This window comes from Xanthomonas hawaiiensis, assembly GCF_031834635.1.
GTDB lineage: Bacteria > Pseudomonadota > Gammaproteobacteria > Xanthomonadales > Xanthomonadaceae > Xanthomonas_A > Xanthomonas_A sacchari.
On sequence record NZ_CP115873.1, the window covers coordinates 840,858 to 897,888 of the forward strand.

47 protein-coding genes (2 of these 47 only partly in view) are annotated in these 57,031 nt (G+C 69.9%); 23 read left to right on the plus strand and 24 right to left on the minus strand.

Going from position 1 to position 57,031, the window contains the following annotated elements; translation table 11 throughout:
- From PG878_RS03620 to PG878_RS03635, 4 genes are all read left to right on the plus strand, one after another.
- Positions 1–286 carry the end of a GH92 family glycosyl hydrolase gene (locus PG878_RS03620; protein ID WP_209032142.1) on the plus strand. The gene continues 2,162 nt to the left of window position 1, outside the view, so only the last 286 of its 2,448 coding nucleotides appear in the window; its start codon lies off the left edge, out of view; its stop codon occupies positions 284–286.
- Positions 287–361: 75 nt separating this feature from the next.
- On the plus strand, positions 362–1,546 hold the full coding sequence (locus tag PG878_RS03625; protein WP_244672702.1) for a LacI family DNA-binding transcriptional regulator: 1,185 nt from the start codon (positions 362–364) through the stop codon (positions 1,544–1,546).
- Positions 1,547–1,730: 184 nt separating this feature from the next.
- Complete coding sequence (locus tag PG878_RS03630) at positions 1,731–2,174, plus strand: DUF2231 domain-containing protein (RefSeq protein ID WP_209032141.1); 444 nt, start codon at positions 1,731–1,733, stop codon at positions 2,172–2,174.
- On the plus strand, positions 2,167–3,471 hold the full coding sequence (locus PG878_RS03635; RefSeq protein ID WP_209032140.1) for a PQQ-dependent sugar dehydrogenase: 1,305 nt from the start codon (positions 2,167–2,169) through the stop codon (positions 3,469–3,471). The genes PG878_RS03630 and PG878_RS03635 overlap by 8 nt, the downstream gene beginning before the upstream one ends.
- A gap of 146 nt (positions 3,472–3,617) precedes the next feature.
- Here the strand turns inward: PG878_RS03635 and PG878_RS03640 are convergent, their stop codons facing one another.
- The 5 genes from PG878_RS03640 to PG878_RS03660 all read right to left on the minus strand — a co-directional run bounded on the left by PG878_RS03640 (position 3,618) and on the right by PG878_RS03660 (position 13,698).
- Positions 3,618–6,170: a polynucleotide kinase-phosphatase gene (locus PG878_RS03640; protein ID WP_209032139.1), complete on the minus strand. Its 2,553-nt coding sequence runs from the start codon at positions 6,168–6,170 to the stop codon at positions 3,618–3,620.
- 17 nt (positions 6,171–6,187) lie between these two features.
- A complete protein-coding gene (locus PG878_RS03645; protein ID WP_209032138.1) occupies positions 6,188–7,588 on the minus strand; it encodes a 3' terminal RNA ribose 2'-O-methyltransferase Hen1 in 1,401 nt (466 codons plus the stop codon).
- 258 nt (positions 7,589–7,846) lie between these two features.
- On the minus strand, positions 7,847–8,929 hold the full coding sequence (locus PG878_RS03650; protein WP_244672701.1) for a macro domain-containing protein: 1,083 nt from the start codon (positions 8,927–8,929) through the stop codon (positions 7,847–7,849).
- 473 nt (positions 8,930–9,402) lie between these two features.
- Entirely contained in the window at positions 9,403–12,534 is a 3,132-nt protein-coding gene (locus PG878_RS03655) for a multidrug efflux RND transporter permease subunit (protein ID WP_209032136.1), read from the minus strand.
- 15 nt (positions 12,535–12,549) lie between these two features.
- On the minus strand, positions 12,550–13,698 hold the full coding sequence (locus tag PG878_RS03660; protein ID WP_244672700.1) for an efflux RND transporter periplasmic adaptor subunit: 1,149 nt from the start codon (positions 13,696–13,698) through the stop codon (positions 12,550–12,552).
- 152 nt (positions 13,699–13,850) lie between these two features.
- Between PG878_RS03660 and PG878_RS03665 the strand changes: the two genes are divergently transcribed.
- From PG878_RS03665 to PG878_RS03675, 3 genes are all read left to right on the plus strand, one after another.
- On the plus strand, positions 13,851–14,582 hold the full coding sequence (locus tag PG878_RS03665) for a response regulator (RefSeq protein ID WP_209032134.1): 732 nt from the start codon (positions 13,851–13,853) through the stop codon (positions 14,580–14,582).
- The gene (locus tag PG878_RS03670; RefSeq protein WP_209032133.1) at positions 14,579–15,682 is read left to right on the plus strand and encodes an ATP-binding protein; all 1,104 of its coding nucleotides are present in this window, start codon (positions 14,579–14,581) and stop codon (positions 15,680–15,682) included. Before PG878_RS03665 ends, PG878_RS03670 begins: the two co-directional genes overlap by 4 nt.
- A gap of 123 nt (positions 15,683–15,805) precedes the next feature.
- Positions 15,806–15,961, plus strand: a complete 156-nt coding sequence (locus PG878_RS03675; RefSeq protein WP_019796750.1) for a hypothetical protein — start codon at positions 15,806–15,808, stop codon at positions 15,959–15,961.
- 43 nt (positions 15,962–16,004) lie between these two features.
- On the opposite strand, the gene PG878_RS03680 is transcribed toward PG878_RS03675, so the two are convergent.
- The 6 genes from PG878_RS03680 to PG878_RS03705 all read right to left on the minus strand — a co-directional run bounded on the left by PG878_RS03680 (position 16,005) and on the right by PG878_RS03705 (position 22,821).
- Positions 16,005–16,244 (minus strand): DUF1653 domain-containing protein, encoded by a 240-nt coding sequence (locus PG878_RS03680; protein WP_209032132.1) that lies wholly within the window; start codon positions 16,242–16,244, stop codon positions 16,005–16,007.
- A 486-nt stretch (positions 16,245–16,730) separates the two neighbouring features.
- Positions 16,731–17,720 carry an MBL fold metallo-hydrolase gene (locus PG878_RS03685; protein ID WP_209032131.1) on the minus strand — a complete coding sequence of 330 codons (990 nt, stop codon included), beginning with the start codon at positions 17,718–17,720 and terminating at the stop codon, positions 16,731–16,733.
- Between the two features lie 118 nt (positions 17,721–17,838).
- A complete protein-coding gene (locus tag PG878_RS03690; protein ID WP_209032130.1) occupies positions 17,839–19,143 on the minus strand; it encodes a carbohydrate porin in 1,305 nt (434 codons plus the stop codon).
- Positions 19,144–19,420: 277 nt separating this feature from the next.
- Positions 19,421–20,350, minus strand: a complete 930-nt coding sequence (locus tag PG878_RS03695) for a dihydrodipicolinate synthase family protein (RefSeq protein ID WP_244663729.1) — start codon at positions 20,348–20,350, stop codon at positions 19,421–19,423.
- A gap of 110 nt (positions 20,351–20,460) precedes the next feature.
- Positions 20,461–21,867, minus strand: coding sequence for an MFS transporter (locus PG878_RS03700; RefSeq protein WP_244672699.1), 1,407 nt, complete (start codon positions 21,865–21,867; stop codon positions 20,461–20,463).
- 102 nt (positions 21,868–21,969) lie between these two features.
- A complete protein-coding gene (locus PG878_RS03705) occupies positions 21,970–22,821 on the minus strand; it encodes an IclR family transcriptional regulator (RefSeq protein WP_209032127.1) in 852 nt (283 codons plus the stop codon).
- Positions 22,822–23,210: 389 nt separating this feature from the next.
- Here PG878_RS03705 and PG878_RS03710 point away from each other — a divergent pair, with 389 nt between their 5' ends.
- On the plus strand, positions 23,211–23,681 hold the full coding sequence (locus PG878_RS03710) for a hypothetical protein (protein ID WP_209032126.1): 471 nt from the start codon (positions 23,211–23,213) through the stop codon (positions 23,679–23,681).
- A 58-nt stretch (positions 23,682–23,739) separates the two neighbouring features.
- Here PG878_RS03710 and PG878_RS03715 read toward each other — a convergent pair whose 3' ends face one another.
- Positions 23,740–24,018 carry a hypothetical protein gene (locus tag PG878_RS03715; protein ID WP_209032125.1) on the minus strand — a complete coding sequence of 93 codons (279 nt, stop codon included), beginning with the start codon at positions 24,016–24,018 and terminating at the stop codon, positions 23,740–23,742.
- A gap of 199 nt (positions 24,019–24,217) precedes the next feature.
- On the opposite strand from PG878_RS03715, the gene PG878_RS03720 reads away from it, so the two are divergent.
- From PG878_RS03720 to PG878_RS03730, 3 genes are all read left to right on the plus strand, one after another.
- Positions 24,218–25,021 carry a YiiX/YebB-like N1pC/P60 family cysteine hydrolase gene (locus PG878_RS03720; protein ID WP_209032124.1) on the plus strand — a complete coding sequence of 268 codons (804 nt, stop codon included), beginning with the start codon at positions 24,218–24,220 and terminating at the stop codon, positions 25,019–25,021.
- A 120-nt stretch (positions 25,022–25,141) separates the two neighbouring features.
- Positions 25,142–27,424, plus strand: a complete 2,283-nt coding sequence (locus PG878_RS03725) for a methyl-accepting chemotaxis protein (protein ID WP_209032123.1) — start codon at positions 25,142–25,144, stop codon at positions 27,422–27,424.
- Positions 27,425–27,880: 456 nt separating this feature from the next.
- Entirely contained in the window at positions 27,881–28,522 is a 642-nt protein-coding gene (locus PG878_RS03730; protein WP_209032122.1) for a DUF6766 family protein, read from the plus strand.
- 102 nt (positions 28,523–28,624) lie between these two features.
- Here PG878_RS03730 and PG878_RS03735 read toward each other — a convergent pair whose 3' ends face one another.
- The 5 genes from PG878_RS03735 to fabR all read right to left on the minus strand — a co-directional run bounded on the left by PG878_RS03735 (position 28,625) and on the right by fabR (position 32,874).
- Positions 28,625–29,527, minus strand: a complete 903-nt coding sequence (locus PG878_RS03735; protein WP_010340751.1) for a manganese catalase family protein — start codon at positions 29,525–29,527, stop codon at positions 28,625–28,627.
- 128 nt (positions 29,528–29,655) lie between these two features.
- Positions 29,656–30,162, minus strand: a complete 507-nt coding sequence (locus tag PG878_RS03740) for a YciE/YciF ferroxidase family protein (RefSeq protein ID WP_209032121.1) — start codon at positions 30,160–30,162, stop codon at positions 29,656–29,658.
- A 77-nt stretch (positions 30,163–30,239) separates the two neighbouring features.
- Positions 30,240–30,752: a ferritin-like domain-containing protein gene (locus tag PG878_RS03745; RefSeq protein ID WP_209032120.1), complete on the minus strand. Its 513-nt coding sequence runs from the start codon at positions 30,750–30,752 to the stop codon at positions 30,240–30,242.
- 461 nt (positions 30,753–31,213) lie between these two features.
- Positions 31,214–32,080 (minus strand): SDR family oxidoreductase, encoded by an 867-nt coding sequence (locus tag PG878_RS03750; protein ID WP_209032119.1) that lies wholly within the window; start codon positions 32,078–32,080, stop codon positions 31,214–31,216.
- Between the two features lie 149 nt (positions 32,081–32,229).
- Entirely contained in the window at positions 32,230–32,874 is a 645-nt protein-coding gene (gene fabR, locus PG878_RS03755) for an HTH-type transcriptional repressor FabR (RefSeq protein WP_209032118.1), read from the minus strand.
- Positions 32,875–32,968: 94 nt separating this feature from the next.
- Between fabR and PG878_RS03760 the strand changes: the two genes are divergently transcribed.
- From PG878_RS03760 to PG878_RS03770, 3 genes are all read left to right on the plus strand, one after another.
- Positions 32,969–34,045 carry a ferredoxin reductase gene (locus PG878_RS03760; protein WP_209032117.1) on the plus strand — a complete coding sequence of 359 codons (1,077 nt, stop codon included), beginning with the start codon at positions 32,969–32,971 and terminating at the stop codon, positions 34,043–34,045.
- A 10-nt stretch (positions 34,046–34,055) separates the two neighbouring features.
- On the plus strand, positions 34,056–35,180 hold the full coding sequence (locus PG878_RS03765) for a fatty acid desaturase family protein (protein WP_209032116.1): 1,125 nt from the start codon (positions 34,056–34,058) through the stop codon (positions 35,178–35,180).
- Between the two features lie 166 nt (positions 35,181–35,346).
- Entirely contained in the window at positions 35,347–35,778 is a 432-nt protein-coding gene (locus PG878_RS03770; RefSeq protein WP_209032115.1) for a low affinity iron permease family protein, read from the plus strand.
- A gap of 80 nt (positions 35,779–35,858) precedes the next feature.
- Here PG878_RS03770 and PG878_RS03775 read toward each other — a convergent pair whose 3' ends face one another.
- Complete coding sequence (locus PG878_RS03775; RefSeq protein ID WP_209032114.1) at positions 35,859–36,086, minus strand: hypothetical protein; 228 nt, start codon at positions 36,084–36,086, stop codon at positions 35,859–35,861.
- Between the two features lie 199 nt (positions 36,087–36,285).
- Here PG878_RS03775 and PG878_RS03780 point away from each other — a divergent pair, with 199 nt between their 5' ends.
- From PG878_RS03780 to PG878_RS03810, 7 genes are all read left to right on the plus strand, one after another.
- Positions 36,286–36,624, plus strand: a complete 339-nt coding sequence (locus PG878_RS03780) for a hypothetical protein (RefSeq protein ID WP_209032113.1) — start codon at positions 36,286–36,288, stop codon at positions 36,622–36,624.
- A 128-nt stretch (positions 36,625–36,752) separates the two neighbouring features.
- Positions 36,753–38,462, plus strand: coding sequence for a ubiquinone-dependent pyruvate dehydrogenase (gene poxB, locus PG878_RS03785; RefSeq protein ID WP_209032328.1), 1,710 nt, complete (start codon positions 36,753–36,755; stop codon positions 38,460–38,462).
- A gap of 118 nt (positions 38,463–38,580) precedes the next feature.
- Positions 38,581–40,017: a sensor histidine kinase gene (locus tag PG878_RS03790; protein WP_209032112.1), complete on the plus strand. Its 1,437-nt coding sequence runs from the start codon at positions 38,581–38,583 to the stop codon at positions 40,015–40,017.
- Positions 40,002–41,342: a sigma-54-dependent transcriptional regulator gene (locus PG878_RS03795; protein ID WP_209032111.1), complete on the plus strand. Its 1,341-nt coding sequence runs from the start codon at positions 40,002–40,004 to the stop codon at positions 41,340–41,342. Before PG878_RS03790 ends, PG878_RS03795 begins: the two co-directional genes overlap by 16 nt.
- Before the next feature lie 281 nt (positions 41,343–41,623).
- Positions 41,624–42,424, plus strand: coding sequence for a hypothetical protein (locus PG878_RS03800; RefSeq protein ID WP_209032110.1), 801 nt, complete (start codon positions 41,624–41,626; stop codon positions 42,422–42,424).
- 99 nt (positions 42,425–42,523) lie between these two features.
- Complete coding sequence (locus PG878_RS03805; RefSeq protein WP_209032109.1) at positions 42,524–43,210, plus strand: hypothetical protein; 687 nt, start codon at positions 42,524–42,526, stop codon at positions 43,208–43,210.
- Positions 43,211–43,356: 146 nt separating this feature from the next.
- Positions 43,357–44,616, plus strand: a complete 1,260-nt coding sequence (locus PG878_RS03810) for an MFS transporter (protein WP_209032108.1) — start codon at positions 43,357–43,359, stop codon at positions 44,614–44,616.
- A 3-nt stretch (positions 44,617–44,619) separates the two neighbouring features.
- Here the strand turns inward: PG878_RS03810 and PG878_RS03815 are convergent, their stop codons facing one another.
- A complete protein-coding gene (locus PG878_RS03815; RefSeq protein WP_209032107.1) occupies positions 44,620–45,603 on the minus strand; it encodes an NAD(P)-dependent oxidoreductase in 984 nt (327 codons plus the stop codon).
- A gap of 264 nt (positions 45,604–45,867) precedes the next feature.
- Here PG878_RS03815 and PG878_RS03820 point away from each other — a divergent pair, with 264 nt between their 5' ends.
- On the plus strand, positions 45,868–47,850 hold the full coding sequence (locus PG878_RS03820) for a PEP/pyruvate-binding domain-containing protein (protein ID WP_244672698.1): 1,983 nt from the start codon (positions 45,868–45,870) through the stop codon (positions 47,848–47,850).
- A gap of 31 nt (positions 47,851–47,881) precedes the next feature.
- The gene (locus PG878_RS03825; RefSeq protein ID WP_209032106.1) at positions 47,882–48,865 is read left to right on the plus strand and encodes a hypothetical protein; all 984 of its coding nucleotides are present in this window, start codon (positions 47,882–47,884) and stop codon (positions 48,863–48,865) included.
- Positions 48,866–49,037: 172 nt separating this feature from the next.
- On the opposite strand, the gene glgX is transcribed toward PG878_RS03825, so the two are convergent.
- The 5 genes from glgX to treZ all read right to left on the minus strand — a co-directional run.
- Positions 49,038–51,203 carry a glycogen debranching protein GlgX gene (glgX, locus tag PG878_RS03830; protein WP_209032105.1) on the minus strand — a complete coding sequence of 722 codons (2,166 nt, stop codon included), beginning with the start codon at positions 51,201–51,203 and terminating at the stop codon, positions 49,038–49,040.
- Between the two features lie 9 nt (positions 51,204–51,212).
- Positions 51,213–51,419, minus strand: coding sequence for a DUF2934 domain-containing protein (locus tag PG878_RS03835; RefSeq protein ID WP_010341051.1), 207 nt, complete (start codon positions 51,417–51,419; stop codon positions 51,213–51,215).
- 14 nt (positions 51,420–51,433) lie between these two features.
- Positions 51,434–54,049 (minus strand): malto-oligosyltrehalose synthase, encoded by a 2,616-nt coding sequence (gene treY, locus PG878_RS03840; RefSeq protein WP_209032326.1) that lies wholly within the window; start codon positions 54,047–54,049, stop codon positions 51,434–51,436.
- A complete protein-coding gene (gene malQ, locus PG878_RS03845) occupies positions 54,046–56,013 on the minus strand; it encodes a 4-alpha-glucanotransferase (protein WP_209032104.1) in 1,968 nt (655 codons plus the stop codon). The genes treY and malQ overlap by 4 nt, the downstream gene beginning before the upstream one ends.
- A gap of 148 nt (positions 56,014–56,161) precedes the next feature.
- On the minus strand, positions 56,162–57,031 hold the final stretch of the coding sequence (gene treZ / locus PG878_RS03850) for a malto-oligosyltrehalose trehalohydrolase (protein WP_209032103.1). 918 nt of this gene lie beyond the right edge of the window; the window shows 870 of its 1,788 coding nt (coding positions 919–1,788); its start codon lies beyond the right edge, outside the window; its stop codon occupies positions 56,162–56,164.

The window sequence follows — 57,031 nt, forward strand, 5'->3', positions numbered from 1 at the left end:
ACGCTTCTCGCGCATCGAACTGGACGTGGGGCCGGGCCGCACGCTGCGCATCGACGCGCCGCAGGCCGGCGACGGCAAGCTGCGCTATGTCGGTGGCGTGTCGCTGGATGGCCGCGCGCATGCGCCGGTGTGGCTGGATTGGGCGCAGTTGCGCCAGGGCGGGCGCCTGCGTTTCGACCTGCGCGATGCGCCGCAGCCGCAGGGCTGGGGCACGCAGCCGCAGGACCTGCCGGTGTCGCCGTGCGCGGCGCCGGCCACCTCTACCGCCAGCCTGGGCTGGCGCTGAGTCCATGCGGTCTCGCGGCGGCGGCGCGCAGCCGATGGTTTAGGCTGCGCGTCTCGTCCGAAAGGAATCGATCCGATGCGCCAGAAGCGTCCATCCCGTGCCGGATCCGCAGGCTCCACGCCGACCAAGGCGGCCAAGGTCGCGTCGCGCAAGGTGGCGCCGGCTGCGGCGGAGCGCGCGGACAAGGCGAACACGGCCACGAAGAGCGCACCGGCCGCCGCCGCACGCGACCGCCAGCGGGTGGTGACCGTCACCGACATCGCCGATGCGGTCGGCGTCTCGCGCGCGACCGTGTCGCTGGTGCTGCGCGGCAGCCCGCTGGTGCATGCCGACACCCGCGCGCGGGTGGAGGCGGAGCTGAAGCGGCAACGCTACGTCTACAACCGCGGCGCCGCCAATCTGCGCCGGCGTACTTCGACCTGCGTGGCTCTGGTCATCAACGACCTGGCCAATCCGTTCTTCGCCGAGTTCGCCGCCGGGGTGGACGAGGCGCTGGGCGAGCAGGGCTACGTGACCCTGCTCGGCAGCACCGGCGAATCGCCCGCGCGGCAGCAGGCCGTCCTGGCCTCGCTGATGGAACACACGCCGGCCGGCGTGATCCTGTCGCCGGCCGAGGGCAGCGACGCCGCCGAACTGCACACGGTGCTGGACGCACGCGCGAACGTGCTGCTGTTCAACCGCGAACTCGCCGGCGCCGACGACTGGGGCTTCCTCGGCCTGGACAACCAGCGCGGCGCGCAACTGGCCACCGAGCACCTGATCGCGCTCGGCCACCGCCGCATCGCCTTCTACGGTGGCCATGCCGATTCCAGTTCCTGCCGACAGCGTCGCGCCGGCCACGCCCAGGCGATGCGGCAGGCCAGGCTGCCGGTCGATCCTGCCTGGCTGATCGAGTCCGCGCCCAATCGCCTGGAAGCGGCCGCGCGCCACGGCGATCTGTTCGCCCACGACGCGCCGCCCACTGCGGCGGTCTGCTACAACGACACGGTCGCGCTTGGCCTGATGCTGGGCCTGCTGGCGCGCGGCATCCGCCCGGGTAGGGACTTCGCGATCACAGGCTTCGACGACATCCCCGAGGCCGCGGTAAGCACGCCCGCGCTGACCACGCTCGCCGCGCAACCACGCGCGCGCGGCCGCCAGGCGGCGCAGCTGGTGCTGGAGCGGCTGGACGCGACCGTACCGCCGCGCAGGACGATCGTGCCGGTGAGCCTGTCGGTGCGCGAGAGCAGCGGCGCGCCGGTCGCGCGCACGCGCGGCTAGCGCTGCGAACGCGGCTGCGGCCGCAGCGACGACGCACGATGGCACTCGGCGCATGCAGTGCCATCGCGACGCCCTCTAGACAGTGGCGGGCAGATAGTGGATCGCACCCTCACTGCGGCGCGCCCCGCGGGTTCGTCCTGAGTTAGCGATTCGCCCCCTTCTTCCTTTCGTCGAGAGCCGTCTCATGCATCTGCAGACTGCACCGCGCCGTTCCGTGGTGGCCAACGCCTTCTACGGCCTGCTCAATCCCATCCCGTTCGGCTGCTTCGTCGCCGCGCTGATCTTCGACATCGTCTACGTCCGTAGCGGGGTGATCCTGTGGACCAAGGCGGCGGCCTGGCTGATCGCGATCGGCCTGGTCATCGCCATCGTGCCGCGCCTGATCAACCTGGTGCAGGTCTGGATCACCGCGCGGCGCTCCGTGCTGCCGGTGGAACGGCTCGACTTCTGGCTGAACCTGTTCGCCATCGTCGCCGCCATCTTCAATTCCTTCGTGCACAGCCGCGATGCGTATGCGGTGGTTCCGGCAGGGCTCTGGCTCTCGATCCTCACGGTCGCGCTGTTGGCGGTCGGGCATGTGCTCATCGCCATCCGTACCACGCCACGCGAGGGCTACGCCCATGGCTAAGCGCCTGTACCTGTCCGCTTTCGCGCTGAGCGGCGCACTGGCCCTGGCCGCCTGCAGCGGCAAGGCCTCGCTCGAGCCCACCCAGCAGGCGGGCAACGCGCCGCCGCTGCCGCAGCCGCGCAACTTCCTGCTGCCGCCGATGCAGGTTCCCGAGGGAGTGGGCTGGAAGGAGGGGCAGGCGCCCACGGTGGCGGCTGGCCTGAAGATCGAGAAGATCGCCGGTGGCCTGAAGCATCCGCGCCAGCTGTACGTGCTGCCCAACGACGACGTGCTGGTGGTGGAGGCCAATTCGCCGGGGATGGAACCCGTCACCACGCCCAAGCAACTGATCGCAGGGCTGGTCCAGAGCCGCTCCGGCAAGAGCGCCAAGGGCGGCAACCGCATCACCCTGCTGCGCAGGACCGCGGACGGCAAGTGGGAACAGCATGCGTTCCTGAAGGGGCTGCACTCGCCGTTCGGGGTGCAGCTGATCGGCGATGTGCTGTACATCGCCAATACCGACAACATCATGAAGTTCCCCTACGTCGCCGGCCAGACCGAGATCACCGCGCCCGGCACGCTGTTCGCCGATCTCCCCGGCACGATCGAGCACCATTGGACCAAGGCACTGCTGGCCAGCCCCGACGGCCGCAAGCTGTACGTCGGCGTGGGCTCCAACAGCAACATCGGCGAGAACGGGCTGGACGTGGAATACCGCCGCGCTGCCGTCCTGGAAGTGGACGTGGCTTCGGCCAGCAGCCGCATCTTCGCCTCGGGCATCCGCAATCCGACCGGACTGCAGTGGGAGCCGCGCACCGGCAAACTGTGGGCGATCGCCAACGAGCGCGACGAGATCGGCGCCGACCTGGTGCCCGACTACCTGACCTCGGTGCAGGACGGCGGCTTCTACGGCTGGCCGTACAGCTACTACGGGCAGAACGTGGATGTGCGGGTCAAGGACCAGCGCCCGGACCTGGTGGCCAAGGCGATCAAGCCGGACTACGCGCTGGGCTCGCATGTGGCCGCGCTGGGCCTGTGGTTCTCCCGCGGCGATACGCTGCCCGCAAAATACCGCGAGGGTGCGTTCGTGGCCGAGCACGGCAGCTGGAACCGCTCGCCGCTCAGCGGCTATCAGGTGGTGTACGTGCCGTTCCAGCAGGGCCGGCCGGTCGGCCCACCGCAGACCGTGGTCAGCGGCTTCCACTCGCAAGACGAGTCGCAGCTGTTCGGTGCCCCGGTCGGCCTGGCGCAGGACAAGGACGGCGCGCTGCTGATTGCCGACGATGTCGGCAACAGCGTCTGGCGCGTGCGCTTCTGACCGGTCGCACGACGCCGCCCATCGGATGTGGGCGACGTCGTCTGCACGCGATGCCGTCTCGGCGGAGGTGCTGGCCTTGTCGCGGCGGTACGCAAAGTGGATAACCCGGGCGCGCCGCTGGATGGCGGAACAGCACGGACATGGGCTTACAGCCGCACGTCCACCGGCTCGCTTTCCAGCGCCAGTACGCCGAACACGCATTCGTGCACACGGTAGAGCGGTTCCTGCGCGACGAAACGCTGCAACGCTTCCAGGCCCAGCGCGAACTCGCGGATGGCGAGCGACTGCTTGGTGCGCAGACCACGCTGGCGTAGTCGGTCGAGGTTCTGCGGCTCGGTGTATTCGGGTCCGTAGATGATGCGCAGATACTCGCGGCCGCGGCACTTGATCGCCGGTTGCACCAGCCCGCGCTTGCTGCGCGCCAGGCCTTCGACCGGCTTGATGACCATGCCTTCGCCGCCCTGTGCGGTCAGCGCCTCCCACCAGGCGACGGCATCGGCCACGCTGGCCTCGTCGGCCAGGTCGACGAACACGTGCCGGGTCAGCCGCACCAGCGGTTCGACATCGGCCAGGCGACGGGCGATGTCCAGGTGCCAGCGGTGGTCGCGCTCCAGGCCGACCACGCCTTCGCAGGCCAGCACGTGGAACGGCGCGATCTTCAGATCCTCCAGGCCATTCACTGCCCAGCAGTAGCGGCGGTAGGCGTCGACGAAGCGGCTGGCGTCGCCGTGGCGCGCCTGCGCCTGCTGCTGCCAGGACTGCACGTCGAGGCCACGCGCGGCAGCCGCGTCCAGCCAGGTGCGGGCGGTGGCGAGCGCCGCGGTGGCGGCCGCGCCGGTCGGCGCGTACTGCTCGCGCAGCAGTTCCTGGGCCTTGGCCGACCACGGCAGCAGTTCCGCGTCGAGCACGATCCAGTCGGTATGCAATTGCTCCCAGAGGCCCGCGCGCTGCAAGGCCGCGTCGAGGCGATCGAGCAAAGCGTTCTCCAGTTCGCGCTCGCCGAAGAAGCGGCGGCCGGTGCGGGTGTAGACGACGCCACGGCCGTCGTCGCCGATGCCGAAACGGCGCTGCGCGACACCGGCATCGCGGCACAGCACGACGACCGCGCGCGAGCCCATGTGCTTCTCTTCGCACACCAGCGTGGCGATGCCTTCCTGGCGATAGAAGTCGAGCGCCTCCTGCGGGCGTTCGAGCAGGTCGCCGGACTTGGCGGTCTCCGGCGGCGCCATGGTCGGCGGCAGGTACACCAGCCAGCGCGGGTCGATGGCGAAGCGGCTCATCACCTCCAGCGCGGCGATGCTGTTTTCCTCGCGGATGGTGACGCTGCGGAAGGCGCGGGTGTCGATCACGCGCTTGCCGGCCACATCGTCCAGGTCGAGCAGCAGGGCCTCGCGCGGCGTGGTGGCCGTGGCGCTCGTGTCCTCGGCCGGAAGCAGCGGCTTGACCGGCGCGTAGTACTCGCGCGCGGCCGCGACCGACACCAGTTCCTTCTCCGGATAGCGCAGCGCGGTGAGCTTGCCGCCGAACACGCAGCCGGTATCGAGGCAGATGGTGCGGTTGACCCATTCCGGCTCCGGCGTCGGCGTGTGGCCGTACACCACCATCGCCGGGCCGCGGTAGTCGCGCGCCCAGTCGGAGCGGACCGGCAGGCCGAATGCGTCGATCTCGCCGGTGGTCTCGCCGTACAGCGCGAACTCGCGCACGCGTTGCGAGGTACGGCCTTGCAGTTCCTGCTTGAGACCGGCGTGGGCGACCACCAGCTTGCCGTCGTCGAGCACGTAGTGGCTGACCAGCTTGTCGATGAAGGCGGCGACCTCGCGGCTGAACTCTTCCGGCTCGGCCTGCAGTTGCTCCAGCGTCTCGGCCAGGCCATGGCTGATGCGCACGTCGCGTCCGGCCAGCTTGCGCTGCAGCTTCACGTCGTGGTTGCCGGGCACGCACAACGCGGTGCCGTTGCCGACCATGTGCATGACCAGACGCAGCACGCCGGGCGAATCCGGGCCGCGGTCGACCAGGTCGCCGACGAAGACCGCCTTGCGTCCTTCCGGCGCGGCGACCTCGGGTGCCTCGCGGGTGCCGCCGACGGTGTAGCCCAGGCGGCCGAGCAGGGCGACCAGTTCGTCGCGGCAACCGTGCACGTCGCCGATCAGGTCGAACGGCCCGTGCTCCTCGCGGCGGTCGTTCCAGACCTTGATGCGTTCGATCGCGGCGGCCGCCACGTCCTCCACCGAGCGCAGCACGCTGACGTGGCGGAAGCCCTCGCGCTCCAGGCCGCGCAGGCCCTTGCGTAGTGCCTGTTGCTGGTTGCGGATGACGTGCGGGCCGAAGGTGCGGTCCGGGCGCGCGCTGTTGCGCTCCTGGCACACGCGCTCGGGCAGGTCGAACACGATGGCGCAGGGCAGGACATGGAACTCGCGCGCCAGTTCGACCAGGCGCTTGCGGTCTTCCGGACGCACATTGGTCGCGTCGACGACGGTCAGGCGGCCGGCGGCCAGGCGCTTGCGCGCGATGAAGTAGAGCACCTCGAAGGCGTCGCCGGTGGCGGTCTGGTCGTTCTCGTCGTCGGCGACCAGGCCGCGGCAGACGTCGGAAGAGATCACCTCGGTCGGCAGGAAGTGGGTGCGGGCGAAGGTGGACTTGCCGCTGCCGGACGGGCCGATCAGGGCGACCAGGCTGAGCTTGGGAATGCGTATGGTCATGAGGATGCCGAAAGGGGTCAGGCCACGTCGCGGGTGAACACCGCCATCTGGGTCGGCGGGCCGACCTCCGGATCGTCCGGGCCGATGGGCGCATGGCGCACGCGATAGCCGTTGCGCTGCGCCACGCCGTCGGCCCAGGCATGAAACTCCGCACGGGTCCACTCGAAGCGGTGGTCGGGGTGGCGGAAGCGCCCGGCGGGCAGGGTCGGGAAGCGCACGTTGTATTCGCTGTTCGGCGTGGTGATCACCACCGCCGGCGGCCTGCCGAAACCGAACAGGGCGCGCTCGAACGCGGGTAGGCGCGGCGCGTCCATGTGTTCGATCACCTCGATCGCGCAGGCCGCATCGAAGCCTTCGATACGCCGATCGCGGTAGGTCAGCGCGCCGTGGGCCAGGGTGATGCGCTGACGCTGCAGCGGCGGCAGACGTTCCAGGTGCAGCCGATCGGCGGCATGATCCAGCGAGCGCAGCGACACGTCGATGCCGAGCAGGTGCTCGATCTGTGGCTCCTTGAGCAACAGGCCGAGCAGACGGCCTTCGCCGCAGCCCAGGTCCACCACCCGCCGCGCGCCGAGGGTGCGCAGCGCCTCGACCACGGCCTGCATGCGCTGGTCGTTGAGGCTGAGCGGACGTTCGATCGCGTCCTCGGCCGCTTCCTTGCGCTCTTCCTGCGCGTCGATCGCCTCTTCTTCTTCGTCCAGCAGGCGCGCCAGCGCCGCACGCACCAACGGTTTGTGGCGGCGCAGGTAGCGGCCGACGATCGCCTCGCGTTGCGGGTGCGCGGAGAGCCAGGTGCCGCCCTTGTCGAGCAGCTTCTCGATTTCGTCGTGGCCGACGTAGTAGTGCTTGTCGCCGTCGATGGCCGGCAGCAGCACGTACAGGTGGGTCAGCAGGTCCTGCAGGCGCACGGTCCCGGCGAGCTGCAGGCGGACGTACGGGCTGTCGCCCCACTCGGGAAAGCGCGGATCCAGCGGCAGGCGCTCGACCGTCACCGTATAGCCGAGCGGCTCGAACCAGGCATGCAGCACCTGTTCGCCGCCGCGACACCGCAGCACGGGGATCTCCGCCTCCAGTGCGATGGCCGTGTCCGCCAGCGCCTGGCGGCTCTTGCTGGTGCCGGCCATGGCGGTGCCGAACACGCGCTTGAGCGCGACCGAGAGGAACGAACTGGCGACGTACGGGCGGTCGTTGACGTACTGCGACAGGCTGCCGTCGGCCTCGCCGCGCCCGCGCACCAGCCCGACCGGGTCGATGTCGAGCATCAGCACCGCGGTGCAGCGCGTGTCGTCGGCCTGCGGGTAGAACACCCTGGCGGTGCCGAACGGCAGGTCGACCTCGTGGGCACGCTCGGGATGCTTGACCAGCAGGTAGCCGAGATCGGTGGCGGGCTGGGTAGTGGTGGAGAGGGACAGCAGCACGGTGATGGCGTCGTGAGAAAGGCCGTGAGTCTAACGTGGTGCCACTACCGCTGTGCGGCGGCTGCGCGGGTGGGCTGGCGACCGCTGGCCCGGCACGGCGCGTATGCATCGGGGCGTGTGGCGCATCGCGGGCGACCCGGCTGCGCCTGCAGGCCGATCGTGGATGCGGATGTCGGCACCCCGTGGACGCGACGCGATGGTGCCTTGCTCCGAGCCGCATTGAACCAGGCGTGTGGCGATGCGCTTGGCAGCGCGGCCTCAGCCCAAGCGAATCCAGTCCAGCGCAAGCAGCATATCGATCGCCGCTGTCGCCGCCTGTTGCGCTTGTTCCGATGGCTCGATCGCGTGCGCGTCGCGCAGATGGGCAAGCAGCTGCTGGGTGTCGCGCAGCTGCCCGGAATGCGCAGCCTGGAGGCGGCGTGCGGCCTGGAACACCGTCATGAGATCCTCGGCGTGGTCGGTGTTCCTGATCCGCGCGAACAGCTCAACCGCATTGGCGATCTCGGCATCGTAGGGCGCGTACACCGCTGCGAACCGGGCGTGCTCCCGGAGGTATTGAGGCGACGCGCGCAGCGCCATCGTCCGCCCTTGCGGCTGCTCCTGCAGCCAGTTGCGGTTGGCCAGGTCGGTCAGGATGGGCCGGACGTCGCCCTGCCGCGGTCCACGGCCGGCATTGCCGAACGCCAGCCCGGTCGGCACGCCGAGTTCGGTCATTGCCCAGCAGAGCGTCTGGAACAGCGTGCGCCCGACCGGACGCGTCTGCGGCCGGGCCTGCAGACGCCGCAGCACTTCCATGATCGCGATCCAGCCGGGCTGGGTCGCGATGCGTTTGCCTGCGCCCTCGGCCGACGTGTGCGCAGGCCGCGCCAGAAACGCCGGCTCGAGCTGCGCCAGCGGCGTGCCGTACGGCGCATAGACCTCGATCTCGACCGGCAGGTGCGCCAGCGTGCGGTAGAGCAGCGGGCCGACCTCGTCCCAGGCCAGGCCGCCATTGCCGCAGCCCAGCGGCGGCAGGGCGAGGCTGCGTACGTCCCATTCGCGCAGATGCGCTGCGAGGTAGTCGAGTCCCGCCGCGATGTCCTGCAGCCGCGACGGCGAGCGCCAATGGCGCTTGGTGGGGAAGTTGAGAATACGGACGCCGCTGGCATCCTGGTAAAGATAGGGTTCGCCGATGCGCATGCGGCCTTCCCGGCAGCGCACCGCATAGTCCTCGAACATCGCCGGGTAGCGCTGCTTGAACGCCTGCGCGATGCCCTTGCCCATGATGCCGGCGCAATTGACCGCGTTCGCGTAGACCTGGGCGTGGCTGGCGAACAGGTCGCCGATACGTGCCTTGAACATGGTGCGATCCATCGATGAAGGAATTCCCGCGGCAGCGCTGATCGGTCGCCCCGCAATGGGCGGAATGCCTCCCCTGGACGCAAGGCGCCGTTCACTGGTGCAGGGCGGGCAGGCGAGACGGCGGGCGATGGCACGTCAGCGCATGTGCGCATCTGGCGGTCCTGCAGCGAAGGGCCAGGAGCTGCAGCGGGGAGCGCGCGAGCATGCGGCAGTGGCGTCTCATGTCATGAGATCGGCGACGCAGTTCCCTCCCATCGATGGCGGCGATCCTCGGCGGTAGGAGCGGCTTCCGCCGCGACGAGGCATCACCGGTAAACCCTCGCGGCTGAAGCCGCTCCCACCGGGGCTCGCGGCGAGCTGGTCGGGTGCATTGTGGGAGGGACTTCAGTCCCGACGCATTGCGCCATCGGAAAGCACACCACTTCGCGCGTCGCGGCTGAAGCCGCGCCTACCATGAGAGCGACAGCACCGGTCTAATTCTCGGCTGATGCATCGCCGCCGCGCCGCGCACGCCAGCGCGCAACGCGCTCCTGCAGCCCCACCACGCAGACGAAGAATGCCGGCACGAAGAAGATCGCCAGGACGGTGCCGCTGACCATGCCGCCGAACACGCCGGTGCCGATGGCGTGCTGGGTCTCGGCGCTGGCGCCGCTGGCCAGCATCAGCGGCACCACGCCCAGGGCGAAGGCGAGCGAGGTCATCAGGATCGGGCGCAGGCGCAACCGTGCGGCATTGGTCGCCGCCTCCACCAGTCCCTGGCCGTCGCGATGCAGTTGCCGGGCGAACTCGACGATGAGGATGGCGTTCTTTGCCGACAGGCCGATGATGGTGATCAGGCCGACCTTGAAGAACACGTCGTTGGGCAGGCCGCGCAGCATCACCGCGGCCACCGCACCGAGCAGGCCCAGCGGCACCACCAGCATCACCGACAGCGGGATCGACCAGCTTTCGTACAGCGCCGCCAGCACCAGGAACACCACCAGCGCCGACAGCAGCATCAGCAGCGGCGCCTGCGCGGCCGATTGCCGCTCCTGCAGCGATTGCCCGGTCCAGGCCACGGCGAAGCCGGGCGGCAGCTGCGCGGCCAGCCGCTCGATCTCGGCCATGGCCGCGCCGCTGGACACGCCGGGCGCGGCGCCGCCGGCGAGACGCACGGCTGGGAAGCCCTGGAAGCGCATCAATTGCTGCGGGGCATCGGTCCAGTTGGCGCGCACCACTTCGCGCAGCGGCACCATGCCGCCGCCGTCGCTGCGCACGCGCAGGTCCAGCACGTCGTCCAGTTGCATGCGCGACGCGGCGTCGGCCTGCAGGATCACCTGCTGCATGCGCCCGGCATTGGGGAAGTCGTTGACATACAGCGAGCCCATCGCCGCCGACAGGGTGTTGCTGACCGCCGCGAACGACAGGCCCATGGTCTCGGCCTGCTGGCGGTCGATCTCCAGGTGGATGCTCTTGCCCGGCGGCAGGCCGTCGGCATAGACGTCGCTGACCACGTCGCTGCGCGCGGCCAGGTCCAGCAGTTGCGCCTGCGCGGCCATCAGCGCCGCCTCGCCGCGGTTGCCGCGGTCCTGCAGGTACACGGTGAAGCCGGAGGAGGTGCCGAGCTCGTCGATGGCCGGCGGCAGCAGGCTCATCACCGCGCCTTCGGGCAGGGTCGCCATCGCCTGCTGCGCACGTTCGGCTTCGTCGCGCGCATTGGCGCCGTGGCGCTGTTCCCAGTCCTTGAGCATGGTGAAGGCCATGGCCGCATTCGTGCCCGAGCCGGAGAAGCTGAAACCCAGGATCACCAGGTTGGAGGCCAACGCCGGGCGCGTGGCGACGTGCCGCTCGAACGCCTCGACCACGTCCAGGGTGCGCTCGCTGGTGGCGCCGGTGGGCAGCTGGATCGAGGTCATGAAGTAGCCCTGGTCCTCTTCCGGCAGGAACGCCGAGGGCAGCACGCGCATCGCCAGGACCAGCGCCACGCACAGCGCCGCGAACACCCCCATCACCCGCCCGCCACGCCGCAGCAGCCAGGTCACGCGCGTGGCGTAACCGCCAGCCAGTCGTTCGAAGCCACGATTGAATGCGCCAAAGAAGCCGCGCTTGGCGTGATGCCCGGGCGCGACCGGACGCAACAGCGTGGCGCACAGCGCCGGGGTCAGGGTCAGCGCCAGGAACGCCGAGAACAGGATCGACACCGCCATCGCCAGGGTGAACTGCTGGTAGATCACGCCTACCGAGCCGCTGGCGAAGGCCATGGGGATGAACACCGCGGTCAGCACCAGGGTGATGCCGACCACTGCGCCGGTGATCTCGCGCATCGCCTTGGTCGTCGCCTGGCGCGGCGACAGGCCTTCGCTGGCCATGATCCGCTCGACGTTCTCCACCACCACGATGGCGTCGTCGACGATGATGCCGATCGCCAGCACCATGCCGAACATGGTCAGCACGTTGATCGAGAAGCCGGCCAGCAGCATCACCGCGAAGGTGCCCAGCAGCGCGATCGGCGCGACGATGGCCGGGATCAGCGTGTAGCGCACGTTCTGCAGGAATAGGTACATCACCAGGAACACCAGTACCATCGCTTCGAGCAGGGTCTTGAGTACCTGCTGGATGGACAGTTTGACGAATGGCGCGGTGTCGAACGGAATCGAATAGGCCATGCCGGCTGGCATGCTCGCGGCCAGTTCCGCCAGCCGCGCCTGCACCGCTTGCGCGGTGCGCAGCGCATTGGCGCCCGGCGAAAGCTGGATCGCCGCGCTGGTGGCGGCGGCGCCGTTCTCGCGGTTGGAGAAGCCATAGGACTGCGCGCCCAGTTCCACCCGCGCCACGTCGCCCAGGGTCACCCGCGCGCCGTCGCTGTCGGCGCGCAGCACGATGGCGGCGAACTGCGCGGGCGTGGTCAGTTGCCCGGCCACGGTCAGCGGCACGGTCAGGCGCTGCCCGCGCACGGCCGGCTCGTCGCCGAGGCGGCCGGGCGCGATCTGCGCGTTCTGCTGCTCGATCGCCTGCGCCAGCTCGGTCATGGTCAGGCCGTAGGCGATGAGCTTGTCCGGGTCCACCCACACGCGCATGGCCTGCTCGGCACCGAACAGCTGCACGCGGCCGACGCCGTCGATGCGCCGCAGTTCCTGCACGATGTTGCGGGCCAGGTAATCGTTGAGCGCCACTTCGTCGTAGCGGCCGTCCGGCGAGGTCAGGCCGACCAGCATCAGGAAGCCGGACGCGGCCGATTCCACCTGCAGGCCGTTCTGCCGCACCGCCTGCGGCAGCCGCGGCTCCACCGCCTTGAGCCGGTTCTGCACGTCCACCTGCGCCAGCTCCGGGTCGGTGCCGGGCTTGAAGGTGGCGGTGATCTGCGCGCTGCCGGAGCTGTCCACCGAGGACTCGAAGTACAGCAGGTTCTTGACCCCCGACAGCTCGCGCTCGACCAGGCTCACTACCGAGTCGTTGAGGGTCTGTGGCGTGGCGCCGGGGTAGGACGCGATCAGCGACACCGATGGCGGCGCCACCGAGGGATAGCGCGCCACCGGCAACTGGCCGATGGCCAGGGTGCCGAACAGTACGATGAACAGGGCGATCACCCAGGCGAAGACCGGGCGCTCGATGAAGAACTGTGGCATGGCGTCGTTCCTGGCTCAGTCCGCGGTCGCGGCGGCGACTTCGAGCGGCTGCCACGCGCGTGCGTTGACCCGCGCGCCGGCACTGAGCCGGTCGACGCCCTCGACCACCACCCGCTGCCCGGCCTGCAGGCCGGCGACGACGCGGTACTGCCCCTGCACCAGTTCGCCCAGCTGCACGGTCGCGCTGCGCACGCGCGCGTCGGCCTCCAGCACCCACACCTGCGCGCGCTTGCCGACATGGGTGACCGCCTGCTGCGGCACGCGCAGCGCCTGCGCGTAGTGGGCGCGCGGCACTCTTGCGCGCACGTACATGCCCGGCAGCAGGCGCCGCTGCGGGTTGTCGACCAGGATGCGCAGCAGCACGTCGCCGGTGCCGGCATCGACGTTGATGCCGGAAAACAGCACGCGCCCGCTCAGCCCCGAGGGCATGCCGCTGCGGTCGAGGATCTGCGCCGGCAGGCCGTCGCCGGCGGCGGCCTGCGCGCGCGCGTCCGGGTCCAGCGGGTCCTGGTCGGCGGCGGACTGGCGCACGTCGACGTAGACCTGGTCGATCTGCTGGATCACCGCCATCGGCGCGCTGTCGCTGGGCGAGACCAGTGCGCCCTCGGTGAGCAGCGCCTGGTCGATGCGGCCGTCGATCGGCGCATCGACCGTGGCGAAGGCCAGGTCCAGGCGCCGCCGCGCCAGCGTCGCCTGCGCTTCGGCCACCGCCGCGGCGGCCTGCGCGCGCTGCGAGGCGGCATCGTCGTACATCTGCCGGCTGACCATGCTGGATTCCAGCAGGCGCTGCAGCCGGGCGTGCTGCACGTCGGCCAGCACCTGCGCGGCCTGGGCGCGGTGCAGCGCGGCCGCCGCCGTGTCCATCTCGGCCTTGAACGGCGCCGGATTGATCTGGAACAGCGCATCGCCGCGGCGCACGTCGGCGCCCTGCTCGAAGAAGCGGCGCTGCACGATGCCACCGACCTGCGGGCGGATCTGCGCGCTGCGCAGCGCGGCCACGCGGCCGGGCAGGTCCACGCTCACCGTCATCGGCGCCGGCTGCAGGGTCACCGCGGTGACCTGCACCGGCGCGGCCGCCGCCGGCGGCTGCGTGCCGCCGCCGCAGCCGGCCAGGGCCAACGCCAGTGCGCCGCCGATTCCCAGAGTCCGAACCTGTTGCCGCATGCCCATGCCTCGTGCCTCGTCGTTGCCGCCGCGGATGCGGCGACGCCAAAGCCGCGCATGGTCGCGGCCGCGGGTTGCGCGGCGTTCGATGCTGTGTGGAGATATGATGGAGATCCGCCCGTCCGGGCCGACGTGCCTCTCGCCGCCACGCCATGTCCGTTTCTTCTCCGGGCGCCGCCGCGCCCGCATCCGCGCCGCTGGTCCTGATCGCCGAAGACGAGAGCGAGATCGCCGAGATCCTCGGCGCCTACCTGGCGCGCAGCGGGTTGCGCAGCGCCCACGCCGCCGATGGCCGCGCCGCGCTGGACCTGCACCTGGCGCTGGACCCGGACCTGATCCTGCTGGACGTGCAACTGCCGGCGGTGGATGGCTGGAAGGTACTGGCCGAACTGCGCCACCGCGGCGAGACGCCGGTGATCATGCTCACCGCGCTGGACCAGGACATCGACAAGCTGATGGGCCTGCGCCTGGGCGCCGACGACTACGTGGTCAAGCCGTTCAACCCGGCCGAGGTGGTGGCGCGGGTGCAGGCGGTGCTGCGGCGCATCCGCGGCAATGGCGTCGAGGAGGCGCGCAGCCTGCGCGTGGGCGCCTTCCACATCGACCTGGACCAGCACGAGGCCAGCGTGCGCGTGGGCGAGCAGCGGCACGCGCTGGACCTCACGCTCACCGAGTTCAAGCTGCTGGTGCGGCTGATGCGCGCGCCGAAGCGGGTGTTCAGCCGCGCCGAACTGCTCGACGCCTGCCTGCCGGAAGGCGACACCCAGGAGCGCACCATCGACAGCCACATCAGCAAGCTGCGCAAGAAGCTGGAGGCGCTGGGCGTGCAGGGCACCCCGGCCAGCGTGCGCGGCGTCGGCTATCGCTTCGGATCCGGCGCATGAACCGCGCCCCCGGGCTGCGCCGCCAGGTCATCCTGTCGCTGGGTGCGCTGGCGCTGTGGATCATCCTGCTGTCGGTGGTCGGCTCCTACGTGTTCTATGCGCTGGCGGCGGCTTACAAGCCGGACAGCATCTCCGACACCTGGGTGCCATCGCGCGTGGAGATGCTGTGGATCGGCGCCACCGCGGCGCTGGCCGTGGCGATCGCGGTGGCGGTGGCGGTGCGGTTGTCGCGTCGCATCCTGACTCCGTTGAATTCGGTGGCGCACAGCCTGCGCGAAGTGGCCCAGGGCAATTTGAGCGCGCGCGCGAGCATGGACGCGCATGCGCTGGGCGAGACCGCGCAGCTGGTGCGCGACTTCAACGCCATGGCCGATCGCCTGCAGGCGATGACACGCGAACGTGCATTCTGGAATGCCGCCGTCGCCCATGAACTGCGCACGCCGGTGACGATCCTGCGCGGGCGCCTGCAGGGCCTGGCCGAGGGCGTGTTCGCGCCGGACGTGGCGGCGTTCGAGAGCCTGCTGCGGCAGGTCGAAGGCCTGAACCGGCTGATCGAGGACCTGCGCGTGCTCAGCCTCACCGACAGCGGCCACCTGGAGTTGCAACCGGCGCCGACCGACCTGGTCCAGGAAGTGACGGCGGTACTGCATGCGTTCGACGCCAGCCTGGCCGCGCGCGGGCTGCTGCTGGAGCGCACGCTGACGCTGCGCACGCCGGTGCTGTGCGACGCGGTGCGCATCCGCCAGGCACTGATGGCCTTGCTGGAGAACGCACAGCATTACGCCGAGCCGGGGCCGCTGCGGGTGGGGGTGCAAGCGGACGCGGGCCAGTGCGTGCTGTTCGTGGAAGACAGCGGTCCCGGCATCGCGCCCGAGATCGCCGCACGGGTGTTCGATGCCTTCCGCCGCGGCGATCCCTCGCGCTCGCGCAAGAGCGGCGGCAGCGGCCTGGGCCTGGCGGTGGTCAAGGCCATCGCCGTGGCGCATGGCGGCGATGCGCTGTGCCTGCCCGCCGGCAGCGGGACGCGGTTCGAGGTGCGCTGGCCGCTGATGTCGTCGGAGGCCGGCGCACGTGCGGCGCACACACCGGCCATGCCATAGCGCCGCACCCGCGTGACGCACGCGTGATGCTCGCGCGGCAGATCGACGCGCGCCGCGCGCTAGCCAGGGCCTTCACTGCGCCTGTGTTCTGGTAGCCACTGCACAACCGAACTGGAGTGTCGAATGGACACCACGCTGATGCCCTGGGTCGCCGGACTGTTCGTCCTGTTGATCGCCGCGATGCTGTACCTGGTGACCCGCGCCAAGAAGAACCGCAACCGCCCGGCGCAGGATCACGCCGCGACCAAGAGCGACGTGGACAGCGCGTCCAAGCGCTAGCGCGTCGCGCAGGCGCGGCGGCGGTCATCGCCTGTATTCCGGCTCAGGCATCCGTGTCGATCGGTGCGAAGCGCGGGCGGCGCACGCCGTCCACCTCCACCTGCTCGACGAACATCGGATAGGGTCGCACCCACATCGCGCCTTCGCCGTAGAGCGGCCGGTACAGCACCAGCGGTTCCAGCGTCTCGCTGCTGCGGACCACGCCCAGCACCTCGTATTCGCCGCCCTTGAAGTGGCGGTAGCGGCCCAGGGCGATGGAGGGCAGCGGGCTGAGGTCGCGCATGATGGGGTCCTGATGAGCGGGAAGCACGAGTGTAGCCGTCTGCCTCTGCGCGCTGTCTGCTTCGCAGGGGCGACCTGCGCGAACCGTGGCGGTTCGCCATGTCGTCGGGACGCCTTCGCTAACGACGCAAAGCGTTTCGTAGGAGCGGCTTTAGCCGCGACGGGCTTTCTCGGGAATGCCCGTCGCGGCTAAAGCCGCTCCTACGGATGGGTCTCAGGCAATCGGCGTTTGAAATGCCCCGACCATCTTCGCACGCACGCTTCACTTCGGCGTGCCCGGCCCATGTTGCGCACCACCCGAACGTAGATCAACAACGCGTCGTCGGCGCCCGGTGCGCGGCAAGATTGCCCAGGATGCGGGCCGTGCGATGCCCTCCGCTGTACGCCGTACTCAGGTTGATTGAGCGCGAGGACGGCGTGCGGTTCCCTGGATCGCGCATCGCGCGATGCCGCGTCGCGCGCCAGCAATGGCAGGCGTCGTGCAACTTCATGACGTGGGATCGGCAAAGTCGTAGGCCTGCCCGGGCTCGGCGGCGACGAAGTCGGCCGCGGCGATGCCGGCCAACTGCAGGGCGGCGGACAGCGCTTCGCGCGGCTCCTCGCGGCCTTCGTCGGTGAGCTGGAAGGTGCCCCAGTGGATGCCGAGCGCGCGCCGCGCGCCGGTGTCGCGGAAGATCCGCACCGCTTCGCTGGGGTCGATGTGCTGCGGCGCCATGAACCAGCGCGGTGCGTAGGCGCCGATCGGGATCAACGCCACGTCGGGCGCGCCGTGTCGGTCGCGGATGTCGCGGAAGATGGCGCCATCGCCATAGCCGGTATCCCCCGCAAACCACACCGATCCCCGCGCCGTCTCGATGAAGAAGCCGGACCACAGCGCCATCCTGCGGTCGGCGATGCCGCGGCTGGACCAATGGTTGGCGCGGGTCAGCGTCGCCGTCGCGCCCTCGCCGATCGGCAACCGGTCGTGCCAGTCGCCGGTCGCGATGCGCGCATCGCGCACGCGCTTGCGCAGCAGGACGTCGTTGCCCAGCGGCATCACGAACAGCGGCTGGTGCGCGTCGTGCAGCGTGCGCAAGGTCGCCAGGTCGAAGTGGTCGTAGTGGTTGTGGCTCAGCAGCACCGCGTCGATGGGCGGCAGGTCCGCGAAGCGGATGCCCGGTGCCGTCACCCGCTTGGGCCCGGCGATCTGCGAGGGACTGGCCCGCTGCGACCACACCGGGTCGGTGAGCAGGTTGAGGCCGGCGGCCTGGATCAGCAGCGTGGCGTGGCCGACCATGGTGATGCGCAGGCCGTCGTGGCGCGGCGCAGGCACGGCGGGTGTCACCGGGACGTGCGCTGGCCAGCGCACCGCGCCCATCGCGGCTTTCCAGCGCAGGACCTTGCTCAACGCGTTGTCGATGGTGGGCTGGCCGGGATTGAAGAAGCGCACGCCGTCGAAATGATCGCTGACGGGGCCACGGTAGTAGGGGTTGGCCATTGAGGCGCGATCCGGACGACGCAAGGGGAAGGGAAGGTTACCCGCCCGCGGCGCAAGCGTGTGCGCGCGCCTGCCTCGGCAGCCGCGGCGCCGGTCCCGGCCGGTGCCACGCGTGGCTTTACTTCGGCGTGCCCAGCCCGCCCATGTTGAGCATCACCCGCAAGCCGATCACCAGCGCATCGTCCGGCGCGCGGCGCGCGGCGGTGTTGCCCAGGATGTCGGGATGGACGATGTACTGCACGTTCGGCACCAGGAACAGCGGCGACTGCGCGATGCGATAGCTGTAGTTGAGCTCGACCATGAGCTCGTTGCGCGAGATGTCCGCGGCGGCGCCGCGTTTGCGCAGCAGGTCGTTCATGTAGCCCTGCTGGTCGGCGCTGAAACGGTAGTAGTTGGCGACGATGCCGAGTCCATCGCCCGGCCGTGCCGCGAACGGACCGTTGTAGTAGAGGCCGGCGGTGACCTGCAGATCGTAGACCTGGTGTTTGTCGAACGGGGCGGCGATGTTGCCGAAGGCGACCAGCATGCGCTTGCCGGCCATGCCCTGCGGCTGGTACAGCGCGCGTTCGCCGAGCGCGTACGCGCCCCAGCGCCCGCCGTCGTACTGGCGCGCGGGGCCGCCGACCAGTCCGCGCAGGCCGCCGGCCTGGTTGTAGCGCAGATCGCTGTAGTCGGCCGAGTTGTACCAGAGGCCGGCGAGGTAGCGCGGCGCACCCTTGCCCAGTGCAGGATCGGGTTCGTAGCCGACCTCGAGCGTGCTCAGCACGCCAGTGCTGTCGGCGGTGCTCCAGTCCAGGCCGTGGTTGTTCTTGCGCTGCGGGTTCAGTTCGAACGCGCCCACCGAGACATAGGTGGCCTCGGGCTTGTAGCGCAGCTTCGCGCCCCAGTTCACGTAGGGGAAGCCGACGAAGCCGCCGTCGGCCTGGCTCAGCTGGAACGGGCAGTCCGAGGCGCCGACGAAGCGGCAGCCATAGCGGCTGCGCGCGAATTGCCAGGTGGTGTTCATGCGCCCGGCGACCAGTTGCCAGCGCCCGTCGGCGAAGCGCTGTTCCCAGGTCAGCTGCGCCAGTTGCGCCTGCTGCTGCGGATACCAGTAGCCCTGCACCTTGACGCCGTTGCCGATCTGCCGCTGCGACAGGCTGTCGCCGTAATACCAGGCGCCGGTGGCGTGCAGCGTGGCGCCGGGAATGCCGAACAGGCGCTGCAGATCCAGGTCTGCGCCGGCGACCACGCCGCCGGCATTGCGGTCTCCGCGCGACAGGCCGCCGTCGACGTTGCGCGCGTAGTCGTTGGACCAGACCAGGCGTGGCGCGATGCCGTGGTCGTCGAGCCATTGCCCGGTGTCGGCGGCGACGGCGGAGGCGGGGAGGGCAGCGATGGCCGTCAGTGCGGCCGATGCGAGCAGCGACAGGGTGCGCGACATGGGAGCGGATTCCACGGACGAAGGGATGCACCTGACCCGCGCAGGGCGCGTGTCCGGACCGGTAGGACGCGGGGGTGGATGGGGCTTGCGGTCATGCGGCGACGCGAAGGCCGCAGGCACGTGCGACGCGCCATCGACAGAAAGCGTTTGGAGAAGCAGGCGAGACCGACAACGACACTCACCCTGCAACGCAGGCGGCACGCACGGCGCAGATATGCCGGCTGCCGCTGCGATGAGGGCCGCGCGTGCACGCGGCCCCCGGATCGACCCGTGCGGGTCAGCCCACCTTGCCGAGGCCGGCGGCGGCCATCGCCGCGGCGATCTCCTTGTCGGCGCCTTCGGCCAGCGGCAGCAGCGGCGAGCGCACCGTGGCGTGGTCGAGCAGGCCGCGTGCGACCAGCGCCCACTTCAGCGCCACCGAGCCTTCCATGTGCGAGCCGCGGTGATAGACGCTCTTGGTCACCGGCAGCAGGCGGTCGTGCAGTGCGCGCGCCTTGGCGTAGTCCTTGGCCTTGCCGGCGGCGATCATCTCCAGCAGCGGCTCCGGGGCGATGCAGCCGTAGCCCACCAATGCGCCATCCACGTCGAACATGGTGTGCAGCAGATACTCGTCGTGGCAGGTCAGCACCGGCACGTTGGGGCGCTCCTTGCGGAACACCGGGATCTCGGTGTCCCAGCGCTTCATGTTGCGCACGCCGTTCTTCATCGCCACCACGCCCGGCAGCGCGGCGATCTCCAGCAACGTCTCCAGGTCGTAGGTGGCCTTGGTCGCGTCCGGGTACTGGAACAGGATCATCGGCAGTCCGCTGGCCTCGTGGATGGCCTTGTAGCGGTCCTGCGGCGCGCCTTTCTGGTAACCGAAGCGCAACCAGCCGTGCGACGGATAGATCAGGCCCGCGGAGGCGCCGGCGGCGACCGCGCGCTTGGCCTCGTCGGCGGCCACGCGGGTGCCTTCCAGGGTGATGCCGGCGATGATCGGGATGCGGCCGTCGACGGCGTCGCGGAACGCGGTGATCACCTTGGCCTGTTCGTCGCGCTCCAGGAAGGTGCCCTCGCCGGCGTGGCCGAGCACGGTCAGGCCCTTGACCCCGTCGATGCCGCCGAGCCAGGCGCCGATGCGCTTGATCGCGGGATAGTCGACGGCGCCGTCGCGGGTGAACGGGGTGACCGGGGCGGGAACCAGGCCTTTCAGGTCGATAGTGCTCATGCGCATTTTCCTCTTCTTCGGATCAACGGGGGATGGAATCGAACGCGGGGTCCGACGGGGGTGGTACGGAGGTGGTGCGCGATGCGCCGGCGGCAGTGCCGGCGATGCGCTCAGGGAGACAACTGCTCCAGCGATTTGCCCTTGGTTTCCAGCGCGAAGCGCCAGGTCACCGCGGCGCCGGCCAGCAGCACGGCGGCGAAGGCGGCGAACACGTAGCGGATGCCGAGCCCGGCGATCACCGCGCCGACCAGCAGCGGCCCGCAGGCCGAGCCCAGACGCAACCAGGCGCTGCCCAGTCCGGTGCCGATGGCGCGAATGCGGGTGGGGTAGAGCTCGGCCGAGTACAGGTACAGCGAGAAGGTGATGGTCTGCACCGCGGCATAGCCCAGCGCCGCGAACACCAGCACCTGCGGCGCCGAGGTGCCGCCGAGCGCCGCCAGCGCCAGCAGTGGGATCCCGCCGGCGACGAACGCCAGCCCGTACCAGCGCTTGCGCCCGACCTTGTCGATCGACAGGGCGCACACCACCGCGGCGGCGACACCGGCCAGTGAGGTAAAGAATCCGTAGGCGATGCTCTGCTGCAGCGACAGCCCGAAGTGCGTGCGGTACAGCGTCGGCAGCCAGGTGATGATGCCGTTGGCCACCAGGTAGGAGCAGAACCACAGGCTCCAGATCACCAGGGTGCGCTTGCGATAGACGCTGCCGAACAGCTCGCGCCAGTCCGAGCGCTGCGCCTTGGGCAGCGCCGTGCGATCGAAGACCGGCGCCGGCAACGGGCCATGGCGGCGTTCGGCGCTGCGCTCGAGGTCGGCCACGATCGCATCGGCCTTGGCGTAGCGGCCCTTGGAAGCCAGCCAGCGCGGCGATTCGAACATGAAGAAGCGCAACGGAATCATGATCGCCGCCGGAATCAGCCCGACCATGAACATCGCCTTCCAGCCGTAGGCAGGCACCAGGAAGTAGCCGATGCCGCCGGCGGCGACCAGGCCCAGCAGGAACATCACTTCGTACAGCAGGAAGAAGCGCCCACGCTTCTTCGAGCCGATCAGTTCGTTGATGTAGGCGCTGGCCACCGGCACCTCGCCGCCGGTGCCGATGCCCTGGATGAAGCGGAACGCGATCATCGCTGCGGCGCTGCCGGCGAACAGGCAGGCCACGTCCATCGACACGAACAGCAGGATGGTGAACAGCAGCACGTGCAGGCGGCCGATGCGCTCGGCCAGCCAGCCGAAGAACACCGAGCCCAGCAGTTGGCCCAGGTAGCCGGCCGACAGGATCGTGCCGATCTGCGCCGGCGACAGCTGCCATTCCTTGGTCAGCACCGGCATCGCGTAGGCGATGGCGATCACCGTGTAGCCGTCGAAGAACGTGGCGGCGCCGACGATGTTGCGCGCCCACCACACCTTGCGGGTGATCGGCAGGCGTTCGAGGCGTGCGCCGATCTCCGCCTGCGCCTCGGCGATGGACGGCGCGCGGGCGGGGGTCGTGGCGGTGGTGACAGGGGCAGGGGTGGACATGAGCATCGTGGCTGCCTTTCGCAGGACAAGGGGAACCTGGCGCGGGCGCCGAAGCGTCCACGAGGCGAGACGGACAGAGAGGCCGGGCGACGCCCGGGCGGATCAGGTGCTGGGCGCGGTCACGGCAACGCTCCCGCTGGCCTGGATCGCGAAGGCGATGTCCTTGGCGGCCAGCAACGTCGGCTGCAGGGCGGTGTCGAGCAGTTCGGCATGGCTGGTGCGCACCGACGGCGCGGCGACGCTGATCGCGCCGAGCGGATAGTCGTCCGCATCCAGCACCGGCACCGCCAGCACGCGCAGGCCCTCGGTCAGCATCGACTCCAGGATCACGTAGCGGTCGCGGCGGATGCAGTCGAAGGTGCGCCGCATCGCGGCGATCTCCGGGGTCTGCACCTGCACGTCCACGCCGGTCACGCGGGTCACTTCCGCCGGCGCCAGGTGCGCCAGCATCGCCAGGCCGATCGCGGTGCGGGTGCTGGGCACCGTGGTGCCGATACGGATGTCCACGCCCAGGCGGGTGATGCCGGCGCGGACGCGTTCGATGTAGAGCACGTCGGGGCCTTGCAGGACCGCGAAGCTGGCCGCCTCGTTGACGTCGCTGACCAGTGTGCGCAGCAGCGGCCGCACCACGCTGCGCAGATCGCGGCGGGCGATGGCATGGAAGCCGAGGTCGAGCACCTTCAGGGTCAGGCGGAAGCGGCGGCTCTCCGGCACGCGATGCACGTAGCCCAGCTCGACCAGGGTGTTGAGCATGCGGAAGGTGGTGCCGGGATCGAGCCGGGCCAGGGCGGCGATCTGGCTCAGCGACAGTTCCTCGTGCTCGGACGAGAACGCCTCCAGCACGCGAAAGCCCTTGGCCAGCGACTGCACGGTGCTGCGCAGTTTCTTGTCCCCGGCCTCGTCGCCGTCGTCGGACGCGGCGCTGGCCGCGCGCTGGGAAATCGTCTTGATCATCTGCAGTTCCTGGAGGCCCCGGGGAATCGCCAGCTTGCTCGACCCGCCCGGGGATGTCGCTTGACAAGGTAATTTCGGATTGCGAAAATTATTTCGTAATTTCAAGCCAAGACTCCGCCTGAGCGCCCAATGCGTCAAGTTGCGGCGCAACATGCTGCGCGGGCCATGCGCGCGGCCGCGCCTCGAGGCGTGGCCGCGACGATGCGGAAAGCCCAACCACCGCTGCCGAGCACGCCCATGCGCAGCCCACTGCGTTGGAGGGTGTGGAGGCACTGCCTGTCGCACCTGGGCGGTGTGCTTCTGTATCGCCAGGTAGACGAACGCGGCCGCGCGCGGCGATGTCAGCCCTGCTGGCAGACACCGATACGATCGCGCCGATACCGTGATGCATGGCTCGAACGACCCGACAGACGCCGCCCCCGCCGGCGCAGAGATGGTGGCAAGGACTCTCGTTCAAGCGCACCGCCGCCGAGGTGTCGGCGGTGCTGGTGGTGATCGGCGCGACCTACGGTTTCGTGCAGTACGTGGAGGTCAAGCCGCTGCAGCGGCAGTTGGCCGAAGCGCAGGCCGCGGCATGCAAGTCGGAGGCGGCTGCGTCGTCGGCGATCATGACGCTGCTGCCGGGCGAAAGCCGCGCGATCTGGAACGGCGCCTTGACGGTTTCCAATCTGACGCCCAGTACGGACGCCGCGACGGCGCATCTTCGCGCGGCGCCACGTGGTGGCCCGGTGGTCGAGAAAGCCGGACTCATCCCTGGCGATAGCCTTGAGGTGCACGCGGGCGGCAACCGCACATACGTGATCTATCTGAATCGGAACTCGGCCGAGATGATGGAGTTGTCGGTGCTGCGGCGGCCTTGATCGTGTGACACCGGTACCAGCCGCGCGGCCTAGGGCGCGAGCTATTCACTAGGTGCTATTACTGCCTGTTTGCTTCGAGATGCCGCAGAATCGACCGGCGTACTACATGGCCGCCGATCGCAGCAGCCAAGGCTGGTGTTCCTAATAACGGCAGGTACATCAAGGTCGCCCCAAACAGCCATATTGCTTTCCCGTCGTGGCGCTCACCTGCAATCAGCAGCCCAACGACTAAGCCCACAATGGCTAGTGATGTGATCCAAAGCAACAGTCGCATGCCGAACAGCAGACCGGCAGCGAAACCGATGCCAGCAACTGTTACCAACAGCATTGTGTCCATTTTCTTCCTTGGCAGAACCGACTGTTCGACGCGGTGTCGGGGGCAGTAGGTCATCCTAGCGTGACGCGATCCGGTGTGGATACCGGACCTGTGCCTCGAGGTTCCTCAGGCCGGCAACGCTCAAGAAATCCGGCGCAAGGCCGCCATCCCTGTTAGCGGAGCCGTTTCGCCGAAGCGGCCGTCCCTCGGGGGAACGCGCATGCTGTCCTTGCCACGTTTGCTGGGCCGTCACCTGGCCAAGTTCCTGTCCAAGCCGCGCCGCCACGGCTCGCAGTTGCCGACCAGCCCGCCGCAGCTGTTGCGCGCCACGCTGCGCAAGGGCGATGTGCTGCTGGTCGAGGGCAACAGCCGCTTCTCCACCGCCATCAAGTATCTGAGCCAGTCCACCTGGTCGCATGCGGCGCTGTACATCGGCGACCACGTGGCCGCGGTTCCCGGCGAGGACGCGCCGCTGTTCTGCGATGTCGACATCAACGTCGGCGTGCGCCTGGTGGGATTGAGCGAGTTCGCCGGCCTGCACACGCGCATCTGCCGCCCGGTCGGATTGAGCGCGCAGGAGATCGAGACCGTGGTGGAGTACATGGTCACGCGGGTCGGCAACAGCTACGACCTGAAGAACATCTTCGACCTGGCGCGCTACCTGATCCGCACGCCGCCGCTGCCGTCGTCGGTGAAGCGCCGCTTCCTGGAACTGGGCAGCGGCGAGCCGACCCGGGCGATCTGCTCGACGCTGCTGGCGCAAGCCTTCGGCGCGATCCGCTATCCCATCCTGCCGGAAATCGACCAGGCAGCACCTGCAGGCGCCGACGCCGCGGAGGATGCGGAGGTCCTGCATCCACGCCACCACAGCCTGACGTTGCCGCGCGATTTCGACGTCTCGCCGTACTTCAACGTGGTCAAGCCGCGCTTGCAGCACGGTTTCGACTTCCATCGCCTGGTGTGGGAGCCGCACGTCGCCGTGCCGCGTGCAGACCCGACGCCGCTCGATGCGGCGATGGCCTGACTGAAAACGTCTTCAGCACAGAACTGTGGCGCCTGTTCATCTTGTTTAATCCGCGGCGGTTCAAGTTCGAACGCCTGCGGGCCGATACCAGAGTCCGTTTTTAGGGTTTTTCCTGACACCATGAATCCCATCCAGTTCCTTCGTCGCCATATCGCCAACCTGCCCATGGCACGCAAGTTCGTCGTGTTGTGTACGTTGATCGCGCTCGGCGTGGTGCTGCTGGCGGTCGCGGCGGCGCGTCTGCAATATCTCAACCTGATCGACGCGCGCAAGCAGACCGTGAAGACGCAGGTCGACATGGGCCTGAGCGTGATGCAGCACTACGCCGACCTGGCCAAGCGTGGCGAGATGACGCAGGCGCAGGCGCAGGCGGCGGCCAAGGGCGCGCTCGCCGACATGAAGACCAACGGCGGCGTGGACTACTTCTTCATCGTCGACCCGCAGATGCGCATCGTCATGCATCCCAAGCGCAAGGTCGGCACCGACATGAGCGGCTACAAGAGCGATGCCGGCGAGTACGTGTACCGCGACATCCAGACCGCGGTGCGCAGCGGCGACGGCTTCAGCTATTACACCGCGCCCAAGCCCGGCAAGTCGGTGCAGCTGCCGAAGATCAGCTACGCGGCGCTGTACCCGCAGTGGAACTGGGTGCTGGCGATGGGTGTGTATGCCGAAGACATCCAGGCCGAGGCGATGGGCTTCACCAGGATCCTCACCGTGATCGGCGCGGCGCTGGTGGTACTGGTGGTGGGTCTGTGCTGGCTGATCGCCGGCGCCATCGTCGCGCCGCTGCGCGGTGCCACGCGGACCGCCGAGGCCATCGCCTCCGGCCGCTTCGACAATGCGATCAAGGTGGAGTCGCGCGACGAGACCGGGCAGTTGATGACCAGCATGCAGCAGATGCAGACCCAGCTGCAGCGCTTCAACGGCGAGATGCAGACCCTGGTGCGGCTGCAGCAGGGCGAGGACATCAGCCATCGCATGCCGGAGGACTTCCCGGGCGACTACGGCACGCTGGCGCACGGCATGAACGCGGCGCTGTTCGAACACCTGGACGCGATCGTCGAGGCGATGGCGATCATGGACGAGTACGGCCGCGGCGACCTGCGCCGCGACATGCGCCGGCTGCCGGGGCAGCGCGCGGCGCTGCACGAGGCGCTGGACGTGGTCAAGGCCAACCTGTCGGCGGTCAACGGCGACATCGCGCGCCTGGCCGATGCGGCCGCCCGCGGCGACTTCAGCGCCCGCGGCGACGAGGCGCGCTATGAGTTCGCGTTCAAGGAAATGGTGGAGGCGCTGAACCGGCTGATGCGCCAGGCCGACAGCGGCCTGGCCGACGTCGGCCGGATCATGGGTGCGATCGCCGATGGCGACCTGTCGCAGCGCGTGGACGTGCGCTACGAAGGCGCGTTCGGCACGCTCGCCGACGCCGCCAACCGCACCGCCGAGCAACTGACCGGCATCGTGCAGGGCATCCAGCGCGCGGTCGGCTCGATCAACACCGCCGCCAGCGAGATCGCCAGCGGCAACAGCGACCTGTCGGTGCGTACCGAGCAGCAGGCGGCCAGCCTGGAAGAGACCGCCGCCTCGATGGAGGAACTGACCTCCACGGTCAAGCAGAACGCCGACAGCGCCCGCCAGGCCAACCAACTGGTGCTGAGCACCGGCGAGGTGGCCGAGAACGGCGGTCGCGCGGTCGAGGAAGTGGTGGCGACCATGGCGTCGATCAGCGCTGCGTCGGCGCGGATCGCCGACATCATCGGCGTGATCGACGGCATCGCGTTCCAGACCAACATCCTGGCGCTCAACGCCGCGGTGGAAGCCGCCCGCGCCGGCGAACAGGGCCGTGGCTTCGCGGTCGTGGCTTCGGAAGTGCGCTCGCTGGCGCAGCGCTCGGCGGCCGCGGCCAAGGAGATCAAGACCCTGATCTCCGACTCGGTGCAGGAAGTGGAGCAGGGCTCGACCCTGGTCAACCGCGCCGGCACCACCATGACCGAGGTGGTCGCCTCGGTGAAGCGGGTCACCGACATCATGGCGGAGATCTCCGCGGCCAGCGCCGAGCAGAGCGCGGGCATCGACCAGGTCAGCAAGACGGTGATGCAGCTGGACGAGGGCACCCAGCAGAACGCGGCGCTGGTGGAAGAGGCCAGCGCTGCGGCCAAGAGCATGGAGGACCAGGCGGCGGAACTGGCGCGCGCGGTGGCGGTGTTCCGCCTCGCCGGAACTGCTGCGGTCAGCACGGCATCGGCGCCCGCGGCCAGGCCGCAGCCGGCCAGGCCGGCGGTGCGTGCGGTGGCTGCCGCCGCCAAGCCCAAGCCCGCGGCGCCCGTGCGGCAACCGGCGGCCAAGCCGCGCGCGATCCAGGGCGTGCCGGCGGACAGCGCGGAGTGGGAAGAGTTCTGAGCCGGTGCGGCGTGGTGGCACCGGCTGCCACGCCGTGGCCGCCTCGCTTTTGTAGGCGCGGCTGAAGCCGCTCCTACGGATGGGAATCCGCCGTGACATGTACCCTGAAGTCGCTCTCATGGTGCACTCAAGCGCGAGGGCGAAGGCGCGAGGACTTCTCGCATTTCGCCCAGGCTGGCGACCCCTTGGAAAATGCCCCGCCGACGCGGTGTACTGTATTGGATGGATCGATGCCGTAGATGCCGATCCAGGTGGAGGCGTTTTCGTAGGAGCGGCTTCAGCCGCGACCGCACATTTCGGGAACACCCGTCGCGGCTGAAGCCGCTCCTACAGGTGATGGCATCGCCTGACATACGAGGCGCATCGTCCCAGCTTCTTCATCCACTCTTTGCCCGACGCTGCCTATGGTCGCAGCGACGGCGCGCCGGCATCGCGGCGCGTGGAGGAGCCGATGGCATGTTCTGGAAACGCAACAGCCTGTCGATCGTATTGCTGGCGCTGAGCCTGCTGTTCATGGCCGGCCAGGCGCTCAGCGGCCACCAGGCCTACAACGAGGAACTGCGCCAGCAGGGGCTGGCGGCCCTGCCGATGTGGGAGTACCTGCACAGCGGGCATTTCATCGGCGCGCTGTTCGAGAACTGGGAGAGCGAGTTCCTGCAGATGGGCATGTACGTGGTGCTGACGGTGAAGCTGCGCCAATGGGGCTCGGCCGAGTCGCGGCCGCTGGCGCCCGCCGAGGAAGACGACGCCGTCGCGCCCGGCCCGGTGCCCTGGCCGGTGCGCGCCGGCGGCATCTGGCTGGCGCTGTACGAGCGCTCGCTGGCGCTGGCCTTCGGCGCCCTGTTCTTGCTCAGCTTCGTCCTGCATGCGTTGGGCAGCTGGCGCCACGAGGTAGCCGAACAGGCGATGCAGCATCGGCCGCCGCCGTCCTTCTGGGAACACGTCGGCGGCGCCCAGTTCTGGTTCGAATCGATGCAGAACTGGCAAAGCGAGTTCCTGGCGGTGTTCGCGCTGGTGGTCCTGAGCATCTGGCTGCGGCAGAAGGACTCCCCGCAATCCAAGCCGGTGCATGCGCCGCATCGGCAGACCGGCGACTGAACGGGGGCGCCGCAGGGGCGATCTCAGCCCATCGCCCAGACACACGAACGCCGCGATGCTTGCGCATCGCGGCGTTCGTGCGATGGACCCTGGAGTGAAGCGCTAGCGCGCCACGCTGCCCTTGGTCGAACCGGCGCCGGGGCCGGCGCCCAGATCGGCGCCAGTGGTCGGATCGCTGTCCGGTTGCGACAGCGTGCGCGCCGCCAGCGCCTGCAATGCGCTCTGTTCCAGTTCGCTCAGGCCCACGCTCGGCATGCCGCTGCCGCCGTCCACCGCCACCTGGCGATTGCGGTCGGCAATGGACTCCCACTGGCTGCCGCTGTTCCAGGGCCCGTGCATGTCGCCATCGCCCTGCGACATGTCGTAGTAGCGATCGGTGAAGGCCGGATCGCCCGGCAGCTTACCCGGCGGGAAGTTCGGCTCGATGGAATACAGCGCCTTTTCGAAGGACTTCTGGTGCGCCACTTCGCGGGTCATCAGGAAGGTGAGCGCATCGACGATGCCGGGATCGTCGGTCACGTTGATCAGCCGCTCGTACACGATCTTGGCGCGGGCCTCGGCGGCGATGTTGGATCGCAGGTCGGCGGTGGGTTCGCCGATGCTGTCCACATAGGCCGCGCTCCACGGCACGCCGCTGGAATTGACCAGCGCAGGACCGCCGCCATAGAGGATCTGCTGGGTCTGGCTGGTGTTGTTGTTGCGAGTGAGGTTGCGCATGTCCTCGGCTTCGGCCATGCCTTCGGACAGCACCGCCTTCGGCCCCTGGTTGAGCATGGCGATGATCGAACCGATGATTTCCAGGTGGCTCAGTTCCTCGGTGGCGATGTCGTACAGCAGATCCTTGCGGCCGGGATCGACCTCGCCGATGGCCTGGGTGAAGTAGCGCATGGCCGCGGCCAGTTCGCCTTGCGGGCCGCCGAATTGCTCGAGCATCAGCGAGGCCAGCGCCGGGTCGGGCTGCGCCACGCGGACGGTGTACATCAGCCGCTTGTTGTGCATGAACATGAAAAATCTCCTGGAGTGCCGCCCGAACGTCGCGACGACGCGGTGGCGCGGCCGGTGGCCGCGCGTGGGGGATAGGCGTCTGGGACGCCGCGGTCCGCCTTCGCTTCAGCGGACCGCGGCGGGGGCGGTCAGGCCGCCTTGCGCTTGCGCGCTGCTTCCTCGTTGCCGCCCTGTTCGGCGAGCAGGGTGAGCTTCTCGTCGGTGGACTTCTCTTCGTCGAGCGTTTCCAGCAACAGGGCCAGCGCATCGTCCATGCCCAGTTGCTTGGCCATGGCGGCGAGCGTGCCGTAGGACGCGATCTCGTAATGCTCGACCTTCTGCGCACCGCCGATCAGCGCAGCATCGCGCACCGGGCCGGCCTCGATCGAATCGATCACTTCCTTGCCTTCTTCCACCAGGCCTTCCATGGCGGCGCACTTGATCCGCTTCAGGCGCAGGTTGCCTTTCTCGACGATCTGGTCGATGCGTTCGATCTGGCCCTGGGTTTCTTCCAGGTGCGCCTCGAACGCCGCGCGCAGGGCCGGGTTGGTGGCGGCGCGCGCCAGGCGTGGCAACGCCTTGGTCAGCTGCTTCTCGGCGCTGTAGATGTCCGACAGCTCGTGGATGAACAATTCGTCGATGGTCTTGACGGCCATTGGGAGTCTCCGGTCGGTGATGGATGATGGTGCTGCTGTGGGGGAATGCGCGCGCGTCGAGTCGTATGCGACGGCGCTCAGTGCTTGGCGGTTTCGCCTTCGGTGCGCTCGCGCTTCAGGAACGCCAGGATCGTGGCTTCCTGGTGCTCGATCAGCCATTCGGCCATGGCGATTTCCTGGTCGAGGATGGCGGCGCAGATGTCGGCGATCTCGGTCTGTCCGGCTTCCTTGGCGGCGATGACCAGCGCGCGGTAGCTGGCGATCTCCATGTGTTCGAACGCGTAGCTCACGCCCAGGCTCTTGGCCACCTCGTCGCTCATCATCGAGTTGCCGGCGGCATGCACGGTGGCCATCACACTGGCGACCGTGCCCTTGATCGTGGGGATCGAGCCGTCGAGAATCTCGATGCAGCGCTTGACCTTGTCGGACTGATCGCGGGTTTCGTTGACATGCTGCTCGATGCGCGCCTTCAGTTGCGGGTAGTGCTCCAGGCGGCCAGCAGTGGCAGTGAGCATGGTGTTGGCCTCCTGCTCCATCGCGTAGGCATCCTGCAGCCACTTCAACAAGCGTTCGGTGTTGCTTCGGGTCATGGATATCGCTCCAGAAGGTGTGCGCGACGCGACCTGCATCGCATCGTGCGTCCGTGTGTTTTCCCCTGTGCGACCATGCTGGACCCGCCGCCGTTAGAGCAGTTGCAGCACAGAGTGAATGCCATGCGAGATGCGGCGTGAGGAGATGTGCACAGGTGGCGAGACACGTGGTGCCGCTGTCTTCTGCGCCTGCGCTCTCGTAGGAGCGGCTTCAGCCGCGACAGGTCTTCCTGGGAATGCCTGTCGCGGCTGAAGCCGCTCCTACGTGGGGGAGTGCAATGGATCTGCCTGCTACCAAGACAGAAGCAGGCGTTGCATCGTGTATCGCGACGCGTGTGCTCGCGCGAAAAACCAAGGCGAAAACATCACGGGAAAGCCTCTCGCGGCTGAAGCCGCGCCTATGGCACCGCCAGATCGCGGCGCTTTTCCCATTCCCGATTCCCCACTCCCGATTCCCAGCCCTACAACGTCACCGCTCCGCCCGAAATCGTCAGCAACGTGCCCGAGGTGTAGCTCGAGGTATCCGCGGCCAGCAGCACATAGGCCGAGGCCAGTTCCGCCGGCTGGCCGGGGCGGCCGAACGGGGTCTGCTCGCCGAACGTGCGCACCGATTCCTCGTCCATGCCGGTCGGAATGAACGGGGTCCAGATCGGGCCCGGCAGCACCGCGTTGACGCGGATCTTCTTCTCGGCGAGCAGCCCGGCCAGGCCGATGGTCAGGTTGGCCAATGCGCCCTTGGTGGCCGAGTACGGCAGGATGTTGGGCGTGGGCTTCTTCGAGTTCACCGAGGCGGTGTTGATGATCGATCCGCCCTCAGGCATGTGCGGCAACGCCAGTCGCACCAGGTGGAACGGCGCATGCACGTTGGTGGCGAAGGTCTTCTCCCACTCGTCGAGGGTGATCTCGTCGAAGCTGTGGAAGTAGCGCTGGTAGGCGGCGTTGTTGACCAGCACGTCGAGGCCGCCGAACGCCTCGGCCACGCTCTTGATCAGGCTCTCGGCCTGTGCGCGGTCGCTGATGTCGCACGGATGCAGCAGCACGCGCACGCCGGCGTCCTCGACCAGCCTGGCGATGCGCTCGGCGTCGTCCTGCTCGTCGGGCAGGTAGGCGATGGCGACGTCGGCGCCTTCGCGCGCATAGGCGATCGCCACCGCCGCGCCGATGCCGCTGTCGCCGCCGGTGATCAGGGTGCGCTTGCCCTGCAGCAGGCCGTGGCCGACGTAGCTGTCTTCGCCGTGATCCGGTTTCGGATCCATGGCCTGGGTCTTGCCGGGGAAGGATTGCTGCTGGGCCTTGAAGGGCGGCGACGGATAATTGGGAACGGCCATGTGCGTACCTCGTTGGGGGGAGTGTCCAACGAGGGTGGGCAGGCGTCGGTAAAGCCGGGGCCAAGGCCATGTGCGCGGCATGTCACGACGCCGGCCCATTCGCACGAAGGATGGCGCTGTGCGGCCGCCGCCGCCGCTGCGGCGTGAACTCAGCCGGCGGCGAGCGTGCGCGAGCCGACGATGATCATGCGCAGCATCGCGGTGATCTGTCGGATCAGCTCCGGATCCTTCTCCGGCGGCAGGTCCATCGCGGTGGCGCCCATCGCGAACACCAGCCGGGTGATCGCCTTGGACACCAGCGCCGGCTCGTGCAGCGGCGCGCCTTCCAGCGCGGCCAGGCGGATCAGGTCCACGCGCAGTTCGTCCTCGAAATAGTTCAGTTCGCGGTCCACCGCGTGCTTGAACGCGTCCGAACCGACCGTGCCCTCGCGTAACAGGACGTGCAGCAGCTTGTCGTCGGCGCGCAACTGTTCCATGAAAGTCTCCACGGAACTGAGGATGATGCTGCGGCGGTTGCCGGCGGCGCGCTGCCGCGCCTGGCCGATGATGGTGCGCAGCGAGCTGCCGGCCAGGTCGATCAGCGCCACCGCCAGTTCGTCCATGTCGCGGAACTGGCGGTAGAAGCTGTTGGGGGCGATGCCGGCCTCGCGGGTCACCTCGCGCAGGCTCAGCGTGGACACGCTGCGGTGCGGCCCGATCAGTTTGAGCGCGGCGGCCAGCAGGTCCTCGCGCGAGATCGCGCCCTTGCGGGCGTTCGGCGTGTCCGCGGACGGAGGAGGGGAGAGCGTCGTCATGGGCAGACCGGGCCAGGCAATGGGGGATGATAGCGCCTTCACTGAATGCACAACTGTATAGACATCTGTCTCTGCGCCTGTATAGTGGACCTCCATGAACGCTGCCCGCCGTCCCGCCAAACTCCGCCCCGCCGCCCGCGCCCTGCGCGCCTGGGTCAAGCCGGACGTGTTCGATTTCTGGTCCACCCGCCTGCATCCGCTGTGGACCTGGCAGCGCCCGCGCGCCCGGCTGGTGCAGCGCGAGGCCGCCAGCAACGACGCGGTGACCCTGGTGCTGCAGCCCAACCGCCACTGGCGCGGCCTGCGCGCCGGCCAGCACGTGGAACTGGGCGTGGAGATCGACGGCCGCCGGCTGCTGCGCAGCTACAGCCCCACGCCGTTGCCGGGCGGACGCCTGGCGATCACGGTCAAGACCGTCGACGGCGGCCGGGTCAGCCAATACCTGGCCGGCGCCGCGCGCATCGGCGAGGTGTTCGAACTCGGCCAGGCCTATGGCGAGATGGTGCTGCCGACCGCGCCGCACGGCCGCTGGCTGCTGCTGGCCGCCGGCAGCGGCATCACCCCGATGCGCGCGCTGCTGCGACAACTGGCCGACGCCGGCATGCCGGCCGACGTCGACCTGCTGTACTGGGCGCGGCGCCACGACCAGGTCTGCTTCCGCGAGGAACTGCAGGCGCTGGCCGCCGCACATCCGCGTTTCCGCCTGCACCTGGCCATCACCGGCGAGGGCGAAGCGCCGGCGCCGCGCGTGGACACGCTGCCGCTGGACGCCCTGGGCGACCTGGGGCAGGCGCAGGTGCTGGCCTGCGGCCCCGGCGGCTTCGTGCAGGCCGCGCGTGCGCGCCTGCAGCCCCGCGTGGCGCGCTTCCAGGCCGAGGCGTTCAGCCCGCCGCCGGCGCCTGCCGATGTCGAGCAGGGCACCGTGGCGGTGACCCTGGCGCGAAGCGGCCGTGTGCTGCAGCTGCCGCGCGGCCAGTCGCTGCTCACCGCGCTGGAAGCCGAAGGCCTGCGACCCAGGCACGGTTGCCGCATGGGCATCTGCAACAGCTGCGCCTGCGGCAAGCAGGCCGGCATCACCCGTGATCTGCTCAGCGGCGCGCACGCCGCCGAACCCGGTTCGCTGAAGCTGTGCGTCAACAGCGCCAGCAGCGACCTGACCCTGGACCTCTGAGGACTTCCCCATGGCGGCTCCCCGCAACCGCGCACTCACCCCGGCCGAACTGCAGGCCTTCGGCGACGAACTGGATGCGCTGCGCACACGCACCCTGGCCGACCTGGGCGCGCGCGATGCGCGCTATATCCGCCGCATCGTCGCCGCGGTGCGCTACACCGGAGTAGCCGGACGCGCGCTGCTGTTCCTCGGCGCGTTCGTGCACAGCGTGCTGGTGCCGGCATGGATCGCCGGCGTGCTGCTGCTGACCCTGTCCAAGATCCTGGAGAACATGGAGCTGGGCCACAACGTGATGCACGGCCAGTACGACTGGATGGGCGATGCGCACCTGAACGGCAATACCTACGAGTGGGACATCGTCGCCACCGGCGACAACTGGCGCAAGACGCACAACTTCAAGCACCACACCTACACCAACGTGCGCGGCATGGACGACGACATCGGCTATGGCCTGCTGCGCATCTTCCCCGAGCAGCGCTGGCGCCCGTTCTACCTGGCGCAGCCGTTCATCGCGGTGGTGTTCGCGCTGCTGTTCGAATGGGGCGTGGCGATCCAGGACCTGCGTCTGGGCCGCTGGCTGGCCGGCAAGATGAAGCGCGGCGAATTGAAGCGGACGTTCCTGCCGGTCGGGCGCAAGATGGGCCGGCAGATCTTCAAGGACTACATCCTGTTCCCGGCGCTGGCCGGCCCGTTCTTCCTGACGGTGCTGCTGGGCAACCTGGCCGCCAACGTGCTGCGCAGCATCTGGACCTTCGTGATCATCTTCTGCGGCCACTTCACCGCCGACGCCGAGACCTTCCCCAAGGACTCGATCAAGAACGAGTCGCGCGGGCACTGGTACCTGCGCCAGCTGCGCGGTTCCTCCAACCTGGCCGGCGGCAAGCTGCTGAACGTGCTGTCGGGCAATCTCAGCCACCAGATCGAGCACCATTTCTTCCCGGACGTGCCGGCCAACCGCTACGCGGCGCTGGCGGTGCAGGTGCGCGAGATCTGCGCGCGCTACGGCCAGCACTACAACACCGGCTCGCTGCCCAAGCAGTTCGGCCAGGTGGTGTGGCGGATCCTGCGCCACGCCTTCCCGAGCCGGCCGCGGCCGGTGCGGGCGTTGCAGCCGGCGACGCAACAGGCCGGCTGAGCGTCGCGCGAGGGATGGCAAAAGGCGGGGGCAACCCCGCCTTTTTCGTTGGCTCGGCACTGGCGCGATGTGCACGTCTCGCTCACGGCGCGCTTCAGATCATCCTGGTCGCCTGCACATGCCGGGCACGGCGTTGCAGGCATCTCCCGTTGCGCGAGGGCCTGCGATGAAACCTGCCAAACTGTTCAATGTCGTCGCCAAGAAGGCGTCCTATGCGGCCGGCACGCCATGGACGTTCTGCATCGCAGTGGCGATCGTGCTGATCTGGGGCATCAGCGGGCCGGTGTTCGGCTTCAACGACACCTGGCAACTGGTCATCAACACCGGCACCACCATCATCACCTTCCTGATGGTGTTCCTGATCCAGCACACCCAGAACGCCGACACCGCGGCGATGCAGATCAAGCTCGACGAACTGATCCGGGTCAGTGCCAAGGCCAACAACGAATTGCTGGATCTGGAAGAGCTGGACGAGAAGCGGCTGGAAGAGATCCGCCGCCAGTACGAGGAACTGGCGCGCAAGGCCAGCGAGGAACTGCGTGCGCGCAATTCGCGCCACGGCGATGGCCGCGCGGCCCACGATCGCCCGAAGGGCTGAGCTGACGTCCACGCCCCTGCGAACGGTGGGAGCAGCGTGTCGGCGGTGAGCGCGCGACACGCCGCTGTGCGTTGCAGCGATCAGGCCGGCACGGCGCCGTCCGGATCGCCTATGGTCGCAGTCGTCGACGCGCGCTCGGCGCCCTGCAGGGTGTCGCCATGCGGCGGCGTGGCCCGGCCGTCATCCAGCTCAGCTGGTGGCATGGACGAGGCCGCGTCGACCACGGTGGTGTGGGTGTTGCGGCGATAGGCGCGGATGGCGGCGTAGGCCGTGCCGGCCAGCGCGAGTTTCCAGAGTAGACCGGACATCGGAAGGCTCCAATGTGGAAGGAGCGGCCAGCGTCGGCCAGTACGGGTGGCGCAGGCGTGCACGTCACGTGCGTACGGCGTGGTGGTGCGGATCGGCGTTTTAGCCGCTGCTCGCGCGGCCTTCATCGCAGCTTGCATGCCGGCTAACGTGCGCCGGCTTAGCGTGAGCCGCTCACATACGCTTCTGCAGGAGATCGTCATGGCGCAGCGCAACGCACCTCCCACCGGCACGCACGATGTCCGCCAGGCCGCCTACCGCGGCACGCAAGGCGATGTGTCCGCCGACAGCGGCGTGCCCCGCGGCCGCGACCGCAACGTGCCCTCGCAGCCCATGCCGCCGCCGCAGGCGCATACGTCGCATGACCACGGCGAGGACCGCAGCGGACGCAGTCAGCCCAACCTGGGCCAGGCCGGCACCTATGGCGCCACCGGCGAGCATGCCGGTGGCGCACACGGCAAGGCCGCCACACCCGGCGGCTATCACGAGGACGATGGCGATGCGGCACACGACGCTGCCGCTGCACGCAGCGAAGACTAGCCGCACCGTGCGCTGAACATGCGTTCTGCAGGCGCAGGCGTATGCCGTCTGCGCCACGCGTCGGTAACGCGCGCGGTGCGACCATGCCGATCCCCACCCGGAGATCCGCACGCATGTCCAAGCAGACCATGGCCCGTCTACTCGCCGAAACCCTGCACAGCGCGGGGGTGGAGCGGATCTGGGGCGTTACCGGCGACAGCCTCAATGGCCTGACCGACGCGCTGCGGCAGATGGACCGCATCGAGTGGATGCATGTGCGCCACGAGGAGGTGGCGGCGTTTGCCGCCGGCGCCGAAGCCGCGGTCAGCGGCAAGCTGGCGGTGTGCGCCGGCAGCTGCGGACCCGGCAACCTGCACCTGATCAACGGGCTGTTCGACTGCCACCGCAGCCACCAGCCGGTGCTGGCCATCGCCGCGCACATCCCGTCCTCGGAAATCGGCCTGAACTATTTCCAGGAAACCCACCCGCAGGAACTGTTCCGCGAGTGCAGCCACTACGTCGAACTGGTCACCAACCCGGCGCAGATGCCGGAGGTGCTGCAGCGGGCGATGCGCACGGCGATCCTGCGCCGCGGCGTGGCCGTGGTGGTGATTCCCGGCGACGTGGCGCTGCAGGAGATGCCCAAGGGCACGCCGACGACGTGGCCGGCGCTGGCCACCCCGCGCATCCTGCCGGCCGAGGCCGACGTGGCAAAGCTGGCCGACCTGCTGCAGGCGAGCAAGGCCACCACCTTGCTGTGCGGCAGCGGTTGCGCCGGCGCGCACGACGAGGTGGTGGCGCTGGCCGACGCGCTCGGTGCGCCGATCGTGCATGCGCTGCGCGGCAAGGAACACGTGGAGTGGGACAACCCGTTCGACGTCGGCATGACCGGCCTGATCGGCTTCAGTTCCGGCTACCAGGCCATGCTCAACTGCGACACCTTGCTGATGCTCGGTACCGATTTCCCGTACCGGCAGTTCTATCCCAAGGACGCCACCATCGTGCAGGTCGACAACGATCCGGCCGCGCTGGGGCGGCGCACGCCCTTGCAACTGGGCATCGCCGCCGACGTGCGCGAGACCATCGCCGCGCTGCTGCCGCGCCTGCAGCGGCGCGAGGACCGCGGCTTCCTGGAGAAGTCGCTGGCCCACTACCACAAGGCGCGCGAGGGCCTGGACGACCTGGCCGTGGCCTCGGCGCCCGGCGAGCCGCTGCATCCGCAGTTCGTCACCCGCATGGTCGATGCGCTGGCCGAGCCCGATGCGATCTTCACCTGCGACGTCGGCACGCCGACGGTGTGGGCGGCGCGCTACCTGACCATGAACGGCCAGCGCCGCCTGCTCGGGTCGTTCAACCACGGCTCGATGGCCAATGCGATGCCGCAGGCGCTGGGCGCGCAGGCGCAGTTCCCGCGCCGGCAGGTGATCTCGCTGTCCGGCGACGGCGGGTTCACCATGCTGATGGGCGACTTCATCACTCTGGCCCAACTCGGCCTGCCGGTGAAGGTGGTGGTCTACAACAACGGCTCGCTGGGCTTCGTGGCGATGGAAATGAAGTCGGCCGGCTACCTGGACACCGGCACCGACCTGAGCAATCCGGACTTCGCCGCGATGAGCAATGCGATGGGCATCCTGGGCCTGCGCGTGGACGAATCGGCGCAACTGGAACCGGCCCTGCGCGACGCGTTCGCGCATCCCGGCCCGGCGCTGGTGGACGTGCGCGTGGCCAGCCAGGAGCTGGCGATCCCGCCGGCGATCAAGCTGGAACAGGCCAAGGGCATGGGCCTGTACCTGCTGCGCGCGGTGATGAGCGGACGTGGCGACGAGGTGCTGGAGCTGGTCAAGACCAACCTGCGCTGAGCGCGGCCCACACCGCGGCCCGCGGCGGTCGTTCGCCACGCCGGGTCGCGAGACCGCGATGACCCGGCTACGATCGCCGCGGTTCGCCCCGCCTCTTCCGCTGCGCCCAAGGACGTCCATGCCCCGTTCGCTGTTGCGGCAACTGCTGCTGATCTGGATCGTCATCGTCGCCGCCTGCGTCGGCATGGCGGTGGTGCTGGTCGGGCTGTACCGGCACAGCGAGGGCGTGCGCGCGGAGCGTGCGCAGACCGGCTTGCGCGAGGTGTGCACGCGCATGGTGCAGCGCTACAACGGCGCCAGCGCCGCCGCCCACGGCAGCGACGGCACCGGCCTGGCGGCGGTGGTGTCGCAACTGGTGCTGGCCGATGCCGCCGGCGTGGAAGGCGGCTTCTGGGACCGCCAGCGCGGCTTCCTCGCCTATGCCTATCCGACGTACGACGGCAGCGAGCACAAGACCGACGTGCCCTCGGCCGAGCGCAACGTCATCGTCACCACCGTGCAGCGCGGGGTGGAGGCGCAGCACACGGTCGACTACCGCCGCGACGGGCAGCGCGAGAGCCTGTTGATCGCCGCCTGCCCGCTGGACCGCAACGCCGCGGCCTGGGCCATGACCCGCGTGGCCTCCAGCGACGCTGCGGCCAGCCTGCCGCTGGCGCTGGGGATGGCGCTGATCCTGGCGCTGGTGGTGGTGTCGGCGCTGGCGCTGGGCTGGGTGGTACGGCGCTGGAGCCAGCGCCTGCAGGGCATCCAGCAGGCCCTGGCGACGCCGGCCGAGGTGCCGCAGATTCCAAAGACCGGGGCGCCGGAACTGGACCGGCTCGGCGCCGCGGTCACCGACTACGCCCAGCGCAATGCGCAGGCGCTGGCCGAGACCCGCCGGCTCGGCGAGGAACTGTCGCGCCACGAACGCCTGGCCGCGCTGGGGCGCATGACCGCGACCGTGGCGCACGAAATCCGCAACCCGATCGCGACCCTGCGCCTGGCGCTGGAGAACCACATCGCCGCGCACGCGCATGGCGCCGACGACGCCCAGGCGCAGCTGATGCTGGCGCAGATCCAGCGCCTGGACGGTGTGGTGGAAAGCCTGCTCGGCATGGTCCAGCCGATCCGCCTGCACCGGCAGACGGTGGCGCTGCAACCGTGGCTGCAGGCGCTGCTGGATCCGGCCGACTGGGACGGGCAGACGCCGCCGATCGCGCTGCGCCTGCAGGCCGCGCCGGCGCAGTGGATGCTCGACCCGCAGCAGGCCGCACGCGCCCTGCACAACCTGCTGCGCAACGCCCTGCAGCACGCCACGCCCGGCACCGAGGTGATCCTGGCCGCCCAGGCCGAGGACGACCTGCTGCAGCTGCGCGTGCGCAACCAGGGCGAGCCGGTGCCGGCGCCGGTGGCCGCGCATCTGTTCGAACCGTTCGCCAGCGGCCGCAGCGACGGCAACGGCCTGGGCCTGGCGCTGGTGCGCGAGATCGCCCGCGCCCACGGCGGCGAGGCGCACTACACGCATCGCGACGGCATCACCGAGTTCACCCTGGAGCTGCCATGGCGCGCATCCTGATCATCGACGACGACCTGGCGTTCCTCAGCACCCTACAGGCGACGCTGCGCTCGTTCGGCCACGAGGTGGTGGCCGTGTCCGACCCGCGCGAGGGTTTGGCGCGTCTGGGCGAGGGCGGCCTCGACCTGGCCTTCGTCGACTTCCGCATGCCCGGCATGGACGGCATCGCGCTGATGCGCGCGCGCCAGGACGACGCGCAGGCCATGCGCGTGCCGCTGGTGATGCTCACCGCGCATGCCTCCAGCGGCAACACCATCGAGGCGATGAAGCTCGGCGCCTTCGATCACCTGGTCAAGCCGGTGGGCCGTGCCGACATCGCCGAGGTGGTCGAGCGCGCCCTGCGCAGTCGCGGCGACGACGCAGCGGAGGCCGCACCGGCAATGCCGGCCGAGGAGGACGACGCGCTGCTCGGCCACAGCGCGGCGATGCGCACCGTGCACAAGCGCATCGGCCTGGCCGCGGCCTCCGACCTGCCGGTGCTGATCACCGGCGAGACAGGCACCGGCAAGGAACTGGCGGCGCGCGCGCTGCACCGTGCCAGCGCCCGCGCCGCGCAGCCGTTCGTGGCGATCAATTGCGCGGCGATTCCCGCCGAACTGATGGAAAGCGAACTGTTCGGCTACCGCAAGGGCGCGTTCTCCGGCGCGGTGAGCGACCGCAACGGCCTGATCCGCGACGCCGACGGCGGCACCCTGTTCCTCGACGAAATCGGCGACATGCCCTTGCCGATGCAGGCCAAGCTGCTGCGTTTCCTGCAGGAAGGCGAGGTGTCGCCGCTGGGCGGGCGCGGCGCGCAGAAGGTGGACGTGCGGGTGATCGCCGCCACCCACCGCGACCTGCTGCAGGCGGTGGACGCCGGGCGCTTCCGCAGCGACCTGCGCTACCGGCTCAACGTGGTGCCGATCGAACTGCCGCCGCTGCGCGAGCGCGGCGACGACATCCTGCTGCTCGCCCAGCACTTCCTCGCCGCCGGCGCCAGCGCCCCACAGACCCTGTCGGCCGCGGCACAGGCGCGCCTGCGCGCCTACCCCTGGCCGGGCAACGTGCGCGAACTGCGCAACGCAATGCAACGCTGCCAGGTGCTGGTGCGCGCGCCGGTGGTGGAGGCGCACGACCTGGACGAGCTGCTGGCGTCGCCGCCGGCCGAAATGCCCACGACGCTGGACACCGACGCGCTGACCCTGCCGCAGGCGATCGCGCAACTGGAACGGCAGATGATCCAGGCCGCGCTGACCCAGGCCCACGGCAACCGCGCCGAGGCCGCACGCCGGCTCGGCATCCATCGCCAGCTCCTGTATCGCAAGCTCGACGAATATGGGCTGTAGCGGCGCGCTGCTTGCGCGCCGCGGGATTGGGGATTGGGGATTGGGGATTCGCAAAAGCGAATGCGCCGCCTGATGTCCGGCGCTGTGACGAATCCCCAATCCCTAATCCCGAACCCCATCCACAGCTGTCCGCAAAGCGGACAGGTGTGGATGGAACGGAGACGCCTTCCAGGCCGGGTCAACACTAAATTTCCTTCATAATCAATGGCTTAAAAGTTGGCACGGCCTCTGCATTATCTCTCCTGCGAGCGGCGCCCCCTTGCCGCTCAGGAGGAACTCCCATGATCCGTCGTAGCGCACTCGCTCTGTCCCTGGTGCTGGCCACCGCCGCTGCCGCCGCCACCGCGCAGGTGCCGGCGCCTCCCGCACCTCCCGCTCCGCCGGCGCCCGGCAGCGTTCCGGCGCCGCCGCCGCCGCCCGCGGCGTCCGTCGCCGCCACGTCGGTGCGCGTGGACGGCACCGTCGAGCGTTTCATCCTCAACCCCAACGGCGACGTCGATGGCCTGTGGCTGATGGACGGCACCCAGGTCAGCTTCCCGCCGCACCTGTCGGCCGATCTGCAGGCCGCGGTGCGCCGTGGCGATGCAGTGTCGGTGCAGGGCTACCGCCTGGGCAGCCTGCCGCTGCTGCAGGCCAGCAGCATCACCGCGCGTCGCAGCGGCAAGCAGGTGGTCGACCGTCCGCCGAACCCGATGACGCCGCCGCCGGCCCCTCCGGCGCCGCCGTCCCTGACCCCGCTGCAGGCCGATGGCCGCATCGAGCGTCTGGTCTACGGCCCGCGCGGCGACACCGCCGGCGTGCTGCTCAGCGACGGCACCGTGGTGCGCATGCCGCCGCCGGCCGCCCAGCAGTACAGCGAACTGCTGCGGCCCGGCGCGCGCCTGAGCGTCAACGGCTTCGGCGTGCTGACCCAGGTCGGCCGCTCGGTGGAGGCTACCCAGGTCGGCCGCGATCGCAATTCGCTGCAGGCGGTGTTCGCGCCGCCAGCCCCGCCTGCGCCACCGGCCGCACCGCCGCCGCCGGCCCAGCCGGGCGCACCGGGTGCGCCGGCTACCCCGCCGCCGCCGCCGGCTCCGCGTTGATCCAGGCGCTGCCGCATCGCGCCTGACCCCTGCGCCCGCCGTTCGCGGCGGGCGCTGCCGGCCCCCGCCGGCATCCCCCTTGTTCGTCTGGAGAATGCAATGCATTGGGTCGATCCCGATTCCCTGCCGGAAACCCGCGGCACGCTCGCGCGCTTCCTGCTCAATCCCAAGGCCGACGTCGACGGCCTGCTGTTCGACGACGGCACCGAAGTGCACACCCCGCCGCACCTGTCGGCGCAACTGCTGAAGGCGCTGCGTCCGGGCGCCGGCCTCGGCGTGCGCGGACTCAAGCCGCGCGGCGCCGATGTGCTGGTGGCGCTGGCGGTGGACCCCGACGGTGCCGAGCGCATCGTCGACGAAGGCCCGCATGCCGCGCCGCATAAGCCCAAGCCGAAGCCGCCGGCCAAGCCCAAGCCCGCGGACGCGGTGCACCACGCCGGCACCATCGCGCGGCTGCTGCACGGCCCGCACGGGCAGGTGCATGGCGCGCTGCTGGAGGACGGGCTGATCGTGCGCTTCCCGCCGCACGCGGTGCCGGAATCGGCGCGCTGGTTGACGGCCGGCAAGCCGCTGGCCGCGCAGGGCGAACTGCTGGCGTCCGCGCATGGCCAGGTACTGCATGCGCAGGCGCTGGGCGCCAGCGAGGCGACGCTGCAGCCGTTGCCGCCGAAACCGAAGCCGCCCAAGCCTCATCACAAGCCGTTGCACGCGCATGCGGATGATGCTGCGCCGAAGCATGGGCCCAAGGCGAAACCGAAGCCCAAGCCCAAGCCGAAGTCCCACTAAGTGCCGCGTCGTCGCGGCGGTGCGCCCCTGGCCACCGCCGCGCCTGTGTTCCCTCCGCTCCTCCAGGACACCGTCATGCCGCCCGTCGCGCCTGCGCAGCACCACGTTTTCCTGTCCTTGTCGCCGCTCTCGTCGGTGGTGCGCGCATGAGCGGCGCCGGGAAGCGCCATCGCCCGCGCGGCACGCGCGCGCTGGAAGCGCTCAACTTCACCATGGCCGATGTGCAGGACGGGCTCGGCCCGTTCCTGAGCGTGTTTCTGCAATCCAAGGGCTGGTCGCTGGGCGCGATCGGCTCGGTGATGACCGCCGGCGGCATCGTCGGCATGCTCGCCACCACGCCGGGCGGCGCGCTGGTCGATGCGACCAAGCGCAAGCGCAGCATCGTGGTGGTCGGCTGCAGCATGATCCTGCTGGCCTCGGCGCTGCTGTGGTGGTCGCCGACTCTGCCAGGTGTCATCGCCGCGCAGGTCATGACCGCACTCGCCGCCGCCGCGCTGGGGCCGGCGCTGTCCGGCATCACCCTGGGCCTGGTGCGGCAGGCCGGCTTCGATCACCAGATCGCGCGCAACCAGGTCGGCAGCCACGCCGGCAACGTGGTGGCCGCGGCGCTGGCGGGTTTGCTTGGCTGGAAATTCGGTTTCGGCGCGGTGTTCGTGCTGACCGGCTGCTTCGGCGTGCTGGCCATCGTCTCGGTGTTGATGATCCCGCGCGATGCGATCGATCACCGCGCCGCGCGCGGCATGGCCGACGCGGAAGACGACAACGGCGCCCACGTCAGCGGCTGGTCGGTGCTGCTGACCTGCAAGCCCTTGCTGGTGCTGGCCGCGGCGCTGGCGCTGTTCCACCTCGGCAATGCGGCGATGCTGCCGCTGTACGGCATGGCAGTGGTGGCCGCGCACCAGGGCGACCCGAACGCGCTGACCGCCACCACCATCATCGTCGCCCAGGCCACCATGGTGCTGGCCTCGCTGCTGGCGATGCGCCTGATCCGCGTGCGCGGGCACTGGTGGGTGCTGCTGCTGACCTTCCTGGCGCTGCCGCTGCGCGGGCTGATCGCCGCCAGCTTCATCCACACCTGGGGCGTGTTCCCGGTGCAGATCCTCGACGGCGTCGGCGCCGGCCTGCAGAGCGTGGCGGTGCCGGCGCTGGTGGCGCACCTTCTGCAGGGCACCGGGCGGGTCAACGTGGGGCAGGGCGCGGTGATGACGATGCAGGGCGTCGGTGCGGCGCTGAGCCCGGCGCTGGGCGGCTGGATCGCGCAGGGGTTCGGCTACCGCGCCGCGTTCCTGCTGCTGGGCGGCATCTCGCTGCTGTCGCTGGCGTTGTGGGTGGGCATGCGCAAGCACCTGGTGACCGCGAAGCGCGACCGCGCAGCCGACGAACCGGTGCTGCCGCTGCCGGCTTAGGTCTCAGCCCAGCGCCACGCCAGGTACCACCTCGCAGGCGATCCCGGCAGCGGCCAACTGCGACGCCAGCGTGGCATGCGGCGCATGGCGGAATGCATCGCCCGGCAACAAGCTGACCACGCGCTGCCCGGCTTTCGCCCGTTCGACCAAAAGCGCCAGGTGTGCTGCCGGATGGTCCGGCAGCGGTTGGCGGCTGGCATCGCGGCGCGCCAGGCTCAGCACCGCCGTGCCGACCTCTGCACCGACCAACAGCAGATCGGCCTGGTTGAGCGCGCGCAGCGCCTTCAGCGTCAGCGCGCCGGGGTCGCCGCTGCCGGTACCGACCAGCCACACGCTGCCTTGCCGCGGCACCGCGTCGCTGCGCTGCAGGCTCTCGGCGAAGGCCCGCTCGGCGGCCTCGCGCTGGCCGCTCTGCAGCAGCGTCTGCACCGGCCCCTCCAGCACCTGCTCGAACCAGCGACGGCGCTGCGGCAGGTCCGGCAGGCGCGCGCGGATCGCGGCGCGATGGCGCGCGAACAGTTGCGCCAGCTCGGCGTAGGAATGGTCCAGTTCGGTCTCCCATCGCTCGCGCAGGCGCCGTGCCAGCATCGGCGCCGCGCCGCTGGAGGAGATCGCGATCAGCAGCGGATCGCGGTCGATGATCGCCGGCACCTGGAAGCTGGATAGTGCGGCGTCGTCGACCACGTTGACCCACTTGCGCCGCGCCCCGGCCTGTTCGGCCAACTGCCGGTTGAACGCGTCGTCGTCGGTGGCCGCCACCACCAGCCAGGCGTCGTCCAGCCACTGTGGGTCGAAGGCGCCGTCGGCGCGTTGCAGGCGGCCCTGCGCCAGCCACTGCGCCACGGTGGGGTTGAGCGCATGCGCGTACACCAGCACGTCGGCGCCAGCGTGCAGCAGCGCCTCGATCTTGCGCATCGCCACCTCGCCGCCGCCCACCACCAGCACACGGCGCCCGGCCAGGTCGGCGAACAGGGGATACAGCGGCATGCGGACTCCTGGCTGGGCGAGGTGCGTCAGGTCGCGGGCAGGCATGTGGCGGGGCCGCACGCGGCTGCGCAGCGTTCTGTCGGTCAACGATACCGAAAGGACGGTCGGATGGCGCTGTCGCGGGCGGAGGCCATTCCGTCCTCCCCATCCCAACGGTCCGCGACGGCAGCAGACGCCGGACCGTGCCCGATAGCGCTACGCCGCGCAACCAACGCGCATGCGCTGGCGTATGATCCGCGCTCGTCGCCCTCCCGAACCGGCATCATGGATCGAGCCCGTCCGTCCCTTTCGTGGCCACGCGTGTCGGCGTGGTGTGTCCTTTTCGCGCTGCTGTGGCAGGTGGCGCCGGCGCCGGCGCAGACCGCGCGCAAGCCGTCGGCCTACGAGCAACACCCGGGCAGTAACGCCACCGTGCAGCCGGCGACGGGGCCCGACTCCATGCCGCGCCTCGACAGCCGTGCGCAGTTCCTGCAACTCGCGCGGGTCTACAACGCCGGCACCGCATTGGAACTGCCGCATCTGCTGTTCGTGATCGACCGGCAGCAGGGCGGGCGCGTCTATTACCTCAACACGCCGCGCTTCGCGCTGCACGAGCAGTTCGTGCGCCAGCGCCTGGCGCCGCGCATGGGCAAGGCGGCGCTGAAGGCGCAGTACCGCGATCCACAGCGGCGCTTCCTGTTCGGGACCCTGAGCTGGCAGCAGGATCTGCCTGGCTACACCTACGAATTCTGGGAGGGCGACCGCCTCACCGCAGCGCTGCTGCAGCAGACCGATGCCGTCTTGCGCGCCTCGTTCTTCGACACGCTGCGGTTCAAGACCAATTCCACGTTGCACGAGCAACTGGCCCGTAGCGCCGGGCTGGCGTTCGTCACCCAGGAGGCGCTGCTGCGCGAGCAGCGCTTCCTGCCGTTGAACACCGGCCATGCCGAGGGCCGGCTGCGCATCGTGCGTTCGGAGGCGCAGTTTCGTGCGCTGTCGCCGCGCGATATCCCGGTGCTCGACGAGGTGCCGATCGCGCTGGCACCGGTCGCGGGCGTGGTCACGCAGCGCCCGTCCACGCTGCTGTCGCACGTCAATCTGCTGGCCAAGGGCTGGGGCATTCCCAACGTGTACGTGCGCGATGCGCAGGCGGCGCTGCGCCAGTACGACGGGCGCTGGGTGCAACTGGATGTCACCCACAACGACTACCGGGTGACGCCGCTTGCGGGTCCGCCGGCAGCCACGTCGTCCACTGCCCCCCGCACGGCGTCACGTACGCTGCCGCGTCCGGACCTGAGCGTGGCCACGCTCAAACCGCTGGCGGCGCTGCGCGCCCGCGACAGCCGCGCCTGCGGGAGCAAGGCGGCCAATCTCGGCACGTTGAAGGCAGTGTTGCCGCCGGCCGCGCGCGTGCCGGACGGCTTCTGCATTCCGTTCGCGTTCTACCAGGCGACGCTGCAGCGCCTGCAGGTCGACCAGTGCCTGCGCGACCTGCAGCGCCGTCCCGGCTTCGCCACCGATGCGGAGGTGCGCCGCGCCGCGCTGGCGACGCTGCGCGCCGAGATCGCCGACGCCACGCCCGATCCAGACTTCGCGCGCGCGCTGGAGGCGCAGTGGCGCGCACAACTGCACGGCGCCGGCGTGTTCGTGCGCAGCTCGTCCAACTCCGAGGATCTGCCCGGCTTCAGCGGCGCCGGCCTGTACACCACTGTGCCCAACGTCACCCACGCCGATGCCTTGGCCAAGGCGGTGCAGACGGTGTGGGCGTCGGTGTACAACTTCGAGGCCTACGAAGCGCGCGCCGCCGCCGGCCTGCCGCAGGACGCGGTAGCCATGGCGGTGCTGGTGCAGTTGGCCGCCCCATCCGACAGCTCCGGGGTGATGATCACCCGCGATCCGTTCGATGCCGCGCGCCGTCATGTCACCTACATTTCGGCCAAGCGCGGCCTCGGTATCCGCGTGGTCGAGGGCAAGCGCCAGGCCGAACAGGTGATGTATTCGAGCTGGTCCAAGGCGGTGCAGGTGCTGAGCCGCTCGGCCGAGGACACCCAACTCGTGGCCAACGCCACCGGCGGCGTCCGCGAGGTGCCGATCGTCGGCACCCGCCAGGTACTCACCGACGTCCTCATCGCGCGATTGGCCAAGGTCGGCGCGATGACCAAGCAGGCGCTGGGTGGCGCCGACCAGGACATCGAATGGGCGGTGGTCGGCGACGAGGTGGTGATCCTGCAGGCGCGGCCGTATGTGGAGCGGGGTGGGCGTCGATGAGCCGCCGTCACGGTGTCGCTGGCGTCGCGTGATGGCAGCTTCGCGGCGGCCGCCACAACTGCAGATCGCCCATCCGTTCATCTGGCGTCCGGGTGACGGGCTGAATGCCGGATGCGTCCAGCGCATGCGCGCACGCTTTCCTCGACCGCTCAAGCCGATGGGCGAAGCCTGGTTCATCGGCGAGGAGCGGCGCATGTTCGATTTCCTGCTCGCCGATCTCGACCACTTGTCGCTGCATGATCTGCGCGCGCCTCTCGATGAAATCGCGGCAGGAAACGCCTGTTTCGGACCGATGGACGAATGGACCCGATGGTATCGCTACTTGTTGGCGCACCTGGTTCCGCGCCACCATGCGCAATCGTTCGACAGCCTGTACCAACGCCTGGTCACGGCGTTCATCGCCATCCATCCACGCGCTATCGACGAGCCGTATCCGGGATTCGCCGACGATGCGAGGCACACCCTGGGCCGTTGCCTGATGGATCCGTTGCGCTGGGACGCACAGCGTCTGGCGCTTGCTGCGCCGGAGGATCCGCGCGCCAGCGAAGGACATTTTGCCTGGAGCGTGGCATACGGTGATTTTTCGGCCGGCATGTTCTTCTGTGCGAAGTATCTGGCCGAGGACGAACTGCCTGGTTGGCTCGACTCGGTGTTCGCGATCGATTGCCCGCTGTGGACCACGCAACTCTACACGTGGCTGCTGGCCACCTCGCCTCTCCTGTGTGGGGATGTGCTGGAGCTTCCCGAACTCGACTGCGATACGTTGATGGATGTCGTGTGGCATGGAGCGCACGTGTTGAAGGGCGATTTCTCCGGATGTTACGAACCTGCACCATCGCCGCTGCCGCTGCTGCCACCGGATCGCTGCCAGGCGGTGCTTGCCGCCGCGCGCAGGCACGTGTCGCAGGCGAGGTATTTCGCGTGGCTCGACGCGATCAAGCCGCATGCCTATCTGGAGACGATGCTGGGCGACATGCCCAATCGCTTCGAGGTGCTTTTCGAGATCGGCGCATAGCTCCGATTGCGGTGGGCAGCCGGTGCGGCGCAGCAGTGTCGGCGTTGCATCGAGGTCGGGTCGCGGCTGAAGCCGCTCCTACGGATGACAGCTCGCAACGTCCGCCTTTTGTAGGAGCGGCTTCAGCCGCGACCCCGCAGCGCCCGGCAGATCGCCAGGCGCTCCCATCGGCTCATGGCGTCGGCGCATCCGCATTGCGGTGATGCGCCGCGCTGGACTTGTTGTCGCGCTCGGCGGCCAGCAGGGTCAAGGATCGGCCGAGGCCGTGCCATTGCGAACCGCCGGGCAGGCCGTGTTCGCCGTTGCGCTCGGCGGTGTCGATCAGCACGCGCCAGTGTTCGCCTTCCACCAGCGGCAGGGTGAACTGCACGTCCTCGACCGCGCCGTTGACGATCATCAGCAGGGTCACGTTGGAGGCAGCCTGGCGCAGACCGCTGGACGGGGCGCGGCCGTCCAGGCGCATCATCAGCGCACGCGCGTGCGGATCGTGCCAGGACGCCTCGGTCATTTCCTCGCCGTCCGGCGCCAGCCAGGTCACGTCCTTGATGCCCAGTTCCTCGTCGTAGGCGCCGTCGAAGAAGCGCGCGCGGTGCAGCAGCGGGTAGTGCGCGCGCAGGTGGGTCAGGCGCGAGACGAAGGCGCTGAGCTGGTGCGCGCGCGGACCGGCTTCCCAGTTCAACCAGGTCAGTTCGTTGTCCTGGCAATAGGTGTTGTTGTTGCCGCCCTTGCTGCGGCCGAACTCGTCGCCGGCCAGCAGCATCGGCGTGCCCTGCGACAGCAGCAGGGTGGCCAGCATGTTGCGCATCTGCCGCAGGCGCAGGGCGTTGATCTGCTCGTCGTCGGTCTCGCCTTCCACGCCATAGTTGGCGGAGATGTTGTTGTCCGAGCCGTCGCGGTTGTGCTCGCCGTTGGCTTCGTTGTGCTTGTGGGAATAGCTGACCAGGTCGTGCAGGGTGAAGCCGTCGTGGGCGGTGACGAAGTTGACCGAGGCGGTCGGGCGGCGACCGCGATGATTGAACAGGTCGGCCGAGCCGGTCAGGCGCGTGGCCAGTTCGGCCAGCTGGCCTTCGTCGCCGCGCCAGAACGCGCGCACGTTGTCGCGGAACTTGTCGTTCCACTCCGACCACCCCGGCGGGAAGCCGCCGACCTGGTAGCCGCCCGGGCCGACGTCCCACGGCTCGGCGATCAGCTTGACCTGGCTCAGCAGCGGGTCCTGACGGCAGGCGTCGAGGAAGCCGCCCTTGGGATCGAAGCCGTGGTGCTCGCGGCCGAGGATGGTGGCCAGGTCGAAGCGGAACCCGTCCACGTGCATCTCCGACACCCAGTAGCGCAGCGAGTCGTTGACCATGCGCAGCGCGCCGGCGTTGGTCAGGTCGAAGGTGTTCCCGGTGCCGGTGTCGTTGATGTAGAAGCGGCGGTCTTCGGCCAGGCGGTAATAGCTGGCGTTGTCGATGCCCTTGAACGACAGCGTCGGCCCCAGTTCGTTGCCTTCGGCGGTGTGGTTGTAGACCACGTCCAGGATCACTTCCAGCCCGGCGCTGTGCAGCCGCGCCACCATCTGCTTGAACTCGGACACCGTGCGCGTGGCCATGTAGCGCGGGTGCGGGGCGAAGAAACCGATGGTGTTGTAACCCCAGTAGTTGCGCAGGCCCTGCTTGAGCAAATATTCGTCGTCGACGAAGGCGTGCACCGGCAGCAGTTCCACCGCGGTCATGCCCAGGCGCTTGATGTGCTCCACCACCTCGTCCACCTTCAGCCCGGAGAAGGTGCCGCGCCAGGCTTCGGGGACCGAGGGGTGGCGCATGGTGGTGCCGCGCAGGTGGGTCTCGTAGATCACCGTGCTGTCCCACGGCGTCTGCGGGCGCTGGTCCTTGCCCCAGGTGAAGGCCGGATCGATCACCGCGCACTTGGGCATGTAGGCGGCGCTGTCGCGGCGGTCGAAGCTGAGGTCGGCATCCTTGTGGCCGATGGTGTAGCCGAACAGGGCCGGCGCCCATTTCAGTTCGCCCACCAGTTGCTTGGCGTAGGGATCGAGCAGCAGCTTGTTGGGATTGAAGCGATGTCCGGCATCGGGCGCGTACGGGCCGTACACGCGGTAGCCGTAGAGCTGGCCCGGGCGCGCGTCGGGCAGGTAGCCGTGCCAGATCTCGTCGGTGTACTCGGGCAGGGCGATGCGTTCGATCTCGCGGCCGCGATCGTCGAACAGGCACAGCTCCACCTTGGTGGCGTGCGCCGAGTACAGGGCGAAGTTCACCCCCAGGCCGTCCCAGGTGGCGCCCAGGGGGTACGGCAGGCCCTCGCGGATGCGCGAACGGCGGGTGAGCTTGCGCACGGGCATGAAGGATCCTTAGGAAGAAGTGCTGCCGTTGCCGGCGCTGCGTCGCGGTGCCGGCGGCGGCAGCGCTTCGTCATCGGCCTCGGCGGCCGCTTCCGCGGCCACCAGGCGCTCGGCCATGGCCCAGTGGCGGGCGGCGTGGCCATCGGGTCGCCCTTCGGCTTCCCAGATTTCGTGTGCGAGTTGGCGGATGCGGCGTTGGCGTGTTTCTGCGTCCATGGCTTCTTGCGGGATCAGGGGGAGGCGACCAGCACGGCGATCGGGAATTCGGCAAACAGGGCCGACACCGGAACGGCCGACGTGGCATCGACGGTAGCACCGGCCAGCACCGGGCGATACTGTGCCTGCGGCAGTGTCAGAACCGTGTCACGCCAGTCCAGTTGCGGCCGCAGCGGCGCGTCCGGGCGCAGCGCCTGCGCGGCCGCACTCAGCCGCGGCACCACCACCACCAGCGAGATGCCCTCGTGTTCGCGCGCGAAGCCGAGCACGTGCGGCGCCTGTGCGCCCTGCGCCTGCAGCGGCGTGTAGCTGCCGTGGGCGAACAGCGCCGGATGCGCGCGCCGCAACTGCAGCAACTGCGCGGTCAGCCAGGCCTTGACGTGGCCGCTGTGCCAATCCTGCAGCAGCGCGTCCGCTGCGGTGGCGTCGCCCAGCCAGGCCTGGCGCAGCGCGTAGTCCACCGGGCGGCGGTTGTCCGGATCCACCAGCGACAGATCCCAGCCTTCGCTGCCCTGGTACAGGTCGGGCACGCCAGGCAGGGTCAGGCGCAGGGCGGTCTGCACCAGGCTGTTGAGCGCGCCGGCCGGGGCCAGCGCCGCGGCCGCCTGCGCCAGCGCCTCGCGCAGCGCGGCACCGGCCGGCTGCAGCAGTGCGGTGTCGAGCAGGGCGCGCGCATTGCGCTCGTAGTCCTCGTCCGGCCAGGTCCAGTGGGTGCGCAGCTTGGCTTCGCGCGCGGCCTTGAGCTGCCAGGCGCCGATGCGCTCGGCGTAGTCGTGCAGGCCGTCGGCGTCGTCCACCGCCAGTTCCAGCGGCCACGCCGCCACCAGCATCTGCCACAGCATCAGCAGGTCGCCGGGCAGCGGCGCGGCGCTGCCGGCCGGCAGCAGGTCGGCCGACAGCGCCTGGAACCGCGCCACCTGCGCCTCCCACCACGGCGCCTGCGCGCTGAGGACGGCCAGGCGCATGCGCACGTCTTCGCCGCGCTTGTGGTCGTGGGTGGCGGTGGCCAGCAGTGCGCGCGGATAGCGTTGCGCGCGCACGGCGTTGGCCGCGTGGAACGCCTCCGTCGTCAGCGCGAACACGTCCGGCTCGCTGCCGACTTCGTTGCGCGAGAGCAGCACGCCGTGGCGGTAGAAGGAGGTGTCCTCCACCGACTTGGCGTTGAGCGGCGCCGACAGTTGCTCCAGGCGCCGACGCACGATCCGGCGCAGCGCCACCTGCGCCTTGCCGGTGCCGCGGCCGTCGCGGCTCCAGCGTTCGATCGCGTCGATCGCCGCGCACACCCGCGGCTCGGCGCCGGCACGCGCGCGCTGCGCGGCCTCGGCCAGGCGCGCCGCGTCGTCGTCGTCCAGGCCGTCGGGTCCGGCATAGGTGCGGTACACCTCGAAGTGCCGCAGCAAGGCCATCAGCCCGCGCGCCAGCATCTGCGGGCTGAACTCGCGGGTCAGCGGATCCAGGTGCGCGGCGGCGCCCAGCGCCTGCACAGTGCGCACGAACTCGGCCTGCAGCGACCCCTGCAGGATCTCGTCGCGCGCGGCGCGCTGCTCCTGGCCGAAGTCGCCGCTGCGCCCGCTCCAGCGCCGCCACAGCGCGGTCAGCGGTGCGGCGCCGGCCGGGTCGTGCAGCACCGCGGCGACCTGATCCATGAAGTCGTAGCCGGTGGTGCCGTCGCAGGGCCAGTCGCCGCGCAGCTGTTCGTGCGGCGCCAGGATCTTTTCCAGGTACAGGGCGATGCCGCCCGGGGCGATGCCGCGGCGGCGGCCGGCGCGATCCAGTTGCGTGCGCAGCCGCTGCACGTAGCTGGTGGGGTCGGCCAGGCCATCGACATGGTCGACCCGCACGCCATCCAGATGGCCCTCGGCGACCAGCCGCAGCGGCAACTCGTGGACCGCGGCGAACACGTCGTTCTGCTCCACGCGCAGCGCCGCCAGCGAGGTGATGTCGAAGAAGCGGCGGTAGTTGAGCATGTCGTTCCCGACCCGCCACCAGGCCAGGCGATAGCACTGGCGTTCGATCAGCCGGTGCAGGGCGTCGTCGCCCAGCCGTGCGGCGTCGTTGAGCCGCGCCGCCCACGCCGGGCGCGCGCTGGCCGGTTCCTGGGCGATGGCGCCGTCCAGGCGGATCGGGAAGCGCTGGTCGTGATGCAGCAGGACGACGCTGCCGTCCTCGGCCACCTGCAGTTGCAGCGCGCCTTCGCTCAGCGCCTGCGCATACGGCCGGTCCAGCACCGGCAGCCACAGCTTGCCGTCGCGCCCGGGCGCGCGCCAGTCGATATCGAACCAGCCGGCATGGCGGCTGCGCCGTCCGTGCGTGAGCACGTCCCACCACCACGGATTGCTCGGGTGGGTGGCCATGTGGTTGGGCACGATGTCCAGGATCAGGCCCATGCCGTGGCTGCGCGCATGCTCGGACAGGTGCAGCAGCGCCGGCTCGCCGCCGAGTTCGGGATTGACCTGGCGCGGGTCGGTGACGTCGTAGCCGTGGGTGGAACCGGGCACCGCAGTGCCGATCGGCGACAGGTACAGATGGCTGATCCCCAGCCCGGCGTAGTACGGCACCTGCGCGGCGGCATCGAGCAGGGTGAAACCGGCATGCAGTTGCAGGCGGGCGGTGGCCCGCAGGGGAATCATGCGCATGCGTCGGCTCCTTGCGCGGCGGTGGCGGTGGATTGGCGGGTCTGCGCGAACGCGTCCAGGCGCGTGGCGAGGGTGGCGGCGGTCGCGGCGGCGTCGGGCGCGGGCAGGCGCCGGCGCCAGTTCGGATGGCCGTCGACGGTCCCCGGCAGGTTGGGTTGCTGGTCCAGGCCCAGCGCGTCCTCGGCCGGCAGCAGCGCCAGCGGCGAGGGCGTGGCGGCGACGAAGCGCAGCGCGCCCAGTTCCGGATCGGCGGCCTCCGCGGGCGGCAGCGCCGCGGCGACCGCCTGGTCCATGCGCGCGACATCGTCGGTGCGTGCCTGATGGTCGGCATGTTGCTGCGCGGCGTCGCTCAGCTGCAGGCGCCGGCGCCAGTCGATGTCCTCGCCGCGGCGCCAGCCGCGCAGGGTCGGCAGGTCGTGGGTGGTGGTGGTGGCGAGCGCGTCGGGGCGCCACTGCGCCGGCGGCAGGAACGCGCCTTCGCGGTCGCGGGTGAACAGCAGCACGTCGATGCCCATCACCCCGCGGCGCGACAGCTCTGCACGGATGCCGTCCGGCACCACGCCCAGGTCCTCGCCGATCACGATGGCGCGGTGCCGCCAGGATTCCAGCGCCAGCAGGCGCAGCAGGTCGTGCAGCGGATAGCGCAGGTACACACCGGTGGAGGAGGGCGCGCCGCGCGGGATCACCCACAGCCGCAGCAGGCCGAGGATGTGGTCGATGCGCACGCCGCCGTGATCACGCATCACCGCGCGCAGCAACTCGATGAACGGCGCAAAGCCGCTGGCGCGCAGCGCGGTCGGCGCATAGCCGCAGATGCCCCAGGCCTGGCCATCGCCGTTGAACGCGTCCGGCGGCGCGCCCAGTTCCAACCCCTGCAGCACCGCCTGCGGCCAGGCCGCGGCCTCGGCGCCGTGCGCGTCGAAGCCCACCGCCAGGTCGGCGATCAGGCCGAGGCCCATACCGTCGGCGCGCGCCTGTCGCTGCACGTCGGCCCAGCTGCGCGCAGCCAGCCACTGCGCGAACCGATGCAGCCCCGGATCGGCATCGCCGAAGTCCTGTGCGGCGAACGCAGCATGCGCGTGCAGGGCGCTGCCGCCGTCGCGTTCGAACGCGGCCAGGTCGGCGTGCAGCGCCGCGTCGGCCTGGCCGAAATCGGCGTGCAACTGCCGCAGCCACTGCCACTTCAACGCAGCCGAGGCCGGCCAGTCGATCAGCGGACGCGTCTGCGCCTCGGCGAAGGCCGGCGCCAGCCCGGCCGCGTCCAGCGCGCGCTGCGCGGCCGCGGCGCCGAGCACGCGCGCCGGCGCGGCCTGCAGCGGATCGAGGAAGCGCCGGTCGCTGGGCGAATACGGGCTGTAATGCGTGCCGACCGGACGCGCCGCATGCACCGGGCTCAGCGCGATGGCATCGCCGCCGGCCGCGGCGATGCGCGTGGCCCAGGCGGCGGTGCCGTCGGCGTCGCCGATGCCGGCGTCGTAGGCGCCCGGCGCCGAATACACCTGCAGCGACAGGCCCCAGCGCCGCGGCTGTGCCGCGCCGATCGCGTCGGCGACGCCGTAGCAGCGCGCTGGCGCCACCGCCAGGGTGGTGCGGCGGTCGCCGTGCTGCAGGGTCCAGTAGCCGGCGGCATCGGGCGCGACGAGGCGGCCCTGCGCGTCGCAGTGGCCGTGCAGTACCTGGCCGTCTTCGCTGTCGAGCCGGTACGCCGTGCCGGGCGCGGCCCCGACCTCGACCGGCGCGCCGGCGTCGGCGGTCAGCAGCGGCGGCAATGCGGCATCGGCCTGCAGCCGGCGCAGGCTGTCGCGGCAGGCCGCGGCGTCGTGCGCGGCCAGGCCCAGCGCGCCGAGCACGTGGCGCAGGGTGTCGTCGCCGACCGTGCGCGGCGTGTCGCTGGCATCGATCCAGTCGACCAGCAGGCCGGCGGCGTCCGCCAGGGTGTGCAGGGAAGTGTCGGTCATGGGCAGGGCGAACCAGGCAGCAAGGCGAAAGGAGGATCCGCCGCGGTCCCGCCCGCACGCACTAACGGCGCGTGCGCGGCGGTGCGCAGCGAACGAGGCGGCCAGCGTGCCGGGGACGCTGTCGCGATGGTGTCGCGACAGCGGGCGCTCATGTGGCGTTGCCGGGTCGGTAGCGCGCGATGAAGGCGTCGGGCGGCAACTGCGCGGCGTCGTCGCCGGCGTTCTCCGCATGCACGGTGCTGCCGGGCAGGCCCAGCGCCACCGGCGCGTCGCCGAAGTTGGCGGCCACGTGCCATTCGCCGTCGCCCAGGCGCCAGCCCGCGGCGATCGCCTTCGGTCCGATCACCCGCGCCCCCAGCGCACTGGCCTGGCTGAGCGCCGGCACCAGGTGCTGGCGGCGCAGCGCCATCAACGCCGCGAACCAGTCGCGCCAGCGCGCACCGTCGCCGTGGGTGGCGTCGCTGATGTCGGCGATGGACGCCTGGAAGGTACTCGATGCGTTGGGATCGGGGATGGTGGCGCGCTGCTCCGGATCGGCGAAGGCGGCGAAGTGCGCGAACTCGCGGCGCCGGCCCTCGCGCACCGCCTCGTCCAGCGGCGGCGCGAAATCGGTGAAGAACTGGAACGGGGTGCGGCTGCCCCACGGCTCGCCCATGAAGAACAGCGGGATCATCGGGGTCAGCGCGGTCAGCGCCAGCGCCGCGCGCAGCGCCGGTTCGCTCACCTGGGTGATCAGCCGGTCGCCGCGCGCGCGGTTGCCGATCTGGTCGTGGTTCTGCGCGAAGATCACGAACTTGTGCGGCGGCAGGTGGCCGCTGGGTTCGCCGCGCGCGTGGCCGCGGTGGTCGGCCTGGCCCTGGAACGCGAAACCTTCGCCGAGCACCCGCGCCAGGTGCTGCGCCGGCGCGTCGGCGAAGCCGGCGTAGTAGCCCTCGTGTTCGCCGGTCAGCAGCACATGCAGGCTGTTGTGGAAGTCGTCGTCCCACTGCGCGCTGTAGCCGCGTTCCAGCACGTCGGC

Bases quoted from the DNA above. Each gene is read 5' to 3' on its own strand.
- poxB (WP_209032328.1), top strand. From the start codon at position 36,753: ATGGCCCGTCTACTCGCCGAAACCCTGCACAGCGCGGGGGTGGAGCGG.
- glgX (WP_209032105.1), bottom strand. From the start codon at position 51,203: ATGCCCGTGCGCAAGCTCACCCGCCGTTCGCGCATCCGCGAGGGCCTG.
- PG878_RS03790 (WP_209032112.1), top strand. From the start codon at position 38,581: ATGCCCCGTTCGCTGTTGCGGCAACTGCTGCTGATCTGGATCGTCATC.
- PG878_RS03810 (WP_209032108.1), top strand. From the start codon at position 43,357: ATGAGCGGCGCCGGGAAGCGCCATCGCCCGCGCGGCACGCGCGCGCTG.
- PG878_RS03760 (WP_209032117.1), top strand. From the start codon at position 32,969: ATGAACGCTGCCCGCCGTCCCGCCAAACTCCGCCCCGCCGCCCGCGCC.
- PG878_RS03825 (WP_209032106.1), top strand. From the start codon at position 47,882: ATGGCAGCTTCGCGGCGGCCGCCACAACTGCAGATCGCCCATCCGTTC.
- PG878_RS03650 (WP_244672701.1), bottom strand. From the start codon at position 8,929: ATGTTCAAGGCACGTATCGGCGACCTGTTCGCCAGCCACGCCCAGGTC.
- PG878_RS03820 (WP_244672698.1), top strand. From the start codon at position 45,868: ATGGATCGAGCCCGTCCGTCCCTTTCGTGGCCACGCGTGTCGGCGTGG.
- PG878_RS03815 (WP_209032107.1), bottom strand. From the start codon at position 45,603: ATGCCGCTGTATCCCCTGTTCGCCGACCTGGCCGGGCGCCGTGTGCTG.
- PG878_RS03795 (WP_209032111.1), top strand. From the start codon at position 40,002: ATGGCGCGCATCCTGATCATCGACGACGACCTGGCGTTCCTCAGCACC.
- PG878_RS03740 (WP_209032121.1), bottom strand. From the start codon at position 30,162: ATGGCCGTCAAGACCATCGACGAATTGTTCATCCACGAGCTGTCGGAC.
- PG878_RS03735 (WP_010340751.1), bottom strand. From the start codon at position 29,527: ATGTTCATGCACAACAAGCGGCTGATGTACACCGTCCGCGTGGCGCAG.
- PG878_RS03700 (WP_244672699.1), bottom strand. From the start codon at position 21,867: ATGTCCACCCCTGCCCCTGTCACCACCGCCACGACCCCCGCCCGCGCG.
- PG878_RS03800 (WP_209032110.1), top strand. From the start codon at position 41,624: ATGATCCGTCGTAGCGCACTCGCTCTGTCCCTGGTGCTGGCCACCGCC.
- PG878_RS03780 (WP_209032113.1), top strand. From the start codon at position 36,286: ATGGCGCAGCGCAACGCACCTCCCACCGGCACGCACGATGTCCGCCAG.
- PG878_RS03635 (WP_209032140.1), top strand. From the start codon at position 2,167: ATGGCTAAGCGCCTGTACCTGTCCGCTTTCGCGCTGAGCGGCGCACTG.
- PG878_RS03730 (WP_209032122.1), top strand. From the start codon at position 27,881: ATGTTCTGGAAACGCAACAGCCTGTCGATCGTATTGCTGGCGCTGAGC.
- PG878_RS03705 (WP_209032127.1), bottom strand. From the start codon at position 22,821: ATGATCAAGACGATTTCCCAGCGCGCGGCCAGCGCCGCGTCCGACGAC.
- PG878_RS03685 (WP_209032131.1), bottom strand. From the start codon at position 17,720: ATGGCCAACCCCTACTACCGTGGCCCCGTCAGCGATCATTTCGACGGC.
- PG878_RS03625 (WP_244672702.1), top strand. From the start codon at position 362: ATGCGCCAGAAGCGTCCATCCCGTGCCGGATCCGCAGGCTCCACGCCG.
- malQ (WP_209032104.1), bottom strand. From the start codon at position 56,013: ATGACCGACACTTCCCTGCACACCCTGGCGGACGCCGCCGGCCTGCTG.
- PG878_RS03770 (WP_209032115.1), top strand. From the start codon at position 35,347: ATGAAACCTGCCAAACTGTTCAATGTCGTCGCCAAGAAGGCGTCCTAT.
- PG878_RS03715 (WP_209032125.1), bottom strand. From the start codon at position 24,018: ATGGACACAATGCTGTTGGTAACAGTTGCTGGCATCGGTTTCGCTGCC.
- PG878_RS03675 (WP_019796750.1), top strand. From the start codon at position 15,806: ATGGACACCACGCTGATGCCCTGGGTCGCCGGACTGTTCGTCCTGTTG.
- PG878_RS03695 (WP_244663729.1), bottom strand. From the start codon at position 20,350: ATGAGCACTATCGACCTGAAAGGCCTGGTTCCCGCCCCGGTCACCCCG.
- PG878_RS03655 (WP_209032136.1), bottom strand. From the start codon at position 12,534: ATGCCACAGTTCTTCATCGAGCGCCCGGTCTTCGCCTGGGTGATCGCC.
- PG878_RS03725 (WP_209032123.1), top strand. From the start codon at position 25,142: ATGAATCCCATCCAGTTCCTTCGTCGCCATATCGCCAACCTGCCCATG.
- PG878_RS03775 (WP_209032114.1), bottom strand. From the start codon at position 36,086: ATGTCCGGTCTACTCTGGAAACTCGCGCTGGCCGGCACGGCCTACGCC.
- PG878_RS03710 (WP_209032126.1), top strand. From the start codon at position 23,211: ATGGCTCGAACGACCCGACAGACGCCGCCCCCGCCGGCGCAGAGATGG.
- PG878_RS03660 (WP_244672700.1), bottom strand. From the start codon at position 13,698: ATGCGGCAACAGGTTCGGACTCTGGGAATCGGCGGCGCACTGGCGTTG.
- fabR (WP_209032118.1), bottom strand. From the start codon at position 32,874: ATGACGACGCTCTCCCCTCCTCCGTCCGCGGACACGCCGAACGCCCGC.
- PG878_RS03750 (WP_209032119.1), bottom strand. From the start codon at position 32,080: ATGGCCGTTCCCAATTATCCGTCGCCGCCCTTCAAGGCCCAGCAGCAA.
- PG878_RS03665 (WP_209032134.1), top strand. From the start codon at position 13,851: ATGTCCGTTTCTTCTCCGGGCGCCGCCGCGCCCGCATCCGCGCCGCTG.
- PG878_RS03765 (WP_209032116.1), top strand. From the start codon at position 34,056: ATGGCGGCTCCCCGCAACCGCGCACTCACCCCGGCCGAACTGCAGGCC.
- PG878_RS03835 (WP_010341051.1), bottom strand. From the start codon at position 51,419: ATGGACGCAGAAACACGCCAACGCCGCATCCGCCAACTCGCACACGAA.
- PG878_RS03690 (WP_209032130.1), bottom strand. From the start codon at position 19,143: ATGTCGCGCACCCTGTCGCTGCTCGCATCGGCCGCACTGACGGCCATC.
- PG878_RS03805 (WP_209032109.1), top strand. From the start codon at position 42,524: ATGCATTGGGTCGATCCCGATTCCCTGCCGGAAACCCGCGGCACGCTC.
- PG878_RS03680 (WP_209032132.1), bottom strand. From the start codon at position 16,244: ATGCGCGACCTCAGCCCGCTGCCCTCCATCGCCCTGGGCCGCTACCGC.
- treY (WP_209032326.1), bottom strand. From the start codon at position 54,049: ATGATTCCCCTGCGGGCCACCGCCCGCCTGCAACTGCATGCCGGTTTC.
- PG878_RS03670 (WP_209032133.1), top strand. From the start codon at position 14,579: ATGAACCGCGCCCCCGGGCTGCGCCGCCAGGTCATCCTGTCGCTGGGT.
- PG878_RS03640 (WP_209032139.1), bottom strand. From the start codon at position 6,170: ATGACCATACGCATTCCCAAGCTCAGCCTGGTCGCCCTGATCGGCCCG.
- PG878_RS03745 (WP_209032120.1), bottom strand. From the start codon at position 30,752: ATGACCCGAAGCAACACCGAACGCTTGTTGAAGTGGCTGCAGGATGCC.
- PG878_RS03630 (WP_209032141.1), top strand. From the start codon at position 1,731: ATGCATCTGCAGACTGCACCGCGCCGTTCCGTGGTGGCCAACGCCTTC.
- PG878_RS03720 (WP_209032124.1), top strand. From the start codon at position 24,218: ATGCTGTCCTTGCCACGTTTGCTGGGCCGTCACCTGGCCAAGTTCCTG.